Source organism: Pseudomonas faucium (genome assembly GCF_021602585.1).
Classification (GTDB): Bacteria; Pseudomonadota; Gammaproteobacteria; order Pseudomonadales; family Pseudomonadaceae; genus Aquipseudomonas; species Aquipseudomonas faucium.
Window position 1 is genome coordinate 55,741 of sequence record NZ_BQIP01000016.1, and the last position, 56,877, is coordinate 112,617.

Annotated in this window: 50 protein-coding genes (2 of these 50 cut by a window edge); 32 read left to right on the top strand and 18 right to left on the bottom strand. The window is 64.3% G+C overall.

All coding sequences use genetic code 11. The annotated features are described in order from the left end of the window. Positions 1-203: the 5' end (the start) of an energy transducer TonB gene (locus L6D75_RS18465; RefSeq protein ID WP_176513573.1), read on the bottom strand. 418 nt of this gene lie to the left of the window's left edge; 203 of the gene's 621 nt are visible here — the first part of the coding sequence; it begins with the start codon at positions 201-203; its stop codon lies off the left edge, out of view. A gap of 104 nt (positions 204-307) precedes the next feature. Between L6D75_RS18465 and L6D75_RS18470 the strand changes: the two genes are divergently transcribed. Further along, a complete protein-coding gene (locus L6D75_RS18470; protein WP_176513571.1) occupies positions 308-1,081 on the top strand; it encodes a class I SAM-dependent methyltransferase in 774 nt (257 codons plus the stop codon). Positions 1,082-1,097: 16 nt separating this feature from the next. Here L6D75_RS18470 and L6D75_RS18475 read toward each other — a convergent pair whose 3' ends face one another. Then, entirely contained in the window at positions 1,098-2,021 is a 924-nt protein-coding gene (locus tag L6D75_RS18475) for an RHS repeat-associated core domain-containing protein (RefSeq protein ID WP_176513569.1), read from the bottom strand. A gap of 87 nt (positions 2,022-2,108) precedes the next feature. Then, a complete protein-coding gene (locus L6D75_RS18480) occupies positions 2,109-2,750 on the bottom strand; it encodes a TetR/AcrR family transcriptional regulator (protein ID WP_176513700.1) in 642 nt (213 codons plus the stop codon). A 170-nt stretch (positions 2,751-2,920) separates the two neighbouring features. Between L6D75_RS18480 and L6D75_RS18485 the strand changes: the two genes are divergently transcribed. Together L6D75_RS18485 and L6D75_RS18490 are read left to right on the top strand one after the other, a co-directional pair. After that, entirely contained in the window at positions 2,921-4,021 is a 1,101-nt protein-coding gene (locus L6D75_RS18485) for an efflux RND transporter periplasmic adaptor subunit (RefSeq protein WP_176513567.1), read from the top strand. Positions 4,022-4,027: 6 nt separating this feature from the next. Then, complete coding sequence (locus L6D75_RS18490) at positions 4,028-7,087, top strand: efflux RND transporter permease subunit (RefSeq protein WP_176513565.1); 3,060 nt, start codon at positions 4,028-4,030, stop codon at positions 7,085-7,087. 122 nt (positions 7,088-7,209) lie between these two features. Here L6D75_RS18490 and L6D75_RS18495 read toward each other — a convergent pair whose 3' ends face one another. The 3 genes from L6D75_RS18495 to plsB all read right to left on the bottom strand — a co-directional run bounded on the left by L6D75_RS18495 (position 7,210) and on the right by plsB (position 10,893). Next, positions 7,210-7,896, bottom strand: a complete 687-nt coding sequence (locus tag L6D75_RS18495) for a DUF4197 domain-containing protein (RefSeq protein ID WP_176513563.1) — start codon at positions 7,894-7,896, stop codon at positions 7,210-7,212. A gap of 33 nt (positions 7,897-7,929) precedes the next feature. Further along, complete coding sequence (locus tag L6D75_RS18500) at positions 7,930-8,328, bottom strand: YbaY family lipoprotein (RefSeq protein WP_176513561.1); 399 nt, start codon at positions 8,326-8,328, stop codon at positions 7,930-7,932. Positions 8,329-8,406: 78 nt separating this feature from the next. Next, positions 8,407-10,893, bottom strand: coding sequence for a glycerol-3-phosphate 1-O-acyltransferase PlsB (gene plsB / locus L6D75_RS18505; protein WP_176513559.1), 2,487 nt, complete (start codon positions 10,891-10,893; stop codon positions 8,407-8,409). Positions 10,894-11,136: 243 nt separating this feature from the next. Between plsB and L6D75_RS18510 the strand changes: the two genes are divergently transcribed. Then, positions 11,137-11,346, top strand: a complete 210-nt coding sequence (locus tag L6D75_RS18510; protein ID WP_003252255.1) for a cold-shock protein — start codon at positions 11,137-11,139, stop codon at positions 11,344-11,346. Positions 11,347-11,438: 92 nt separating this feature from the next. On the opposite strand, the gene L6D75_RS18515 is transcribed toward L6D75_RS18510, so the two are convergent. From L6D75_RS18515 to L6D75_RS18530, 4 genes are all read right to left on the bottom strand, one after another. Further along, positions 11,439-11,816 carry a hypothetical protein gene (locus L6D75_RS18515; RefSeq protein ID WP_176513557.1) on the bottom strand — a complete coding sequence of 126 codons (378 nt, stop codon included), beginning with the start codon at positions 11,814-11,816 and terminating at the stop codon, positions 11,439-11,441. A 17-nt stretch (positions 11,817-11,833) separates the two neighbouring features. Next, positions 11,834-12,646 (bottom strand): putative RNA methyltransferase, encoded by an 813-nt coding sequence (locus tag L6D75_RS18520; protein WP_176513555.1) that lies wholly within the window; start codon positions 12,644-12,646, stop codon positions 11,834-11,836. After that, positions 12,646-13,797 (bottom strand): succinyl-diaminopimelate desuccinylase, encoded by a 1,152-nt coding sequence (dapE, locus tag L6D75_RS18525; RefSeq protein WP_176513553.1) that lies wholly within the window; start codon positions 13,795-13,797, stop codon positions 12,646-12,648. Before dapE ends, L6D75_RS18520 begins: the two co-directional genes overlap by 1 nt. A gap of 188 nt (positions 13,798-13,985) precedes the next feature. Then, positions 13,986-16,577: a glycosyltransferase gene (locus L6D75_RS18530; RefSeq protein ID WP_176513551.1), complete on the bottom strand. Its 2,592-nt coding sequence runs from the start codon at positions 16,575-16,577 to the stop codon at positions 13,986-13,988. 134 nt (positions 16,578-16,711) lie between these two features. Between L6D75_RS18530 and tcdA the strand changes: the two genes are divergently transcribed. Further along, entirely contained in the window at positions 16,712-17,521 is an 810-nt protein-coding gene (gene tcdA / locus L6D75_RS18535) for a tRNA cyclic N6-threonylcarbamoyladenosine(37) synthase TcdA (RefSeq protein WP_176513549.1), read from the top strand. 67 nt (positions 17,522-17,588) lie between these two features. Here tcdA and L6D75_RS18540 read toward each other — a convergent pair whose 3' ends face one another. The 4 genes from L6D75_RS18540 to L6D75_RS18555 form a co-directional block, all read right to left on the bottom strand. Further along, on the bottom strand, positions 17,589-18,002 hold the full coding sequence (locus tag L6D75_RS18540; RefSeq protein ID WP_176513547.1) for a SufE family protein: 414 nt from the start codon (positions 18,000-18,002) through the stop codon (positions 17,589-17,591). Further along, on the bottom strand, positions 17,999-19,204 hold the full coding sequence (locus L6D75_RS18545) for a cysteine desulfurase (protein ID WP_176513545.1): 1,206 nt from the start codon (positions 19,202-19,204) through the stop codon (positions 17,999-18,001). The genes L6D75_RS18540 and L6D75_RS18545 overlap by 4 nt, the downstream gene beginning before the upstream one ends. 82 nt (positions 19,205-19,286) lie before the next feature. Next, entirely contained in the window at positions 19,287-20,321 is a 1,035-nt protein-coding gene (dapD, locus tag L6D75_RS18550; RefSeq protein WP_176513543.1) for a 2,3,4,5-tetrahydropyridine-2,6-dicarboxylate N-succinyltransferase, read from the bottom strand. Positions 20,322-20,363: 42 nt separating this feature from the next. Next, a complete protein-coding gene (locus L6D75_RS18555; RefSeq protein ID WP_075043977.1) occupies positions 20,364-20,711 on the bottom strand; it encodes an ArsC family reductase in 348 nt (115 codons plus the stop codon). A 249-nt stretch (positions 20,712-20,960) separates the two neighbouring features. Between L6D75_RS18555 and L6D75_RS18560 the strand changes: the two genes are divergently transcribed. Beyond that, a complete protein-coding gene (locus tag L6D75_RS18560) occupies positions 20,961-22,607 on the top strand; it encodes a Na+/H+ antiporter (RefSeq protein ID WP_176513541.1) in 1,647 nt (548 codons plus the stop codon). Positions 22,608-22,728: 121 nt separating this feature from the next. Here L6D75_RS18560 and dapC read toward each other — a convergent pair whose 3' ends face one another. From dapC to map, 3 genes are read right to left on the bottom strand one after another with little or no spacing between them, the layout of a single operon-like run. Then, positions 22,729-23,925, bottom strand: a complete 1,197-nt coding sequence (dapC, locus tag L6D75_RS18565; RefSeq protein WP_176513539.1) for a succinyldiaminopimelate transaminase — start codon at positions 23,923-23,925, stop codon at positions 22,729-22,731. A 38-nt stretch (positions 23,926-23,963) separates the two neighbouring features. Then, entirely contained in the window at positions 23,964-26,666 is a 2,703-nt protein-coding gene (locus L6D75_RS18570; RefSeq protein WP_176513537.1) for a [protein-PII] uridylyltransferase, read from the bottom strand. 39 nt (positions 26,667-26,705) lie between these two features. Further along, positions 26,706-27,488: a type I methionyl aminopeptidase gene (gene map / locus L6D75_RS18575; protein WP_176513535.1), complete on the bottom strand. Its 783-nt coding sequence runs from the start codon at positions 27,486-27,488 to the stop codon at positions 26,706-26,708. Between the two features lie 358 nt (positions 27,489-27,846). Here map and rpsB point away from each other — a divergent pair, with 358 nt between their 5' ends. The 22 genes from rpsB (at position 27,847) to ispD (ending at position 53,080) form a co-directional block, all read left to right on the top strand. Further along, positions 27,847-28,584 (top strand): 30S ribosomal protein S2, encoded by a 738-nt coding sequence (gene rpsB, locus L6D75_RS18580; protein WP_176513532.1) that lies wholly within the window; start codon positions 27,847-27,849, stop codon positions 28,582-28,584. A gap of 185 nt (positions 28,585-28,769) precedes the next feature. Further along, positions 28,770-29,633 carry a translation elongation factor Ts gene (tsf, locus tag L6D75_RS18585; protein ID WP_134825640.1) on the top strand — a complete coding sequence of 288 codons (864 nt, stop codon included), beginning with the start codon at positions 28,770-28,772 and terminating at the stop codon, positions 29,631-29,633. A 179-nt stretch (positions 29,634-29,812) separates the two neighbouring features. Continuing rightward, the gene (pyrH, locus tag L6D75_RS18590) at positions 29,813-30,556 is read left to right on the top strand and encodes a UMP kinase (protein WP_027920035.1); all 744 of its coding nucleotides are present in this window, start codon (positions 29,813-29,815) and stop codon (positions 30,554-30,556) included. Then, positions 30,553-31,110, top strand: a complete 558-nt coding sequence (frr, locus tag L6D75_RS18595) for a ribosome recycling factor (protein WP_176513530.1) — start codon at positions 30,553-30,555, stop codon at positions 31,108-31,110. Before pyrH ends, frr begins: the two co-directional genes overlap by 4 nt. A 15-nt stretch (positions 31,111-31,125) precedes the next feature. Next, complete coding sequence (uppS, locus tag L6D75_RS18600) at positions 31,126-31,881, top strand: polyprenyl diphosphate synthase (protein ID WP_176513529.1); 756 nt, start codon at positions 31,126-31,128, stop codon at positions 31,879-31,881. Beyond that, positions 31,881-32,696 (top strand): phosphatidate cytidylyltransferase, encoded by an 816-nt coding sequence (locus L6D75_RS18605; RefSeq protein ID WP_176513527.1) that lies wholly within the window; start codon positions 31,881-31,883, stop codon positions 32,694-32,696. Before uppS ends, L6D75_RS18605 begins: the two co-directional genes overlap by 1 nt. Then, positions 32,693-33,883 carry a 1-deoxy-D-xylulose-5-phosphate reductoisomerase gene (ispC, locus tag L6D75_RS18610; RefSeq protein ID WP_176513525.1) on the top strand — a complete coding sequence of 397 codons (1,191 nt, stop codon included), beginning with the start codon at positions 32,693-32,695 and terminating at the stop codon, positions 33,881-33,883. The genes L6D75_RS18605 and ispC overlap by 4 nt, the downstream gene beginning before the upstream one ends. Before the next feature lie 42 nt (positions 33,884-33,925). Further along, positions 33,926-35,278: an RIP metalloprotease RseP gene (rseP, locus tag L6D75_RS18615; protein WP_176513523.1), complete on the top strand. Its 1,353-nt coding sequence runs from the start codon at positions 33,926-33,928 to the stop codon at positions 35,276-35,278. 71 nt (positions 35,279-35,349) lie between these two features. Further along, positions 35,350-37,698, top strand: coding sequence for an outer membrane protein assembly factor BamA (bamA, locus tag L6D75_RS18620; RefSeq protein ID WP_176513520.1), 2,349 nt, complete (start codon positions 35,350-35,352; stop codon positions 37,696-37,698). 44 nt (positions 37,699-37,742) lie between these two features. Beyond that, positions 37,743-38,246, top strand: coding sequence for an OmpH/Skp family outer membrane protein (locus tag L6D75_RS18625; RefSeq protein WP_008094900.1), 504 nt, complete (start codon positions 37,743-37,745; stop codon positions 38,244-38,246). 1 nt (position 38,247) lies between these two features. Next, on the top strand, positions 38,248-39,303 hold the full coding sequence (lpxD, locus tag L6D75_RS18630) for a UDP-3-O-(3-hydroxymyristoyl)glucosamine N-acyltransferase (RefSeq protein ID WP_176513518.1): 1,056 nt from the start codon (positions 38,248-38,250) through the stop codon (positions 39,301-39,303). Positions 39,304-39,417: 114 nt separating this feature from the next. Next, positions 39,418-39,858, top strand: a complete 441-nt coding sequence (gene fabZ / locus L6D75_RS18635; RefSeq protein ID WP_016392301.1) for a 3-hydroxyacyl-ACP dehydratase FabZ — start codon at positions 39,418-39,420, stop codon at positions 39,856-39,858. Continuing rightward, positions 39,855-40,631, top strand: coding sequence for an acyl-ACP--UDP-N-acetylglucosamine O-acyltransferase (gene lpxA, locus L6D75_RS18640; protein WP_176513516.1), 777 nt, complete (start codon positions 39,855-39,857; stop codon positions 40,629-40,631). The genes fabZ and lpxA overlap by 4 nt, the downstream gene beginning before the upstream one ends. Position 40,632: 1 nt before the next feature. Further along, positions 40,633-41,760: a lipid-A-disaccharide synthase gene (gene lpxB / locus L6D75_RS18645; protein ID WP_176513514.1), complete on the top strand. Its 1,128-nt coding sequence runs from the start codon at positions 40,633-40,635 to the stop codon at positions 41,758-41,760. A 1-nt stretch (position 41,761) separates the two neighbouring features. Next, the gene (rnhB, locus tag L6D75_RS18650; RefSeq protein ID WP_176513512.1) at positions 41,762-42,385 is read left to right on the top strand and encodes a ribonuclease HII; all 624 of its coding nucleotides are present in this window, start codon (positions 41,762-41,764) and stop codon (positions 42,383-42,385) included. 178 nt (positions 42,386-42,563) lie between these two features. Beyond that, positions 42,564-46,088, top strand: a complete 3,525-nt coding sequence (gene dnaE, locus L6D75_RS18655; protein WP_176513510.1) for a DNA polymerase III subunit alpha — start codon at positions 42,564-42,566, stop codon at positions 46,086-46,088. Between the two features lie 105 nt (positions 46,089-46,193). Next, positions 46,194-47,141 carry an acetyl-CoA carboxylase carboxyltransferase subunit alpha gene (locus L6D75_RS18660; protein ID WP_176513508.1) on the top strand — a complete coding sequence of 316 codons (948 nt, stop codon included), beginning with the start codon at positions 46,194-46,196 and terminating at the stop codon, positions 47,139-47,141. 128 nt (positions 47,142-47,269) lie between these two features. Then, positions 47,270-48,550: a tRNA lysidine(34) synthetase TilS gene (gene tilS, locus L6D75_RS18665; RefSeq protein ID WP_176513506.1), complete on the top strand. Its 1,281-nt coding sequence runs from the start codon at positions 47,270-47,272 to the stop codon at positions 48,548-48,550. Positions 48,551-48,818: 268 nt separating this feature from the next. Continuing rightward, positions 48,819-50,447 (top strand): CTP synthase, encoded by a 1,629-nt coding sequence (locus L6D75_RS18670; protein WP_176513504.1) that lies wholly within the window; start codon positions 48,819-48,821, stop codon positions 50,445-50,447. Between the two features lie 195 nt (positions 50,448-50,642). Beyond that, positions 50,643-51,932 (top strand): phosphopyruvate hydratase, encoded by a 1,290-nt coding sequence (eno, locus tag L6D75_RS18675; protein ID WP_176513502.1) that lies wholly within the window; start codon positions 50,643-50,645, stop codon positions 51,930-51,932. A gap of 162 nt (positions 51,933-52,094) precedes the next feature. Continuing rightward, on the top strand, positions 52,095-52,376 hold the full coding sequence (gene ftsB, locus L6D75_RS18680; protein ID WP_023534037.1) for a cell division protein FtsB: 282 nt from the start codon (positions 52,095-52,097) through the stop codon (positions 52,374-52,376). Next, positions 52,373-53,080, top strand: a complete 708-nt coding sequence (gene ispD, locus L6D75_RS18685) for a 2-C-methyl-D-erythritol 4-phosphate cytidylyltransferase (protein ID WP_176513500.1) — start codon at positions 52,373-52,375, stop codon at positions 53,078-53,080. Before ftsB ends, ispD begins: the two co-directional genes overlap by 4 nt. 114 nt (positions 53,081-53,194) lie before the next feature. Here ispD and L6D75_RS18690 read toward each other — a convergent pair whose 3' ends face one another. Continuing rightward, the gene (locus tag L6D75_RS18690) at positions 53,195-54,091 is read right to left on the bottom strand and encodes a LysR substrate-binding domain-containing protein (RefSeq protein WP_176513498.1); all 897 of its coding nucleotides are present in this window, start codon (positions 54,089-54,091) and stop codon (positions 53,195-53,197) included. Between the two features lie 106 nt (positions 54,092-54,197). Between L6D75_RS18690 and L6D75_RS18695 the strand changes: the two genes are divergently transcribed. From L6D75_RS18695 to truD, 4 genes are all read left to right on the top strand, one after another. Continuing rightward, positions 54,198-55,310 (top strand): S-(hydroxymethyl)glutathione dehydrogenase/class III alcohol dehydrogenase, encoded by a 1,113-nt coding sequence (locus L6D75_RS18695; protein WP_016392290.1) that lies wholly within the window; start codon positions 54,198-54,200, stop codon positions 55,308-55,310. 8 nt (positions 55,311-55,318) lie between these two features. Then, positions 55,319-56,173, top strand: coding sequence for an S-formylglutathione hydrolase (gene fghA, locus L6D75_RS18700; RefSeq protein WP_176513496.1), 855 nt, complete (start codon positions 55,319-55,321; stop codon positions 56,171-56,173). 107 nt (positions 56,174-56,280) lie between these two features. Then, positions 56,281-56,754 (top strand): 2-C-methyl-D-erythritol 2,4-cyclodiphosphate synthase, encoded by a 474-nt coding sequence (gene ispF, locus L6D75_RS18705; protein WP_176513494.1) that lies wholly within the window; start codon positions 56,281-56,283, stop codon positions 56,752-56,754. After that, positions 56,751-56,877, top strand: the 5' end (the start) of a protein-coding gene (truD, locus tag L6D75_RS18710; protein ID WP_176513492.1) for a tRNA pseudouridine(13) synthase TruD. It continues 932 nt past the right edge of the window; the window shows 127 of its 1,059 coding nt (coding positions 1-127); the start codon lies at positions 56,751-56,753; its stop codon lies off the right edge, out of view. Before ispF ends, truD begins: the two co-directional genes overlap by 4 nt.

The following is a 56,877-nucleotide window of genomic DNA, read 5'->3' on the forward strand; positions in this document are numbered from 1 at the left end:
CCGATCGGCTCGCCGCTGTGCTGGTCGTACTGCACCAGTGCCTGGCTGAAGGTGTCGGGTTGTTCCGCTTGCTGCTCGGCCATGGCGCGGGCGAAGAAATCCTGCCACAGGTGGCTGACGCCCCCGAGTGCCTGGGTATTCTGCCGACCGTAGTTGCCGACAGGCGACAAGTAGGTCAAGCCGATGGGAAGAGTATCTGTCATGGCAGTCGCGCGCGTTGTGCTCTGGCAGAATAGCGGGATATTGCCTGTATCGGCCGAGGTGGCCGATTCATTAAGGGCTTGGTTGGTTTTTTTGGGTGTGAACGATGGAAGAGCAAGGCACGGGTATCAGGGTCGAGGCGATGTCGGCCGACTATGCGCAACAGGCTGCGGCGTGGGCCGAGCGCCTGGGCTTGCCGCTGCAGGACGAGGCTGCCGGCTTCGCCGTGCAGGTGGGCGCCGAAGGCTTGCAGATCCAGCAACTCGGCCCGCAGGCGCCGGGGCCGGTGCGGGTGGACTTCGTCGAAGGCCAGGCCGCGCATCGGCGCCAGTTCGGCGGTGGCAACGGGCAGATGATCGCCAAGGCCGTGGGCATTTCCCAGGGCGTGCGACCGCAAGTGCTCGATGCCACGGCAGGGCTGGGCAAGGATGCCTTCGTGCTGGCCAGCCTGGGTTGCCAGATGACGTTGATCGAACGCCAGCCGCTGATTGCCGCCTTGCTCGAAGATGGCCTGGCGCGCGCCCGCTCGGATGATGACGTTGGCCCGATCGTGGGCCGCATGCGCCTGCTGACCGGCAATGCCATCGAGCGCATGCGCAGCTGGGAAGGGGAGGCGCCGCAGGTGATCTATCTCGACCCGATGTTCCCGCACCGCGACAAGAGCGCGCTGGTGAAGAAGGAAATGCGCGTGTTCCGGCCCTTGGTCGGTGATGACCTGGATGCGCCGGCGCTGCTTGAGGCGGCGCTGGCGCTGGCCAGCCACCGCGTAGTGGTTAAGCGCCCGCGCAAGGCGCCGATCATTGATGGACCCAAGCCCAGCCATAGCCTGGAAGGCAAGTCGAGCCGGTATGACATTTACCCGAAGAAGGCGTTGAAATGATGACAGGCCTGACCGCTCAGCTATCGCGCAGAGCTAGGAGTCTGGCAAGTAGCCCATCCAAGCCCTCTTCGATCTGCCTCGATTCTGCTGCGCTTGCGACTGTTGGGCCGTAAGTGTTCACCGAGTCTACGGATGCTCGCCGGCGCGCAGACGGTGAGGCGGGCGTATTGGCGATCGCAGGGTCGCTCTTGCCCAGAAAGTCCCGATGTTGCTCCCGAGCATCCGGGAAGCCGTAGCGACCGTCGGAGCCCTGTGTCAGTCGTAGATACTGTAGGGATTGTTTTGTGTGTGTACGGTCATTTTGAATGACACGTTTGCCAATCGCCGAATGTGGATCTAGAGCGCTAGACACCTGACGCAGGTTTTGTTGATGGCGCTTTTCGAGCGATTTGCCCAACGCCTTGTATTCATTGGCTGAAAATGACTGCGCCTCGTTGTTCAAACGGGGAGCCAGCACAGCATATGAGTACTGGCGGGTTATCCGTTTTATGAAGCTTTTGCCGCTGGGGTCCGATCGGTTGATGGGGTCATTGGCGCAATAAGCATAGGCATTGAGCCCCCCCTGGCCAAAAGGCGACAAGCCGTCTGCGCTGTAAAACCGCATCAATCCTGGGTTGAACAGGCGGTGGCCATTACCCAGCATGTAGCCAATTGCCGAGGGTAACCAGCTCTGCCCGGTGAATCGGGACAGTACCAGGCTTGTGGGTGGGCAACTGTCATGGCCGTAGGGGCTGTAGGCAATGCTGGCCTGGCTTTCCAACTCACTGATGACAGTCGAATCCTGCGCATCGGTGGCCAGCAGTCGCGTTTGCGCAGTCGCCATTGTCGTTTCGCCCAGGTTCAGGTTGTTGGCGCTGACGATGGTGTGCTGGGCTGCGCCGGTGCGCAACGTCGCCAGTTTGTTGCCCCTGTAGAAATACTGCTGTGCTGTTACTGCCATGGTAGCCGCCCTCATCTCAATGAATGGGATATGAGCTTGCTGGCAGAGCGCAAGGCCGGCTACTGGCAAAATTACCAGGCCAGTGCCTCAGGGCCGGAACGCCCGCACGAACACCCCCACCACTTCCCGCACATGTGCCTCGGCCTCATCCCCTTGCAACGGCTTTGCGCACCCCAGCAGCAAACGATAATCCGGCGCGCCCTTGATCAGGCAGAAGAAGTGCTCCGCTGCGCGCAGCGGATTGTCGATGCACAGCAACTTGCGCTCGTCCACCCCGCGCAGCAACGCTTCCATCCCTGCCAGCACGCGCTTGGGCCCGGCTTCGTAGAAGAACTCGCCAAAGCTTGGGTCCTGGCTGCCCTGGGCCATGATCAAGCGGCTCAGCTTGACCGCCTCGTCGCTGCTGATCAGGGCCTGGAAGCCCCTGGCGATGTTCAGTAGCACATCCTCTACGGCCGCACCCTCGGGGTACTCGAAGATCAGGTCGGGCAGCTGGTTCTGGCAAGTGGCCATGACCGCCGAACCGAACAGGGTCTGCTTGTCGGTGAAGTGGCTGTAGACGGTGAGCTTCGAAACACCTGCCGCCGCCGCGACCGCATCCATGCTGGTGTTGGCATAGCCAAGGCTGAGGAACAGGGTCTTGGCGGCTTCGAGGATCGCCTCGCGTTTGGCGAGGTCCTTGGGCCGGCCTGGGCCGATGGGTGCGTCGTTGGGCATTGGAGTCCGCATCTGGTTGAAGGGGCGCACATCTTACCGGCTAAGCGTGCTGGCGGCTGTAGGTGGGCGACCAATCGTTAATGTTGATTTTCTTTCCGACGCTGGCTTCCCGGCCTCGGTTCCCTGACTTAATATACTCGCTAGTATAAATATTCGATGCGCCCGTCGCGAAAGGATTCATCATGTTGCGTCATGCCTTGTCCCTTGCGTTGCCCGCTGCCGCCGCCCTGCTGCTCGCGGCCTGTGGCCAGGAGGCTGCCGCGCCCGCCGCGCCGCGCCCGGCCCTGGTGGTCCAGCCACAGCCTGCCGAAGCCGCCGCCGACAGCTACCCCGGGGAAGTGCGCGCGCGCTTCGAGCCGGAGCTGGCCTTTCGCATTGGCGGCAAGGTGAGCAAACGGCTGGTGGAGGAAGGGCAGCGGGTCAAGGCCGAGCAGCCGCTGGCCGAGCTCGACCCCCAGGACGTGCGCCTGCAGCTGGAAGCCAACCGCGCCCAGATGGCCGCCGCCGAAGCCAACCTGGCGCTGGTGCGCGCCGAGCGTGACCGCTACCAGAAGCTGCTGGAGCGGCAGATGGTCAGCCACTCCCAGTACGACAATGCCGAAAACCTCTACCGCGCCGGCCTGGCCCGCCTGAAGCAGGCCAAGGCCGAGTTCGACGTGGCCGGCAACCAGGCCGAGTACGCCGTGTTGCGTGCCCCGCAGGCCGGGGTCATCGCCAAGCGCCAGGTCGAGGTCGGCCAGGTGGTGGCGGCCGGGCAAACGGTGTTCACCCTGGCCGCCGACGGCGAGCGCGAGGTCGCCATCGGCCTGCCGGAGCAGCAGTTCGCCCGCTTCGCCGTGGGCCAGCCGGTCAGCGTGGAATTGTGGTCGCACCCCAACCAGCGTTTCGACGGGCGTATCCGCGAGTTGTCGCCTGCTGCCGACCCGCGTTCGCGCACCTTCGCCGCGCGCATCGCCTTCACCTCGGCCAAGGCGCCGGCCGAGCTTGGCCAGAGCGCGCGGGTGTTCATCGCCCATGACGGGGTGATCCCGCTGGCGGTGCCGTTGTCGGCAGTGACGGCAGAAAGCGGCCAGGCCTATGTCTGGCGGGTCAACCAGGACAGCCGCCTGGAGCGCGCCATGGTGCGCCTCGGGCCTTACGGCACAGACAGCGTGCCGGTGCTCGAAGGCCTCAAACCCGGCGACTGGGTGGTCGCCGCCGGCGGCCACGTGCTGCGCGAAGGGCAGGAGGTGCGACCTGTGGATCGCACCAACCGTGTGGTGAACCTGACGGCCAAGGAGTAAGTCCCGATGGGTTTCAACCTTTCCGCCTGGGCGCTGCGCAATCGCCAGATCGTACTGTTCCTGATGATCCTGCTGGCTGCCATTGGCGCCATGTCCTACACCAAGCTGGGCCAGAGCGAAGACCCGCCGTTCACCTTCAAGGCCATGGTCATCCGCACCCTGTGGCCCGGTGCCACGGCCGAGGAAGTGTCGCGCCAGGTCACCGAGCGCATCGAGAAGAAGCTGATGGAAACCGGCGAGTACGAGAAGATCGTCTCGTTCTCCCGGCCGGGCGAGTCCCAGGTCACCTTCATGGCCCGCGATTCGTTGCACTCCAAGGACATTCCCGAGTTGTGGTACCAGATCCGCAAGAAAGTCGCGGACATTCGCCACACCCTGCCGCCAGAGATCCAGGGGCCGTTCTTCAACGACGAGTTCGGCACCACCTTCGGCAATATCTACGCCCTGACCGGCGCCGGCTTCGACTATGCGGTGCTCAAGGACTATGCCGACCGCATCCAGATCCAGCTGCAGCGGGTCAAGGATGTGGGCAAGGTCGAGCTGCTCGGGCTGCAGGACGAGAAGATCTGGATCGAGCTCTCCAACCTCAAGCTGGCGACCCTCGGCGTGCCGCTGGAGGCCGTGCAGCAAGCGCTGCGCGAGCAGAACGCGGTAAGCACCGCGGGCTTCTTCGAGACCCCGAGCGAGCGCCTGCAGTTGCGGGTCAGCGGGCGCTTCGACAGTGTCGAGCAGATTCGCCAGTTCCCCATTCGCGTGGGTGACCGCACGTTCCGCATCGGTGATGTGGCCGACGTGCACCGCGGCTTCAACGACCCACCCGCGCCGCGCATGCGCTTCATGGGCGAGGACGCCATCGGCCTGGCGGTGTCGATGAAAGATGGCGGCGACATCCTGGTGCTGGGCAAGGCTCTGGAGGGCGAGTTCGAACGCCTGGCGCGCAACCTGCCGGCCGGCATGGAGCTGCGCAAGGTCTCCGACCAGCCCGCCGCGGTCAAGGCCGGGGTGGGCGAGTTCGTCCAGGTGCTGGTCGAGGCGCTGGTAATCGTGCTGCTGGTGAGCTTCTTCTCGCTGGGCCTGCGCACCGGCCTGGTGGTGGCCTTGGCCATCCCCCTGGTGCTGGCCATGACCTTTGCCGCCATGCATTACTTCGGCATCGGCCTGCACAAGATCTCGCTCGGGGCGCTGGTGCTGGCCCTGGGCTTGCTGGTGGACGACGCGATCATCGCCGTGGAAATGATGGCGATCAAGATGGAGCAGGGCTTCGACCGCTTCAAGGCGGCCAGTTACGCCTGGACCAGCACGGCATTCCCAATGCTGACCGGCACGCTGATCACGGCCGCCGGCTTCCTGCCCATCGCCACCGCCGCATCCAGTACCGGTGAATACACCCGCTCGATCTTCCAGGTGGTGACCATCGCGCTGCTGACCTCGTGGGTTGCGGCCGTGGTGTTCGTGCCGTACCTGGGCGAACGGCTGCTGCCAGACCTGGCCAAGCTGCATGCGGCGCGCCACGGCAGCGGCGCGCCAGACCCTTATGGCACGCCGTTCTACCAGCGCGTGCGGCGCGTGGTGGAGTGGTGCGTGCGGCGGCGCAAGACGGTCATCCTGCTGACCATCGCCGCCTTCATCGGCAGCATCCTGCTGTTCCGCTTCGTGCCCCAGCAGTTCTTCCCGGCCTCCGGGCGCCCTGAGCTGATGGTCGACCTGAAGCTGGCCGAAGGCGCGTCGCTGGCCAACACCACCGAGCGGGTCAAGCAACTGGAGGCGCTGCTCAGGCAGCAGGATGGCATCGACAACTATGTGGCCTACGTGGGCACCGGCTCGCCGCGCTTCTACCTGCCGCTGGACCAGCAACTGCCGGCCGCAAGCTTTGCCCAGTTCGTGGTGCTGGCCAAGTCGATGGACGACCGCGAACGCCTGCGCAGCTGGCTGATCGACACCGTCGACCAGCAGTTCCCCGACCTGCGTGCCCGCGTCACGCGCCTGGAAAACGGCCCGCCGGTGGGTTACCCGGTGCAGTTCCGGGTCACCGGCGAGCATATCGAGAAGGCCCGCGCGCTGGCCCGCGAGGTGGCCGACAAGGTGCGCGAGAACCCGCATGTGGTGAACGTGCACCTGGACTGGGAAGAACCGAGCAAGGCGGTGTTCCTGGAAATCGACCAGGACCGCGCGCGTGCCCTGGGCGTGAGTACCTCCAGGCTGGCGAGCTTCCTGCAGAGCTCGCTGACCGGCACCACCGTCAGCCAGTACCGCGAGGACAACGAGCTGATCGAGATCCTTTTGCGCGGCACCCCGCGCGAGCGCAACGAGCTGGGCAACCTCGGCAGCCTGGCGTTGCCCACCGACAACGGCCAGAGCGTGGCGCTGTCGCAGGTGGCGACCCTGGAATACGGCTTCGAGGAAGGCATCATCTGGCACCGCAACCGCCTGCCGACGGTGACCGTGCGCGCCGATATCTACGACAAGGAACAGCCTGCGAGCGTGGTCAAGCAGATTGCCCCGACCTTGCAGGCGATCAAGGACAAGCTGCCCGATGGCTACCTGCTGGAGGTGGGCGGCACGGTCGAGGACTCCGAGCGCGGGCAGCGCTCGGTGAATGCCGGCATGCCGCTGTTCATCGTGGTGGTGCTCAGCTTGCTGATGATCCAGCTGCGCAGCTTCTCGCGCACGGTGATGGTGTTCCTCACCGCGCCCCTGGGGCTGATTGGCGTGACCTTGTTCCTGCTGGTGTTCCGCCAGCCGTTCGGGTTCGTCGCCATGCTCGGGACCATCGCCTTGGCGGGGATGATCATGCGCAACTCGGTGATCCTGGTGGACCAGATCGAGCAGGATATTGCGTCAGGGATGGACCGCTGGCAGGCGATCATCGAGGCCACGGTGCGGCGCTTCCGGCCGATCGTGCTGACCGCGCTGGCGGCGGTGCTGGCGATGATTCCGTTGTCCAGGAGTGTGTTCTATGGGCCGATGGCGGTGGCGATCATGGGCGGGTTGATCGTGGCCACGGCGTTGACCTTGCTGTTCTTGCCGGCGCTGTATGCGGCTTGGTTCAGGGTCAGGAAGGGTTGAAGATCGCAGGGGAGGGCTTTGCCCTCCTTTCGCGACACAAGGCCGCTCCTACAGGAGATCGCATACCCCTGTAGGAGCGGCCTTGTGTCGCGAAAGGGGCGCAGAGCGCCCCCAGCAGTTCTTCAAAGCGCGCCAAACACCTTCTTGGCAAGGCTGGTAGCCGCCTGAGCCGGGTTCTGGCGAATGCTCTGCTCCTGTTTGCCAATCATCTCGAACAGCCCGTCCAGGGCCTTTTCGGTCACGTAGTTCTCGATGTTGGCGTCATTCTTGATCAGCCCAAGGCCCTTGGCCTGGCCGGCAAAGCTGTTGTACTGCTGGGCCAGGCCGACCTTGTCGGTGGCCTGCTTGACGATGGGCAGGAACTTGGCGCGAATCTGCTCGCGGCTGCTCTTGTTCAGGTACTGGGTGGCCGACTCGTCGCCGCCGCTGAGAATGCCCTTGGCGTCGCTGACGCTCATGTTCTTCACCGCATCCACCAGGATTGCCTGGGCTTGCGGCACGGCGGCTTCGGCGGCCTTGTTCATGCTGGTTTCCAGGGCGTCGACCTGGTCACCCTTGCCGAACATCTTCATGGCCTTGGCAGCCTTGCCGAGGTTGCCCGGCAGCTCGATGCGCACCTGCGGGTTGTCGTTGAAACCACCGGGGGTGCTCAGTTGCTTGACGGCCAGCTGGGCGCCTTGGGTGAGGGCGTCCTTCAGGCCGCCGGTGGCGTCTTTCTGGCTCAGGTCGCCAAGCGACAGGGCCAGGGCGCTGGCCGACAGCAGCAGGCCGGCGCACAGCGCGGAGAAGCGCAGGGAAGTGCGAATCATGAAGCGTTCCTTCTAAACGATAACAAAAGCGCGTCAGCGCACCGGATCGACCTTGATCCGCACAGGCTGCGAGTCGCTGCCGTCGAGCTTGACGCCGTGGTGTTCGGTATTGATGAACAGCAACTTGCCGTCCAGTTCGATGCGGGCGCTGACCGCATAGCGGTGGCCGGGCTTGATCTGGGCCGGGTCATAGCTGAGGTGGAAGGGCAGCGGCACGTTGCCTTTGACCGGGCCGGCCTGGCTGGCCAGGGTCACGGCGGGGGCGTCCATCAGCGACACGTCCTGCAGGCTCACGCTCAAGGTCGCGGCTGGCGGCAGGGCGATGCGCTGCAGGTAGAAGACTTCACCGTCCAGGCTGGCCTGGGTCGATGGGGTATGGCTGGAACAGGCTGCGAGCAAGGATGCGCAACACAGCATAAAGAGCTTTTTCATGGAATCTCCGTGGTCCTTTGGGGTTGGCTTTTGGCCAACCCCAGGGACTTTAGCGGATTTTTCCCACGGATGAAGCCATCAGAGGATGGAAGTTTCCAACGCATCCTCGCGGTGCAGGGCCACTTGCCGGATCGACAGGCGCAGTTCGGCCGACAGCACGCGCTTGGCCACGCCCTCGGCCAGTTCGCCGAGCTTTTCGTGGTAGCCGAGCTTGCCGTCCGTGCCTGGGCGCAGCACGCCTTGCTCGATCAAGGTCTGGATGAAGTGGCGGAACAGCGCCTTGTCGAAGAACTCCGGGGCGTTCAGGCCATGCAGGATCGACAGGCGCTGGGCCATCATCACGCAGAGGTCTTCCAGCGCTTCGGCACTGAGGCTGTGCTGGCCGCTGTTGAGCAGCAGCGAAGTGGCCATGTAGAAGCGCTGCAAGGTCTGGGTGATGGTGCGGGCGAGCAGGGTCAGCAGGACGAACTGGCGCGAACTCGGTGCCGGGCGAACGAACATGTCGCCCTCCTGGCGCAGCAGGCCCTGTTCGACCAGCGCGGCCAGCCACTGGTCGATCACCTCGTCCAGTTGCTCGGGCTGCCAGCGCAGGAACAGCTCGGCCTGCAGGTACGGGTACAGCGCGTGCACGTACTGGCCGAGCAGTTCGCGGCTCATCCGCGAGCTGCTGTGGAAGAAGCTCGCCAGCAGAGCTGGCAGGGCGAAGATGTGCAGCACGTTGTTGCGGTAATAGGTCATCAGCACCGCGTTGGCTTCATCCAGGTAGAGGATGCGGCCCAGGGCGTCGTTCTGCTCGGCCAGCAGGTCCATGCCCCTGACATGCTCGATCAGGGCCTTGCCGTCACCTTCGGGCAAGGTGGTGTGCGCGGAGTAAGGCACCTTGCGCAGCAGCGCCAGGTACAGGTCGAGCACCCGGGTCAGGGCCTGTTCGTCCAGGGCCAGGCGGCTGGTGGACAGCAGCGCCAGGGCCACCAGGTTGACCGGGTTGACCGCCGCGGCCTCGTTCAGGTGGCGGGCCACCGCGTCGCCCAGGCGGCTGGTGGTTTCGTTGAGCCAGGCCGGGCGGAACTGCGGGCCGTGGTCCTGTTCGCGCCAGCCGGGTTGCTGCTGGTCGAGGAAACCGGCCAGGCGGATCGGTTCGCCGAAGTTGACGTAGACCTGGCCGAAGCGCTGCTTCAATGCGCCGATCACCTTGAAGATGTCGAAGATCGATTCCTTCTTTTTGCTCGCCCCGCGCAGCTCACCCAGGTAGGTGCGGCCTTCGAGTACCCGCTCGTAGCCGATGTACACGGGCACGAAGACGATCGGCGTGCGCGAGGAGCGCAGGAAGCTGCGCAGGGTGATCGCCAGCATCCCGGTGCGCGGCTGCAGCATGCGCCCGGTGCGCGAACGCCCGCCCTCGACGAAGTACTCCACCGGGAAGCCTTTGGTGAAGAGGGTGTGCAGGTACTCGTTGAACACCGCCGTGTACAGCGGGTTGCCCTTGAACGTGCGGCGCATGAAGAAGGCGCCGCCGCGGCGCAGCAGGCCGCCGATCAGCGGCATGTTGAGGTTGATGCCGGCGGCGATGTGCGGGGGCGTCAGGCCATTGCGGAACAACAGGTAGGACAGCAGCAGGTAGTCGATGTGGCTGCGATGGCAGGGCACGTAGATCACTTCGTGGCCCGGGGCGATGCCCTGCACCTGCTCGATGTGGTTGACCTTGATGCCGTCGTAGATCTTGTTCCAGAACCAGCTCAGCACCACTTCGAGGAAACGGATGGCGGTGTAGGTGTAGTCCGAGGCGATTTCGTTGCCGTAGCGCAGCGCCAGGGCTTCGGCCTTGGCCTGGGGCATGTTGTCGCGCTGGGCCTGCTCGGCGATGGCCTGGCGTACCTGGGGCGCGTGCACCAGGCCCTTGACCAGGTTGCGCCGGTGCGAGATGTCCGGGCCGATGACTGCGGTCTTGAGGTTGCGAAAATGCACGCGCATTAGGCGCTGGGCCATGCGCACGGTGCGTTCGTGACCCTTGTTGTGCTGCACCAGCTCGCGCACATGGATGGGGGCGGAGAACTGCACCCGGGTCTTGCGCCCGAGGATGAGGATGGTCAGCAGGCGGCGCAGGCGCCCGGTGACCGCCCAGCTGTCGGCGAACAGCAGCTTCCAGGGGCTGGACTCGCTGGCTGGTGTCTGCCCCCAGAACACGCTGACCGGGATGATTTGCGCATCTTCCTCGGCGTGCTGGCTCACTGCGGCGACCACGCGCTCCAGGGTGGGCGGCGCGCCGCGTTTGTCCTGGCGGCCCAGCCAGTCCGGCTCGGGGGTCAGGTAGAAGAAGCCCGCGGGCTCCTGCAGCGAGCCGACGGCCACCGGCAGCACCGGGCGCGGTAGCCCCGCCTTGGTGCATTCGTGATCGAGCACTGCCAGGTCGCTGAGCGACGGCGAGGGCAGGGCGTAGAACACCGGCCGGCTGCGATCGAGGTTGAGGCTCATCGACGACTGGTTGATGGTCTCGGAGCGCACCCACAGGTACAACAGGCGACGCAAGGCGCCGAAGATCAGGCGGCGCAGGGGGGAACGGGTCATGGGGTGTGTGCCCTGGGAGTGTATTCAGGTGGTGATTTTGCAGCGGTTGCAGCTAATTAGTCTGCCGTATCTGCGCAAGTTCAGCAAAAACCTGCAAGCGCCGCCGCAGTCATGAAATTTATTTGTTCTGTGTCATATACTCGGCCTGCCACTTGCAGGATATTTCAGCAAGCGGTGTCGGCACAGGGTGGAGACCCGGTGCCTGCAAGGCGATCTTCACAATAAAAATCCGGAGTAGTTCAGATGTCGTCTCGTGAGACTGGGAATGTTAAGTGGTTCAACGATGCCAAGGGCTATGGCTTCATTCAGCGCGAAGGTGGTGCGGATGTATTCGTCCACTATCGGGCGATCCGCGGTGAGGGGCATCGTACCCTGGTCGAAGGGCAGCGGGTGGAATACGCCTGCGTGCAGGGCCAGAAAGGCCTGCAAGCCGAAGACGTAGTCGGGCTCTGAGCCTCTAGCTACAAGCCTCGAGCTGCAAGTTAACCGTGTAACTTGCAGCTTGATGCGAAGCCTCTTGACGCTCGACGCCTAGCGCGTGTGACTCAGGAGGTGCGCCAGGTGATTTCCTCTTCACCGTCGGCGCTGATGCGGACCCAGCGGTCGGCATCTTCTTCCCCATCTTCCTCGACCCAGCCCCCCGGTGCGCAGCGCACTTCCACGCCCAGTGCGGCGAATGCGGCGCGGGCGCAGGCGATGTCATCGGCCCATGGGGTCTGGTCGCTTTCCAGGTACAGGCTGTTCCATTTCCCTACAGCCTTGGGTAACCAGGTGACCGGAATGTTACCGGCTCGGCATTTGAAGGTCTGGCCCTTCTGTTGCCATTCGCTGCACGGGCCGACCGCCTCGGCCAGCCACGCGGCAATTTGCTTATGGTCGACGTCGGCGTCCTTCAGGTAGATCTCGATATCAGGTTGGCGCATAAGGGCTCCGGGTGTGCTCAGTCTTGGCGCACGAAATAGTCATAACGCATGGAAACCGTGACCTCGAAAGGCTCGGGCTGGTCGATCACCAAGGCCCGCTTTTCGGCGCTGGCGCGCCAGCCGTGCGGGGTCATCGCCAGCAGGTCGGCGCGGGCCTTGGGCGCCGCCAGGCTCAGGCGGAACTCGAGGGTTTCGCTGTGGGCGTGGGCCATGCCTGGTGGCACCAGGGCCAGGTGCTTGTCGTCGGCGTAGGGGCGCACTTCATCGTAGAGCACTTCGCGCAGTTCCATCAGGTGGCCGCTGGTCGGGCCGACCCGCATCAGGCCGCCGCCCGGGCTGAGCAGGCGCTTGGCCTCGTCCCAGTCCAGCGGGCTGAACACGCTGGCGATGAACTGGCAGCTGGCATCGGCCAGCGGCACGCGGGCCATGCTGGCGACCATCCAGGTTACCGCCGGGTCGCGCCGGCAGGCGCGCTTGACGGCTTCGCGGGAGATGTCCAGGGCATAGCCGTCGGCCTCTGGCAGGGCCTGGGCGAGCTGCGCGGTGTAGTAGCCTTCGCCGCAGCCGATGTCGAGCCAGGCGCCGGGCTGGCGCTCGGCGGCCAGCTGCGCCAGGCGGCGGGCCACCGGGGCGTAGTGGCCAGCGTCGAGGAAGTCGCGGCGCGCCTGGACCATGGCCTGGTTGTCGCCAGGGTCGCGGCTGTTCTTGTGCTGCACCGGCAGCAGGTTCAGGTAACCCTGGCGGGCGCGGTCGAAGCGGTGGCCGGCCGGGCACACCACGCCGTTGTCGAGGCGGCTGAGGGCGGCCTGGCAGATCGGGCAGGCGAGCATCAGGCGAGCAACCGGACCAGGGTCTGGTAGTAGATTTCGGTCAGCAAGTCGAGGTCGCTGGCCAGGATCCGCTCGTCGACCTGGTGGATGGTGGCGTTGACCGGGCCGAGCTCGACCACCTGGGTACCCATGGTGGCGATGAAACGGCCATCGGAGGTGCCGCCGCTGGTGGACGGCTGGGTGTCGCGGCCGGTGACGCCCTTGATGCTGGCCGAAACCGCGTCGAGCAGCTCGCCGGGTTCGGTGAGGAACGGCAGGCCCGACAGGGCCCAGTCGATCGACCAGTCCAGCTGGTGCTTGTCGAGGATCGCCGAGACCCGCGCCTGCAGGCCTTCGACGGTCGACTCGGTGGAGAAGCGGAAGTTGAACAGCGCGGTCAGGTCACCCGGGACCACGTTGGTGGCGCCGGTGCCGGAGTTGAGGTTGGAGATCTGGAAGCTGGTGGGGGGGAAGAACGCATTGCCTTCGTCCCAGTGCTCGGCAGCCAGTTCCGCCAGGGCGGGCGCGGCCAGGTGGATCGGGTTGCGCGCCAGGTGCGGGTAGGCCACATGGCCCTGCTTGCCGCGCACGGTCAGCTTGGCGCCGAGCGAGCCACGGCGGCCGTTCTTGACCACGTCGCCGAGCAGGTGGGTGCTCGACGGCTCGCCGACGATACACCAGTCCAGGCGCTCGTTGCGCGCGACCAGGCGCTCGACCACGGCCTTGGTGCCGTGATGGGCCGGGCCTTCTTCGTCGCTGGTGATCAGGAAGGCGACCTTGCCGCGGTGGTTTGGGTAGTCCTGCACGAAGCGCTCGCTGGCCACCACCATGCTTGCCAGGCTGCCCTTCATGTCGGCGGCGCCACGGCCGCAGAGCATGCCCTCGGCATCGATCAGTGCCTCGAACGGCTCGTGCTGCCACTGCTGCACGGGGCCGGTGGGCACTACGTCGGTGTGGCCGGCGAAGCACAGCACCGGGCCGTCCTGGTTGCCGTGGATGGCCCAGAAGTTGTCGACATCTTCGATGCGCATCGGCTCGAGCGCGAAGCCCACTGCGCCCAGGCGATGCATCATCTGCGCCTGGCAGTCGGCATCGACGGGGGTGACCGAGGGGCGACGGATCAGGTCGCAGGCCAGTTGAAGGGTGGGCGAGAGCTCGGCTGGGGCCGTCATGGGGGACTCCGGGGCAAGGCAAGGCGGAAAAACGAGGGGCGTTATCTTATATCAAACGTGGGGCGTCGGCACGGGCCAATGGGGCCGCTGCGCGCCCCAATCGCCGGCAAGCCGGCTCCCACAAACTGCGCAGCACCTGTGGGAGCCGGCTTGCCGGCGATTGGGCTGCAAGGCAGCCCCTGACAATCTCAAGCCTGCTGCGTTTCTGCCAGCTTGTCCGCAGGCTTTGGCAACGACGACAACAACGCCATCACCAACGCCGCCAGATACGGCAGCGACTGCACCAGCAACATCGCCACCCAGAAGCGCATGTCCGAACTCGGCAGCCCCTGCACCAGGTAAATGCCGGCCGCAGCCCCCCACAGCAGCAACATGATGAACAGCTCTTCGCGCGCTTCGGAAATCGCCACCAGCACACCATGGCTGTCGGCATTCTTCGGCGTGCGGAAGAACGGCATGCTGCTGGTGAAGAACCCGTACAGCACCGCCTTGGCGATGGTGTGCGACAGCGCAAGGCCGGCCAGCGCCGCGGCGAAGGCATCCTTGAGGTTCACCCCCACCGCGCGGCGGTACAGGAAGATGATCTTGCCCACCTTGAAGAAGAACAGCGCCAGCGGCGGGATGGCGAAGATCATCAGCGGCGGGTCGACCCGGTGCGGCACGATGATCATCGCCGCCGACCACAGCAGGGCGCCGACGGTGAAGAAGATGTTCATGCCATCGGCGATCCACGGCAGCCAGCCGGCCAGGAAGTGGTAGCGCTGGCCACGGGTCAGCTCGCTGCCCTTGCCGCGCAGCAAGGCCGAGGCGTGGTGCTTGATGATCTGGATCGCGCCGTAGGCCCAGCGGAAGCGCTGCTTCTTGAAGTCGATGAAGGTGTCGGGCATCAGGCCCTTGCCATAGCTGTTGTGGGCGTAGGCGGCCGACAGGCCTTTCTCGAATACCCGCAAGCCCAGCTCGGCGTCCTCGCAGATGCACCATTCGGCCCAGCCCAGCTCTTCGAGCACGGTGCGCCGGGTCATGGTCATGGTGCCGTGCTGGATGATCGCGTCACGGTCGTTGCGGGTGACCATGCCGATGTGGAAGAAGCCTTTGTATTCGCTGTAGCACAGCTTCTTGAAGGCACTTTCGTGCTGGTCGCGGTAATCCTGCGGCGATTGCACCACGGCAATCTTCGGTTCGGCGAAGTGCGGCACCATGTGCTTGAGCCAGTTGCGGTCGACGCAGTAGTCCGAGTCGATCACCGCGATCACCTCGGCATCCTTGGCGGTGTGCGGGATCAGGTAGTTCAGGGCGCCGCCCTTGAAGCCGGCCAGCGGCGCCACATGGAAGAACTTGAAGCGCTCGCCGAGCTTCTCGCAGTGGGCCTTGAGCGGCTCCCACACGGCCGGGTCCTTGGTGTTGTTGTCGATCACCAGCACTTCGTAGTCCGGGTAGTCCAGGGCGGCAAGGGCATCCAGGGTCTGTTTGACCATCTCCGGCGGCTCGTTGTAGCACGGCACGTGCACCGAGACTTTCGGCCGGTAGGCGCTGTCGCCCTGCACCGGCAGAAATTCCCGGCGGCGCTTGTGGATCCACACCGCCTCGGCCAGCTCGTGGGCCTCGGTCAGCAGCACGATGAACACGCCCAGCGCGCCCAATGCCAGCAGCACGCCGACGGTGAGGCTGAACCAGGTGCTGTACTGCTGGCTATAGTCGTAGCCGATCCACACCAGCACCGACCCACAGAGGAAGGTGATGAAGGTGAGGAAGGTGCGCCCGCGCTGACGCAGGGCCGAGCCGTCGATCAGCAGCACGGTCAGGGCGATCATCGCCAGCACCACCGAGGCTACCGCCAGGGCGCGCCATTGCGGGATCGCCACCACCGGCCCTTCGAAGTTGAATTTCTGCTGGCGCTCGGCGTTGAACACGCCCCAATACGCACCTACCGAGCCTTCGTCACTGGCCTTCCACGGCTGGTCATAGGCTTCGATGACGAAGTAGTTGTAGCCGCGGCGGTTGAGGGTGTTGACCAGGGTGCGCAGGTAGATGGCCTGGTCGGCCTGGGTGGCATCGGCGCCGCCGCGCATGCGGCCGTTGCTCGGCCAGCCGACTTCCGACAGCAGCAGGGGCTTGCGCGGGAACTGGTGCTTGAGCTCGCGGGCCCGGTCGAGCACGAACTGCACCGAGTCCTTCATCGGCACGAACTCCCAGTAGGGCAGGATGTGCGCCGCGATCAGGTCGACGTGCTTGGCAAGCTCAGGGTGTTCTTTCCAGATGTGCCATTGTTCACTGGTGGTGACCGGCACCTTGACCGCGGCACGCACCCGGTCCAGGTACTGGATCAGCGCCTCGGGGGTGACCTCTTCGCGGAACAGCGCTTCGTTGCCCACCACCACGCGCACGACGCTGCGCGAAGTATTGGCCAGCTCGATGCCCTTGGCGATTTCGCGCTCGTTGCGCTCAAGGTCGGTGCTGATCCAGATGCCCAGGGTCACGCGCAAGCCGAATTCCTCGGCCAGGCGCGGGATTTCCGCCTGGGTGCCTTCGACCGTATAGATACGAATGCTGTCGGTCAGCTTGTTCATCTGCTCCAGGTCCTGGCGCATCTCGTCGTCGCTGGGGTACTGGCCCTTTTGTGGGCTTTCGCCGAGGCGGAACGGAGAATACGAGAAACCGGAGATCTGCTCCGGCCAGGCCGGTGCCGAAACCGGGCGGTTGACCAGGGCCCAGAACCCGGTGAACAGTGCGGCGATGGCCAGCACCACGACCAGGTTGAGGCCGAATTTGCGTGAAGACATTGTGATCCAAATCTGTCCAGGTGATAGGACATTAAAGCAGCATTGGCAGGCTCTTTCCTAACGATGGAGCTGAAGGCGGCCACTGGCCTATAATGCGCGCCGATTTTTGCGGCATTGAGCTTCGGGGTAGCAACATGAGCACAGAAGATCCACGCTTCGCCGGCGTCGCCCGGCTTTACGGCGACGAAGGCCTGCAGCGCCTGCGCCAGGCCCACGTGGCGGTCGTCGGTATCGGCGGGGTCGGCTCGTGGGCGGCCGAAGCGCTGGCGCGCAGTGGCGTGGGCGAAATCACCCTGTTCGACCTCGATGACGTCTGTGTCAGCAACACCAACCGCCAGGCCCATGCCCTGGAGGGCCAGGTCGGGCGGCCCAAGGTCGAGGTGATGGCCGAACGCCTGCGGGCGATCAACCCGGCGTGCACGGTGCATGCGGTGGCCGATTTCGTCACCCGCGAGACCATGGCCGAATACATCAGCGAAAACCTCGATGCGGTCATCGACTGCATCGACAGCGTGATGGCCAAGGCCGCGCTGATCGCCTGGTGCCGGCGGCGCAAGATCGCCATCGTCACCACCGGCGGTGCGGGCGGGCAGATCGACCCGACGCAGATCCAGATCGGCGACCTCAACAAGACCTTCAACGACCCGCTGGCCTCGCGGGTGCGCTCGACCTTGCGCCGCGACTACAACTTCTCGCGCAATGTCAGCCGCAACTACGGCGTGCCTTGTGTGTTTTCCAGCGAGCAGCTGCGTTATCCCAAGGGCGATGGCAGCGTTTGCCTGCAGAAGAGCTTCGTCGGTGAAGGTGTGCGCCTGGACTGCGCGGGCGGCTTTGGCGCGGTGATGATGGTGACCGCGACCTTTGGCATGGTGGCGGCGAGCAAGGCGGTGGAGAAGTTGGTGGCAGGTGCGCGGCGGCCTTCGGAGCGGGTCAAGGCGCAATAACTGTTTTGCCCCCGCCCACAAAAAACTGTGGGGGTACTTGTGGGAGCGGGCTCGCCCCGCGAATGCATCAGCGCGGATTTCGGGCCAGTTCGGCCATCCGCTGCAGCACCGCATGCAGCCCATTGCTGCGCGACGGCGACAGCTGACGCTCAAGGCCCAGCTGGGTGAACCAGCCCTGCAGGTCCAGCCCCGCCAGTTCAGCGCTGGGCAACCCCTGCACGCGCACCAGCAACAACGCCAGCAACCCGCGCAACAGCCGCGCATCGCTGCTGGCCTTGAACCGCCATTGCCCCTCGCGCTGCTCGGCCACCAGCCACACCACGCTTTCACAGCCATGCACCCGGTTGCCTTCGGATTTCTCGGCCTCCTCAAGCGGCGCCAGGGTGTCGCCCATCTGCATCAGCAACCGCGCACGCTGCTCCCAGCCGCGCGCCTGCTCGAAACGCTGCAAGGCCTCGTGGGCTTCTACCGGCAAGCTCATCGCAACAGCTCCAGGCCTTGGTCGAGCGCATCGAAGAAGCGCTGCAGGTCATCGCTGTCGTTGTACAGCGCCAACGACACGCGAATCGCGCCCTCCAGCCCCAGGCCCTTGAGCAACGGCATGGCGCAGTGATGCCCGGCGCGCACGGCAATGCCCTGTTCAGTCAAAAGATGAGCGATATCAGCGTTGTGCACGCCTTCGACGACAAAACTGGCCAAGGCCGCCTGCGGCGTGCCGAGCACGCGCACGCCTTCGCGATCGGCAAGGCCGCGCAGCAGCCCTTGATGCAGGTGCGCCTCATGGGCCTCGACCGCCTGGGCGTCGAGGCTGGCCAGGTAATCCAGGGTTGCGCCCAGGCCGACAACGCCGGCGATCGGCGGGGTGCCTGCCTCGAAGCCCAGTGGCGCCGGGCGGAAGCTGGCGCTCTGGTAGTCGGCCAGCTGCACCATCTCGCCGCCGAACTGCCAGTGGCGCAGCAGCGCCAGCGCATCGCTGCGCCCGTACAGCACACCAACGCCATCAGGCCCGTACAGCTTGTGGCTGGAAAACACGTAGAAGTCGCAACCCAGCTGTTGCACGTCATGGCGGCCGTGGACCACGCCCTGGGCGCCATCGACCACGGTCAGTGCACCTTGGGCGCGGGCATGGGCCAGCAGCGCCGGCAAGGGCTGCCAGGTGCCGAGCACGTTGGACAGCTGGCCAAGGGCAAGCAGCCGCGTGCGCGGGCCGATCAGTTGCAGCGCCTGCTCCAGGTCGATGCGGCCGTGGGCGTCCAGCGGCAGTACCACAAGGTGCAGGTTGCGGCGCCGAGCCAGTTGTTGCCAGGGCAGCAGGTTGGCGTGGTGTTCCAGGGCGCTGATGACGATCTCGTCGCCCGCCTCGAAGCGGTGTTCCAGGCCGTAGGCCAGCAGGTTAAGGGCCGAGGTGGCGCCGTGGGTGAAGACGATCTGCTGCGACTGCTCGGCATTGAGCCAGGCGGCAACTTTGTCCCGGCTGGCTTCGAAGGCCTGGGTGGCGAGGGCGCCGGGCAGGTGCTGGGCACGGTGCACGTTGGCCGCGCCATGCCCGTAGTAATGGCTCAGGGCATCGAGCAGGGCCTGGGGCTTCTGGGTGGTGGCGGCGCTGTCCAGGTAGGTCTGGTGCTGCCGTTGCAGGGCGGCGATGGCGGGGAAATCGGCACGCCAGGGGGAGGGCTGGAACATGATCACGGGGCCTGGAATGAAAATCGGGTCTGGCGTGAGTGCGCCAGACCCGATCTTAACACTTCGAACCCGTGGGGAGTTCTCAGTTGTGGGCGTGCAGCGCCTCGTTCAGCTCGATCGCCGACTTGTGCGTCTTGCACTCCACCGCGCCGTTGAGCGAGTTGCGGCGGAACAGCAGGTCGGTCTGGCCGGCCAGGTCGCGGGCCTTGACCACTTTGACCAGCTGGTTGTTCTCGTCGAGCAGGTTCACCTTGGTGCCGGCAGTGATGTACAGGCCAGCTTCGACGGTGTTGCGATCGCCCAGCGGGATGCCGATGCCGGCGTTGGCGCCGATCAGGCAGCCTTCGCCGACCTTGATGACGATGTTGCCGCCGCCGGACAGGGTGCCCATGGTCGAGCAGCCGCCGCCCAGGTCCGAACCCTTGCCGACGAACACGCCCGCCGAGACGCGGCCTTCGATCATGCCCGGGCCTTCGGTGCCGGCGTTAAAGTTGACGAAGCCTTCGTGCATGATGGTGGTGCCTTCGCCGATGTAGGCGCCCAGGCGCACACGGGCGGTGTCGGCGATACGCACGCCGGCCGGGACCACGTAGTCGGTCATCTTCGGGAACTTGTCGACCGAGAACACTTCCAGCAGCTCGCCCTTCAGGCGTGCTTCGAGTTGCAGTTCGGCCAGCTCGCCCAGGTCGACGGCGCCCTGGTTGGTCCAGGCCACGTTCGGCAGCAGTGGGAAGATGCCGGCCAGGCTCAGGCCGTGCGGCTTGACCAGGCGGTGCGACAGCAGGTGCAGCTTGAGGTAGGCCTCTGGGGTGGAGGCCAGGGCCGCGTCTTCGGCCAGCAGGGTGGCGACCAGCGGCTTGTGGCTCTCGGCCAGGCGGGTCAGCAGGGCGGCCTGGGCGGCGTCGACGCCTTTGACGGCTTCGGCCAGCTGGGCGGCCTGGGCGTTGCTGAAGGCAATGGCCTGGTTGCCACCTTCATAGCCGAGAATCGGTGCCACGGCGGCAACCAGTTCGGCGCTCGGGTTGAGCAGTGGTTGTGCGTAGAAGACTTCCAGCCAGGTGCCCTGGCGGTTCTGGGAGCCGACGCCGAAGGCCAGGCTGAACAGGGAATTGGACATGTGATTACCTCGTGCGAAATAGGGTATGAAGCGGTGACCGGGTCAGGCCAGGGCGGCGGCGTACAGGTCGGGCTTGAAGCCCACCAGGGTGCGCGCGCCAAGGTCGAGCACCGGGCGCTTGATCATCGACGGCTGGGCCAGCATCAGTTCGACGGCCTTGGCCTGGTCGAGATCGGCCTTGCTGGCGTCGTCGAGCTTGCGGAAGGTGGTGCCGGCACGGTTGAGGATGACTTCCCAGCCGTGTTCGTCGCACCAGCGGTTCAGGCTGTCGCGGTCGATGCCTTGGGTCTTGTAATCGTGGAATTCGTAGGCGATGGCCTGGTCTTCGAGCCAGGTGCGTGCCTTTTTCATGGTGTCACAGGCTTTGATGCCGTAGAGCGTGTAGGTCATTGTGTACATTGGGGTCAAAGGTTTCCCCAATTTCTCCCTTTCTGATAGTCAGTCGCGGGATTATGCGGGAACGATCCTCGCGGCGCCACGGGTGTGCAACCCAAGACACGTATCATCGTGTTACATATTCATTTGCCACCTGCGACTATCGTGCAGCGGCCCAAGATTGCCCGGCCCCGCTAACATATTGTTTCAATGGCGATGTTTCGCCCTGTTGTAGTTTTTGGTTCACAAAGGAAGCTTTCACGGATGCAGTCCGCCTATACCGTCCTCATCCTGCTGACGCTGGTAAGCGTGTCGAAACTGGTCGGGCGGGTGATTCCGCTGCCGCTGCCCCTGGTGCAGATTGGCGCCGGTGCCTTGCTGGCGTGGCCAACCCTCGGCCTGCATGTTGCCCTGGACCCCGAGCTGTTCCTCTTCCTGTTCCTGCCGCCGCTGCTATTCGCCGACGGCTGGCGCATGCCCAAGCGCGAGCTGTGGCGCATCCGTGGCCCGGTGGTGGCGTTGGCCGTGGGGCTGGTGCTGTTCACCGTGGTTGGGGCCGGCTACTTCATCCACTGGTTGCTGCCGACCATCCCGTTGCCGGTGGCCTTCGCCCTGGCCGCAGTACTGTCGCCGACCGACGCCGTGGCGGTTTCGGCCATTGCCCAGGACCGCTTGCCGACCCCGCTGATGCACATGCTGCAGGGCGAGGCGCTGATGAACGACGCCTCGGGCCTGGTGACCTTCAAGTTCGCCCTGGCCGCAGCGATCACCGGGGCCTTTTCGCTGGCCGATGCCAGCTTCAGTTTCGTCCTGGTGGCCCTGGGTGGCCTGGCGGTCGGTGTGGCCCTGAGCTGGTTGATCGGCCGCTTGCGGGCCTGGATGATCGCCCGTGGCTGGGATGACCCGGCCACCCACGTGGTGTTCATGTTGCTGCTGCCCTTTGCCGCCTATGTGCTGGCCGAGCGCCTGGGCGTTTCCGGCATCCTTTCGGCGGTGGCGGCCGGCATGATGCAGAGCTGGCTCGACCTGCTGCCCCGGCAGACCAGCACCCGCCTGCTCAACCGCAGTGTGTGGTCGCTGTTGGAGTTCGCGTTCAACGGCTTGATCTTCCTGCTGCTGGGCCTGCAACTGCCGGACATCATCAAGGCCGTGGTCAGCCACGAAACCACTGTATGGCCGACCCTGGCCTGGCGTTGCCTGGATGTGCTGGCGATCTTCGCGGCGCTGGTGCTGCTGCGCTTCATCTGGGTGCAGAGCATCTGGCGCGCGATTGGCGTGGTGCGCCGGTGGCGGGGCAAGCCGGCCCTGGTGCTGATGCCGACGGCGCGCTCATGCTGGTTGCTGACCTTGGGCGGCGTGCGCGGGGCAGTGACCCTGGCCGGCGTGATGTCGGTGCCGCTGCTGATCAGTGCAGGCGTGGCGTTTCCCGAACGGGACTTGCTGATCTTCATCGCCGCCGGGGTCATCCTGCTGTCGCTGATCAGTGCCTGCATTGCCCTGCCGTTCCTGCTGCGCGGGGTGACCCGAACGCCCGACGAGCGGTTGCACCAGGAAGTGCTGGACGCCTGGCGGCGCACGGTCGAGGCGGCGATCCATGCCCTGGAGGCGGAAGAGGTGATTGACGCCAGCGCACCGCAGGATGCGGCGCAGGCGACCATGGCCACCGAGCTCAAGGCCAGGTTGATGGCCGAGTATCGCGATGAGCTGAACAGCTACAACGACACGGCCGAGGCGCGGGCGCTGGCCGAGCAGATGGACTTGCTGGAGCGGCGTTTGCGTTTGCGTGCGCTGCGCGCGCAGCGGCTGGAGCTGTACAACCTGCATCGCCAGCACCTGGTGGGTGATGAGGTGGTGCGGCAGGTGTTGGGGGAGCTGGATATGAGCGAGGCGAACCTGGGGGCGGTCAAGTAGCACCCTGGGGCTGCCTTGCAGCCCAATCGCCGGCAAGCCGGCTCCCACAAGTTTGAGCCCGGCGCAGCCCCTGTAGGAGCCGGCTTGCCGGCGATTGGGCCGCAGAGCGGCCCCCACTCAATCAGCGATTTTGCAGAAACGCGCGAATCCGCTCTGCCGCCTCGATGCACTCGGCCAGTGGCGCAACCAGTGCCATGCGCACGCGCCCGGCCCCTGGGTTCACACCATCCACCTCACGCGACAGGTACGAGCCCGGCACCACGGTCACATGCTGCGCCTCGAACAGGTCGCGAGTGAAGTCGGCGTCGCAGCCCGGCACCTTGGCCCACAGGTAGAAGCTGCCATCGGGCCGCTGCACGTCCATGACCGGCTGCAGGATATCCAGCACAGCATCGTACTTGGCCCGGTACTGGTCGCGGTTGGCGCGCACATGGGCTTCGTCCTGCCAGGCGGCGACGCTGGCCAGCTGGGTCTGCACCGGCATCGCGCAGCCATGGTAGGTGCGGTACAGCAGGAACGGCTTGATGATCTCGGCGTCACCGGCGACGAAGCCCGAACGCAGGCCTGGCAGGTTGGAGCGCTTGGACAGGCTGTGGAACACCACGCAACGCTTGAAGTCGCTGCGGCCAAGCTGCGCGCAGGCGCTGAGCAGGCCCGGCGGTGGCGCGTCTTCGTCGAAGTACAGCTCGCTGTAGCACTCGTCGGCGGCAATCACGAAGTCATGCTCGTCGGCCAGGGCAATCAGTTTTTTCAGGGTGTCCATCGGCACCAGTGCGCCGGTGGGGTTGCCTGGCGAGCACAGGAAGAGGACCTGGCAACGCTGCCAGACTTCGGCCGGCACGGCATCGAAGTCGGGGTTGAAGCCGTTGCTTTCCAGGCATGGCAGGTAATGCGGGGTGGCGCCGGCGAGCAGCGCTGCGCCTTCGTAGATCTGGTAGAACGGGTTGGGGCTGACCACCAGGCCATCATCGGCGCGGTTGACCACGGCCTGGGTGAAGGCGAACAGCGCTTCACGGGTACCGTTGACCGGCAGGATATGGCGGTCGGCATCCAGCCAGCCGGCCGGCACGCCGAAACGCCGCTCGCACCACTGGCCGATGGCCTGGCGCAAGGCCGGCAGGCCCAGGGTGCTGGGGTAGACCGCCAGCTTGTCGAGGTTGTCGGCCATGGCCTTGGCGACGAAGGCCGGCGATTCGTGCTTGGGCTCACCGATCGAAAGCGCAATGGCGCGCTTGTCCGCCGCGGGTTTCACGCTGCCCAGCAGGGCGCGAAGTTTCTCGAACGGGTAGGGCTGAAGCTGGGTCAAGGCGTGGTTCATCGGCGCAAGGTCTCGTCAATCGTCTTATCGTTGAATCGTTAAATGTTCATGCGGGTCGGGCTGGGCTCGCTGGCCTGGCCGGCCTGCAGCTGCTGCACGATGGCTTCCTGCAGGCGGCTGCACAGCTGCGGGTCGGACAGCGGCTGGTTGTCGGCGTCGGTGATGAAGAACACGTCCTCGACGCGCTCGCCGAGGGTGGCGATCTTGGCGTTCTGCAGCGACAGGTCGAACTCCAGGAAGATGCGCCCGAGCCGCGCCAGCAGGCCGGGGCGGTCCGGCGCGGTGATTTCGAGGATGGTCACCGGCCGCTGGGCATCGTTGAGGATGGTCACCTGCGGCGGGAAGTTGAAGTGCTTGAGCTGGCGCGGCACCCGGCGCTGGATGATGGTCGGGTAGTCCTCGGGGTTGCGCAGCGCTTCGGTGAGCCCGTCGCGGATCTGCTTGACCCGCTGCGGGTTGTCGCCGATCGAGCCGCCGTCGTTGTCCAGCACGATGTAGGTATCGAGGGTGAACTGGCTGCTCGAGGTGATGATCCGCGCGTCATGGATGTTCAGGTTGAGCTGCGACATGGCCGCCACGGTCACGGCGAAGAAGTCGTGCTGGTCGGGGGCGTAGATGAAGATCTGCGTGCCGCCCTCGAACTCGCGGGAGGTGGTTTCCTTGATCAGCACCAGCGGGCCGCCATCGGCAGGCTGCTGGAGGATCGCGTCACTGTGCCAGGCCACGTCGGCGGCGGTGTGCTTGAGGAAGTAGTCGTCGCCCAGTTGCGACCAGAGCTGCTCGACGTCGTCCGGGTCGGTGCCTTCGCGGATCAGGATGTCCAGCGCCGCGCTCTGGGTCTGGCGAATCTGCTCTTCACGGTCGAGCGGGTTTTCCAGGCCGCGGCGCAGGGCACGCTTGGTCTCGGTGTAGAGCTGGCGCAGCAGGCTGGCCCGCCAGGAGTTCCACAGGCTGGGGTTGGTGGCGTTGATGTCGGCCACGGTCAGCACATACAGGTAGTCCAGGCGCGTCTCGTCGCCCACGTGCAGGGCGAAATCGTTGATCACCTGCGGGTCGGACAGGTCCTTGCGCTGGGCGGTGGTCGACATCACCAGGTGGTTCTGCACCAGCCAGACGATCAGCCGGCTGTCCCAGGCTGGCAACTGGTGGCGTTCGCAGAACTTCTGCGCATCCACTGCGCCGAGCTCGGAGTGGTCGCCCTGGCGGCCCTTGCCGATGTCGTGGTACAGCCCGGCCAGGTAGATCAGCTCGGGCTTGGGCAAGCGGCCCATGAGCTTGCTGGCCAGCGGGAATTTCTCGGACACCGGCGTGTACTGCAGCTTGCGCAGGTGCTTGATGAGGTTGAGGGTGTGCGCATCGACCGTATAGATGTGGAACAGGTCATGCTGCATCTGCCCGACGATCAGGCCGAACTCCGGCAGGTAGCGCCCGAGGATGCCGTAGCGGTTCATCCGCCGCAGGTTGCGGTGGATGCCGATTTCGCACTTGAACAGCTCGATGAACAGGCTGGTGTTGCGAATGTCGTTGCGGAAGGTGTCGTCGATCAGGTGCCGGTGCTCGCGCAGCAGGCGCACGGTGTCGGCGCGCACGCCCTTGATCTCCGGGTGCTGGGCCATCAGCACGAAGATCTCCAGCATGGCGAACGGGGTGCGCTTGAACACGTTGGGCCTGACCGCTTCGATGTAGCCGTCGTGCAGGCGGAAGCGGGCATTGAGCGGCTGGGTGGTGCCGCTGTCGTCATCGGCGAGGATGACTTCCTCGAAGTGCTGGATGATCAGGTCGCACAGCTGGCTGATGCTCATCACCACCCGGTAGTACTGCTGCATGAACTGCTCGATGGCGCGCTTGGGGTTCTCGTCGCTGTAGCCGAGCAGCGCGGCGATGCTGCGCTGGTGGTCGAACAAAAGGCGGTCTTCGGCGCGCCCGGCCAGCATGTGCAGGGCGTAGCGCACCTTCCACAAGAAGTCCTGGGAGGAGGCCAGCAGCTCGTTTTCGCTTTCCAGCAGAAACCCTTCGCCGGCCAGTGCATGCAGGTTCAGCGTGCCGTACTGGCGGCGGGCCACCCAAAGCACCGTCTGGATGTCGCGCAGGCCGCCGGGCGAGCCCTTGACGTTGGGTTCGAGGTTGTATTCGGTGTCGTTGTACTTGTGATGGCGGGCCTTGAGCTCGGCACGCTTGGCCAGGAAGAATTCCTTGCTCGGCCACATGTGCGCGGTGCTGGTGACGTCCAGCATGCGCTGGCGCAACGCCTCGGGGCCGGCGATGGTGCGGCTTTCCATCAGGTTGGTGATGACCGTCAGGTCGGCGCGCGCCTGTTCGGCGCATTCATCGACGGTGCGCACGCTCTGGCCGACTTCCAGGCCGATGTCCCACAGCAGGGTGAGAAAGCGCTCGATGGCATCGCGGTACTGTTCATGCTCGGCGGCGCCCAGCAGGATCAGCAGGTCGATGTCCGAGTGCGGGTGCAGTTCGCCGCGCCCGTAGCCGCCCACGGCGATCAGGGCGATACCGCTAGGGTCGCCCCAGTCGAACTGCTTCCAGGCCTGTTGCAGGATGTTGTCGACGAGCCACGCGCGGTCCTCGATCAGGCGGCGGATTTCGCGGCCTTCGCGAAAACGCTTGTCGAGCACCTCGCCGGCCTGGCGGATGGCTTTCTTGAAGGCGGCGATGGGGCTCGCCTTGAGGGCCAGTTCCGCCTGGAACTGGCCGCGGTCGAACAGCTCGGGATCCACCTGGGGCATCGCGTCGCGTTCCTGTCGTAGGGGTAGCCCTTGGCGTAATCAGGCCGAGGTGCGCGGGATGGTGTCGTCCTTGCGCAGGGTGAAGATCTCGTAGCCGGTCGCGGTCACCACCAGGGTGTGTTCCCACTGGGCGGAGAGCTTGCGGTCCTTGGTGATGGCGGTCCAGCCGTCGCCCAGCACCTTGGTGTCGGCCTTGCCCTGGTTGATCATCGGCTCGATGGTGAAGGTCATGCCTTCCTTGAGCTCCATGCCGGTGCCGGCCTTGCCGTAGTGGAGGATCTGCGGCTCTTCATGGAACACCTTGCCGATGCCATGGCCGCAGAACTCGCGCACCACCGAGAAGCCGTTCTTTTCGGCATGCTTCTGGATCACTTCGCCGATGTCGCCCAGGCGGCAGCCCGGCTTGACCAGTTCGATGGCCTTGTACATGCACTCCTGGGTGACCTTGGACAGGCGCTCGGCCCATACCGGCACGCTGCCAACGTGGAACATGCGGCTGGTGTCGCCGTGGTAGCCGTCCTTGATCACGGTGATGTCGATGTTGAGCGTGTCGCCATCCTTGAGCGGCTTGTCATTGGGGATGCCGTGGCAGACCACATGGTTGATCGAGGTGCAGATCGACTTGGGGTAGCCCTTGTAGTTGAGCGGGGCCGGGATCGCCTGCTGGACGTTGACGATGTAGTCGTGGCAGATGCGGTCGAGTTCTTCGGTGGTGACACCGGGCTTGACGTGTTCTTCGATCATCTCCAGCACTTCGGCGGCCAGGCGGCCGGCGATGCGCATCTTCTCGATGTCTTCTGCGGTCTTGATGGTGACGGTCATTACAGGCTCTCTACGGCGCCGTGCACGGCGCGAACAAACGGGAAAGGCCGGATTCTAGCAGAGCAGGGCGGCATTCTGTCGGGATAAAGGCGGCCATGCTGCTGTCTATAGAGGGCATTCTGGCCTGTTTGCCGGGGTGCTGCAAAAACCGCTGACGGACGTGCCTTTATCCGGGTTCCGTTCGCCCGCGGTCTGTGGTATAAAATGCGCCGCTTTCGGGGACGACCCCGTCAGCCTTAAACCCACACACGTGTCGACACGATGACCTGGGTGCCCGGCAACTTCGAACTGCGGTTCGGCTGCATGGGTTGGTCATTGGGATACGTGGAGGCCCAACCCGACTTATCAAGGAACTATCATGTCCCAAGTCAATATGCGCGATATGCTGAAGGCCGGTGTGCACTTCGGCCACCAGACCCGTTACTGGAACCCGAAAATGGGCAAGTTCATTTTCGGCGCGCGTAACAAGATCCACATCATCAACCTGGAAAAAACCCTGCCGATGTTCAACGACGCTCTGTCGTTCGTTGAGCGCCTGGCCCAGGGCAAGAACAAGATCCTGTTCGTCGGCACCAAGCGTTCCGCCGGCAAGATCGTCGCCGAGCAAGCTGCTCGTTGCGGTTCGCCATACGTTGACCACCGTTGGTTGGGCGGCATGCTGACCAACTACAAGACCATCCGTGCTTCGATCAAGCGTCTGCGCGACCTGGAAACCCAGGCCGACGATGGCACCTTCGCCAAGTTGACCAAGAAAGAAGCCCTGATGCGTTCCCGCGATCTGGAAAAACTGGACCGCAGCCTGGGTGGTATCAAGGACATGGGCGGCCTGCCTGATGCCCTGTTCGTGATCGACGTTGACCACGAGCGCATTGCCATCACCGAAGCCAACAAGCTGGGCATCCCGGTCATCGGCGTTGTCGATACCAACAGCAGCCCAGAAGGCGTTGACTTCGTTATCCCAGGTAACGATGACGCCATTCGCGCTATCGAGCTGTACATGACTTCGATGGCTGACGCCGTCATCCGCGGCCGCAACAATGTTGCCGGCGGCACCGAAGTCTACGCTGAAGAAGCGGCTGCACCAGCTGCTGAGTAATAGGCGCTAGCGTCTACTTGGCACGCGAAAAGGGGGCTTTGCCCCCTTTTTGCCACCTTGAAATCCTGCTGTCAGCATGCGCCCCGCATCATGGGCCGGCTGAATCAGAAACAGCGGATTTGCAGAATTGAACGCCCGTGACGAGCGGGTGGAATGGTTGAAAAACTTTCCAAGAGGATTTTGAAATGGCAGCAATTACTGCAGCGCTGGTGAAAGAACTGCGCGAGCGTACCGGCGAAGGCATGATGGATTGCAAGAAGGCCCTGGAAAAGGCCGGCGGCGACATCGAGAAAGCCATTGACGACATGCGTGCCTCGGGCGCCATCAAGGCCGCCAAAAAGGCTGGCAACGTCGCTGCTGAAGGCGCTATCGCGGTCAAGGCCGACGGTAAATCCGCCGTCCTGCTGGAAGTGAACTCGCAGACCGACTTCCTGGCCCTGCAAGACGACTTCAAGAACTTCGTCGCCGAAAGCCTCGAAGAAGCCTTCGCCCAGAAGCTGACCGACGCAGCTCCGCTGATCGCTTCGCGTGAAGCGGCTCGTGAAGCCCTGGTTGCCAAGTGCGGCGAAAACGTCAACATCCGTCGCCTGGCGCGCGTTGAAGGCGACGTTGTCGGCGCCTACCTGCACGGCAACAAGATCGGTGCTGTCGTGGTTCTGAAAGGCGGCGACGTCGACCTGGCCAAGAACATCGCCATGCACGTTGCAGCTTCGAACCCAGAGTTCCTGGACGCGTCGGAAATCTCCGCCGAGGCCATCGAGCGCGAGAAGAACGTCTTCCTGCAGCTGAACGCCGACAAGATCGCCGGCAAGCCGGAAAACATCGTTGAGAACATGATCAACGGTCGTATCACCAAGTTCAAAGCCGAAGCGTCGCTGAAAGAGCAAGCTTTCGTGATGAACCCGGAAGTCAAAGTTGGCGAACTGGCCAAGAAAGCCGGTGCTGAAATCGTTTCCTTCACCTACTTCAAGGTTGGCGAAGGCATCGAGAAGCCAGTCGACGACTTCGCTGCTGAAGTTGCCGCTCAGGTAGCTGCTGCCAAGCAGTAAGACAGCCCCGTCTGTCGCCCCAAAGAGGCTGCCCGCTCACGCGCGCAGCCTCTTTGTCAAAGCGGGAGCGGTTTACCAGACCGTCGCTCGCTGACGCAGTTGCTGCGTCACGTTAGAGTTACATGCAGGCTCAAGCAGCCCGCCAGAATTTTTTACAAACGCCGCAGGAGAGATTCGCAATGGCTCAGCAGGGCAGTGGTCATCAGGCTCGCTATAAACGCATTCTACTCAAACTTAGCGGCGAGGCCCTGATGGGCTCGGAAGAGTTCGGGATCGACCCCAAGGTCCTGGATCGCATGGCGCTGGAAGTCGGCCAGCTGGTCGGCATCGGCGTCCAGGTAGGCCTGGTCATTGGTGGTGGCAACCTGTTCCGTGGTGCGGCGCTCAGTGCAGCCGGCATGGACCGCGTCACCGGCGACCACATGGGCATGCTGGCAACCGTAATGAATGGCCTGGCCATGCGCGACGCGCTGGAGCGGGCAAACATTACCGCCATCGTCATGTCGGCCATTTCCATGGTGGGCGTGACCGATCACTACGATCGCCGCAAAGCCATGCGTCACCTGAACGCCAAGGAAGTCGTTATCTTCGCTGCCGGTACCGGCAACCCGTTCTTCACCACTGACTCCGCCGCTTGCCTGCGCGCCATCGAAATCGATGCCGACGTGGTATTGAAGGCAACCAAGGTCGATGGTGTATACACTGCAGATCCATTCAAGGACCCGCATGCCGAGAAGTTCGATCATCTTACCTACGATGAAGTGCTGGATCGCAAGCTGGGCGTGATGGACCTGACGGCAATCTGTCTGTGCCGCGACCACAAGATGCCGCTGCGCGTCTTCAACATGAACAAACCCGGCGCCCTGCTGAACATCGTGCATGGCGGCGCGGAAGGAACCCTGATCGAGGAAGTTCAAAAATGATCAACGACATCAAGAAAGACGCCCAGGACCGCATGGGCAAGTCCATCGAGGCCCTGGGCCGCAACCTGGCGTCCATCCGTACCGGTCGCGCCCACCCAAGCATCCTGGACAGCGTCAAGGTCACCGCCTGGGGTAGCGAGATGCCGCTGAACCAGGTGGCCGCTATTTCCGTCGAAGATGCCCGGACCCTGAAGATTGTCGCCCACGACAAGAACCTCAGCGCCGCCATCGAGAAGGCCATCCTGACCTCCGACCTCGGCCTGAACCCGTCCAGCGCCGGTACCACCATCCGCGTACCGATGCCGGCCCTGACCGAGGAAACCCGCAAGGGCTACACCAAGCAGGCCAGTGGCGTTTGCGAAGATGCCAAGGTTGCCGTGCGCAACGTGCGCCGTGATGCCCTGGCAGAGCTGAAGAAGCTGACCAAGGACAAGGCCATCAGCGAAGACGAAGAGCGTCGCGCTGCCGACGAGATCCAGAAGCTGACCGACAAGTTCGTCGCCGAAGTCGACGCTGCGTACAAAGCCAAGGAAAAGGACCTGTTGGCCGTCTAAGGCCGAGGTTTTTTAATGGAAAAGACCAAGCTGGCGGCACCCTCTTCGGTGCCGCGTCACGTCGCGATCATCATGGATGGCAACAATCGCTGGGCGAAGAAGCGCCTGTTGCCCGGCGTTGCCGGGCACAAGGCCGGCGTCGATGCCGTGCGTGCGGTCATCGAAGTCTGCGCCAAGTCCGGCGTCGAGGTGCTGACCCTGTTCGCGTTTTCCAGCGAGAACTGGCAGCGCCCGGCCGAAGAGGTCGGGGCGTTGATGGAGCTGTTCTTCTCGGCGCTGCGCCGTGAGGCCAAGCGCCTCAACGAGAACAACATCAGCCTGCGCATCATCGGTGACCGTTCGCGTTTTCACCCGGAGCTGCAGGCCGCCATGCGCGAAGCCGAAGCGCTGACCGCGGGCAATAATCGCTTCATCCTGCAGATCGCCGCCAATTATGGTGGCCAGTGGGACATTGCCCAGGCTGCCCAGCGTCTGGCGCGTGAGGTCCAGGCCGGCCATCTGCGCCCGGACGACATCACCCCGGGCCTGCTGCAGACCTGCCTGGCCACGGGCGAGCTGCCGTTGCCAGACCTGTGCATCCGTACCGGTGGCGAGCACCGCATCAGCAACTTCCTGCTGTGGCAGCTGGCCTACGCCGAACTGTACTTCTCCGACCTGTATTGGCCGGACTTCAAACACGAGGCCATGCGCACTGCCCTGGCCGATTTCGCTTCGCGCCAGCGCCGCTTTGGTAAGACCAGCGAGCAGGTCGAGGCTGGAGCTCGTGCTTAATGCTTAAACAACGCATCATTACCGCGCTGATCCTGCTGCCGATCGCGCTGGGTGGATTTTTCCTGCTCGAAGGTGGGGATTTCGCCCTGTTCATCGGCTTCGTGGTGACCCTCGGTGCCTGGGAGTGGGCGCGTCTGGCCGGCTTGATGGCCCAGCCGCTGCGCATCGCCTACGCTGCCGTGGTCGCCGGGGCGCTGATGCTGCTCTATCTGATGCCCGACCTGGCGCCCTGGGTGCTCGGTGCGTCGGTGATCTGGTGGGGGCTGGCAACTTGGCTGGTACTCACCTACCCGCGCAGTAGCGAACTCTGGGCCAGCGCCGCCTGCCGGCTGCTGATCGGGCTGCTGATCCTGCTGCCGGCCTGGCAAGGGCTGATCCTGCTCAAGCACTGGCAGCTGGGCAACTGGTTGATCCTGTCGGTCATGGTGCTGGTATGGGCCGCCGATATCGGTGCCTATTTCTCCGGCCGGGCCTTCGGCAAGCGCAAGCTGGCGCCGCTGGTCAGCCCGGGCAAGAGCTGGGAAGGCGTGTATGGCGGCCTTGCGGTCAGCCTGGTGATTACCCTGGTGGTCGGCATCAGCCGTGACTGGGGTGTCGGGCAGATCCTGCTGGGGCTGCTGGGCGCTGCGCTGGTGGTCATGGCGTCGGTGGTCGGTGACCTGACCGAGAGCATGTTCAAGCGCCGCTCCGGGATCAAGGACAGCAGCAACCTGCTGCCGGGCCACGGCGGCGTGCTCGACCGCATCGACAGCCTGACGGCGGCCATCCCGCTGTTCGCGGTGCTGTTGTGGGCGGCCGAATGGGGTGTGATGTGAGTGCACTGCAGCGCATTACCGTACTCGGGGCGACCGGTTCGATCGGCCTGAGCACCCTGGATGTCATTGCGCGTCACCCCGAGCGCTACCAGGTGTTCGCCCTGAGCGGTTATTCGCGCGTCGATGAGCTGTTGGCCCTGTGCTTGCGCCATCGTCCTGCCTTTGCCGTGGTGCCCAGCGCCGAGGCGGCTTTGCGCCTGCGTGAAGGCCTTGCGGCGGCCGCTTGCGCCACCCAAGTGTTGGAAGGGGAGGCGGGCCTCTGTGAAGTCGCCGCGGCGCCCGAGGTGGATGCCGTGATGGCCGCCATCGTCGGCGCCGCGGGCTTGCGCCCGACCCTGGCGGCCGTGCAGGCCGGCAAGAAGGTGCTGCTGGCCAACAAGGAAGCGCTGGTGATGTCCGGCGCGCTGTTCATGGACGCCGTGCGCCAGAGCGGCGCGGTGCTGCTGCCGATCGACAGCGAGCACAACGCGATCTTCCAGTGCCTGCCGGGCGATTACGGCCGTGGCCTGAGCCAGGTGGGGGTGCGCCGCATCCTGCTGACCGCCTCGGGCGGGCCGTTCCGTGAAACGCCGCAGGCGGCACTGGCCGATGTCACGCCCGAGCAGGCCTGTGCGCACCCGAACTGGTCCATGGGCCGCAAGATCTCGGTGGATTCGGCGAGCATGATGAACAAGGGCCTGGAGCTGATCGAGGCCTGCTGGCTGTTCGATGCGGCGCCGGCCAAGGTCGAAGTGGTGGTGCACCCGCAGAGCGTGATCCATTCGCTGGTCGATTACGTCGACGGTTCGGTGCTGGCCCAGTTGGGCAACCCGGACATGCGCACCCCCATCGCCAACGCCCTGGCCTGGCCCGAGCGGATCGATTCGGGGGTCGCCCCGCTCGATCTGTTCGCCATCGCCCGCCTGGACTTCCAGGCGCCCGACGAGCAGCGCTTCCCGTGCCTGCGCCTGGCACGCCAGGCCGCCGAGGCGGGCAACAGTGCCCCGGCGGTGCTCAACGCTGCCAACGAGGTGGCGGTCGAGGCATTTCTCGAGCGGCGTATCCGCTTCCCGGAGATCGCGGGTATGATCGAACAGGTGCTCGACCAGGAGCCTGTGGTGCCGCTGCCCTCGCTGGATGCGGTGTTTGCCGCCGACCAGCGCGCCCGCGAACTGGCCCGCGAGTGGCTTCGCCGCCACGGCCGCTGACACCCTGCCCAGGGTTTGGCTGAACGTCATTCGGAGATAGACATGACTGCGCTCTACATGATTATCGGCACCCTGGTGGCCCTGGGTGTACTGGTCACGTTCCACGAATTCGGCCACTTCTGGGTCGCTCGCCGCTGTGGCGTGAAGGTACTGCGTTTTTCCGTGGGTTTTGGTACGCCACTGCTGCGCTGGCATGACCGCCAGGGCACCGAGTTCGTGGTGGCGGCGATCCCTTTGGGCGGCTACGTGAAAATGCTCGACGAGCGCGAAGGCGAAGTGCCGCCGGCGCTGGTGGAGCAGTCGTTCAATCGCAAATCGGTGCGCCAGCGAATCGCCATCGTGGCGGCCGGCCCCATTGCCAACTTCCTCCTGGCCATCGTGTTCTTCTGGATCCTGGCGATGCTGGGTACCCAGCAGATTCGCCCGGTGATCGGGGCTGTCGAGCCGGACAGCTTGGCGGCTTCCGTCGGGCTGATGGCGGGCCAGGAAATTGTCTCGGTCGATGGCAAACCGACCAGCGGTTGGTCTGCGGTCAACCTGCAACTGGTCCGGCGCCTGGGCGAGAGCGGCACGCTGCAGGTTGGCGTGCGTGACGAAGGCGCCAGCGCCGAGCGCCAGCTGCAGATAAAGCTCGACAGCTGGCTCAAGGGTGCCGACGAGCCCGACCCGATCCAGTCTCTTGGGCTGCGCCCTTGGCGCCCGGCGCTTGAGCCGGTGCTGGCCGAGATCGATGCCAAGGGCCCAGCCGCGGCGGCTGGCCTGAAAACCGGCGACCGCCTGCTGGCCCTCGATGGTGTGGCGCTCAAGGACTGGCAGCAGCTGGTCGACAGCGTGCGCGCTCGCCCCGAGGCCAAGGTCATGCTGCGCGTCGAGCGTGACGGCGCGGCCCTGGAAGTGCCGGTAACCCTGGCCCGCAAGGGTGAGGGCAAGGCCTCGGGCGGCTACCTGGGTGCGGGCGTGAAAGGCGGCGAATGGCCAGCCAGCATGCTCCGCGAAGTCAGCTACGGCCCGCTGGAGGCCGTGGGCGAGGGACTGTCGCGCACCTGGAACATGAGTGTGCTGACCCTCGAATCGCTGAAGAAAATGCTGTTCGGGGAGCTCTCGGTAAAAAACTTGAGCGGACCGATAACCATTGCTAAAGTGGCGGGCGCTTCAGCCCAGTCCGGCGTGGGGGATTTCCTGAATTTCCTGGCCTACCTGAGCATAAGCCTGGGGGTTCTTAACCTGCTGCCCATTCCCGTACTGGATGGGGGGCATTTGCTGTTTTACCTGGTCGAGTGGGCGCGCGGTCGTCCGCTGTCCGATCGGGTGCAAGGTTGGGGGGTCCAGATCGGTATCAGTTTGGTCGTAGGGGTGATGTTGCTCGCCCTGATCAACGATCTGGGTCGACTATAAAAGCTTCGCATTGCGAACCTGCCGCCACTTCGCGGCAGGTTGTTTATTGCCAGTTGGAATAAAAGGACTTCATGAAACGTCTGCTGCTAACTGCGGTCCTCTCCGCACTGATGATCGCTGAAGTTCACGCCGAGTCCTTCACCATCTCCGATATTCGTGTCAACGGCCTGCAGCGGGTATCCGCCGGCAGCGTCTTCGGTGCCTTGCCGCTCAACGTCGGCGACCAGGCCGATGACCGCCGCCTGGTGGAATCGACCCGCTCGCTGTTCAAGACCGGCTTCTTCCAGGACATCCAGCTGAACCGCGACGGCAATGTCCTGATCATCAACGTGGTCGAGCGCCCGTCGGTGTCGAGCATCGAGATCGAAGGCAACAAGGCGATCAGCACCGAAGACCTGATGAAGGGCCTGAAGCAATCGGGCCTGGCCGAAGGCGAAATCTTCCAGCGTGCCACCCTTGAAGGCGTGCGTAACGAGCTGCAGCGCCAGTACGTGGCCCAGGGCCGCTACTCGGCCGAAGTCGACGCCGAAGTGGTGCCGCAGCCGCGCAACCGCGTCGCGCTGAAGATCAAGATCAACGAAGGCACGGTCGCGGCCATCCAGCACATCAACATCGTCGGCAACACCGTGTTCGACGATGAAGAGCTGTCGCAGCTGTTCGAACTGAAGACCACCAACTGGCTGTCGTTCTTCAAGAACGACGACAAGTATGCCCGCGAGAAACTCTCCGGTGACCTGGAGCGCCTGCGTTCCTACTACCTGGACCGCGGCTACATCAACATGGACATCGCCTCTACCCAGGTGTCGATCACCCCGGACAAGAAGCATGTCTACATCACCGTCAACGTCAACGAAGGCGAGAAATACACCGTCCGCGACGTGAAGCTCTCCGGTGACCTCAAGGTGCCGGAAGACCAGGTCAAGTCGCTGCTGCTGGTGCAGCCGGGCCAGGTATTCTCGCGCAAGGTGATGACCACCACGTCCGAGCTGATCACCCGTCGCCTGGGTAACGAGGGCTACACCTTCGCCAACGTCAACGGCGTGCCACAGCCGAACGACCAGGACCACACCGTCGACATCATGTTCGTGGTCGACCCGGGCAAGCGTGCCTACGTCAACCGCATCAACTACCGTGGCAACACCAAGACCGAAGACGAAGTGCTGCGTCGCGAGATGCGTCAGATGGAAGGCGGCTGGGCTTCGACCTACCTGATCGACCAGTCCAAGACTCGCCTCGAGCGCCTGGGCTTCTTCAAGGAAGTCAACGTCGAGACCCCGCCGGTGCCAGGCACCGACGACCAGGTCGACGTCAACTACAGCGTCGAAGAGCAGGCTTCCGGCTCGATCACCGCCAGCGTCGGTTTCGCCCAGAGCGCCGGCCTGATCCTCGGTGGTTCGATCAGCCAGAGCAACTTCCTGGGTACCGGTAACAAGGTGTCCATCGGCCTGACCCGTTCCGAGTACCAGACCCGCTACAACTTCGGTTACGTCGATCCCTACTTCACTGCCGACGGCGTGAGCCTGGGTTACAACGCCTTCTACCGCAGCACCGACTACGACGACCTCGATGTCGACGTGGCAAGCTACGCGGTCGACAGCTACGGCGCGGGCGTCAGCCTGGGCTACCCGATCAGCGAAACTTCGCGCCTGACCTACGGCCTGAGCGTGCAGCAGGACAAGATCAAGACCGGCAAGTACACCGTTGACGAGATCTTCGACTTCCTCAAGGAAGAAGGCGACAACTTCCTGAACTTCAAGGCTTCGATCGGCTGGTCCGAATCGACCCTGAACAAAGGCGTGCTGGCGACCCGTGGCCACTCCCAGAGCCTGACCCTGGAATCGACCATCCCGGGCAGCGACCTGTCGTTCTACAAGCTCGACTACCGTGGCCAGCTGTTCAAGCCGATCACCAACAACTACACCCTGCGCCTGCACACGGAACTGGGCTATGGTGATGGTTTCGGTGGTACTTCCGGCCTGCCGTTCTACGAGAACTACTACGCGGGTGGCTTCAACTCCGTCCGTGGCTTCAAGGACAGCAGCCTGGGCCCACGCAGTACGCCAAGTACCGGCAAGAACCCAGGCACCATTGCTGACCCGGACCAGGATCCGCTGCCGTTCGGTGGCAATGTGCTGGTGCAAGGTGGCGTCGAGCTGCTGTTCCCGCTGCCGTTCGTCAAGGACCAGCGTTCGCTGCGCACCTCCGTGTTCTGGGATGTGGGTAACGTGTTCGACACCAACTGCGGCAGCAAGCCGGATTGCGAAAAGGTCGGCTTCTCGGGCATGGCCAGCTCCGTTGGCCTGGGCGTTACCTGGATCACGGCCCTGGGCCCGTTGAGCTTCAGCCTGGCGATGCCGGTGAAGAAGCCGGACGATGCCGATACCCAGGTGTTCCAATTCTCTCTGGGCCAGACCTTCTAAGGTCGGCCCTTGCTTAACGACAACGGTTTATCCAGGAGTGCATCGTGCGTAAGTTGACTCAACTGGCCGTACTGGCCGCGGCGCTGGTCGCCACCCCGGCTTTCGCCGAAATGAAGGTTGCCGTGCTGAACTATCAGATGGCCCTGCTCGAATCCGATGCCGCCAAGAAGTACGCGGTCGATGCCGAGAAGAAGTTCGGCCCGCAGCTGACCAAGCTCAAGAGCCTGGAAAGCAGCGCCAAAGGCATCCAGGACCGTTTGATCAAAGGCGGCGACAAAATGGCGCAGCCTGAGCGTGAGCGCCTGGAGCTCGAATTCAAGCAGAAAGCCCGTGACTTCCAGTTCCAGTCCAAGGAGCTGAACGAAGCCAAGGCTGTTGCCGACCGCGACATGCTCAAGCAGCTCAAGCCCAAGCTCGATGGCGCTGTCGAGGAAGTGATCAAGAAGGGCGGTTACGACCTGGTTCTCGAGCGCGGTGCGGTCATCGATGTCAAACCTCAGTACGACATCACCCGCCAAGTCATCGAGCGCATGAACCAAGCCCGTTGATATGACCGTGACCATGACGCTCGGCCAGCTGGCCGAGGCCCTCGGGGCCACACTCCAAGGCCCTGAGGCGCTGCAGATCACCGGGCTGGCCACCTTGCAGGAGGCTGGCCCCGGCCAACTGAGCTTCCTGGCCAACCCGCAGTACCGCAAATTCCTGGACAACAGCCAGGCTGCCGCGGTGCTGCTCAAGGCTGCGGACGCCGAAGGTTTTGCCGGCAATGCCCTGATCGTGCCCGACCCGTACCTGGCGTACGCGCGCATTTCCCACCTGTTCGATCCCAAGCCCAAGGCTGAGGCGGGTATTCATCCCAGCGCCGTGGTTGCCGAGGATGCCCAGGTGGATGCCAGCGCCAGCATCGGGCCGTTCGCGGTCATCGAGAGCGGTGCGTGCATTGGCGCCAACGTCAGCATCGGTGCGCATTGCGTGATCGGTGCCCGCTGCGTGGTCGGCGAGGGCGGCTGGCTGGCGCCACGGGTCACGCTGTACCACGACGTGACCATCGGCAAGCGTGTGGTCATCCAGTCGGGCGCTGTAATCGGTGGCGAGGGCTTCGGCTTTGCCAACGAGAAGGGCGTTTGGCGCAAGATCGCCCAGATTGGCGGCGTCACCATCGGTGATGACGTTGAAATCGGCGTGAACACCGCCGTTGACCGCGGCGCGCTGTCCGACACGCGGATCGCCGATGGGGTCAAGCTCGACAACCAGATCCAGATCGCCCACAACGTTCAGATCGGTGAGCACACGGCGATGGCTGCCTGCGTCGGGATCTCCGGCAGCACGCGCATCGGCAAGCACTGTACCATCGCCGGCGGCGTCGGTATGGTCGGCCACATCGAGGTGTGCGACAACGTATTCGTGTCCGGGATGACCATGGTGACCCGTTCGATCACCGAACCGGGTGCCTACTCTTCCGGTACTGCCATGCAGCCCCTGGCTGACTGGCGCAAGAGCGCCGCGCGTATCCGCCAGCTGGACGACATGTCCAAGCGTCTCCAGCAGCTGGAAAAACGTGTCGATACCGTGACCTCAGGTGGCCAGCCGACATCAGAAGGCTGATACCATTTTCCTGAGCAAGAGTGAACAGTCGCTAGCTGGCTCCTCTTTGGATTGCAAAAGGAGCGTGCGGTCAGCACCTGCGCTCCCTATTCTTATTACAGGCTTCCCCCCGAAATGATGGACATCAACGAGATTCGCGAATACCTGCCTCACCGTTACCCGTTCCTGCTGGTGGATCGCGTGACGGACCTGGATTTCGAGGCCCAGAGCATTCGTGCCTACAAGAATGTCAGCATCAACGAGCCGTTCTTCAATGGCCACTTCCCAGCGCACCCGATCATGCCGGGCGTGCTGATCATCGAAGCGATGGCCCAGGCGGCCGGCATCCTTGGTTTCAAGATGCTTGATACCAAGCCCGCCGATGGCACCCTGTACTACTTCGTCGGCTCCGACAAGCTGCGCTTCCGCCAGCCGGTGCTGCCGGGCGACCAGCTGGTGCTGGAAGCCAAGTTCCTCAGCCGCAAGAGCATGATCTGGAAGTTCGAGTGCCGCGCCCTGGTCGACGGCAAGCCGGTCTGCTCGGCAGAAATCACCTGTGCGGAACGCTCCCTATGAGTTCGATTGACCCACGGGCGATCATCGACCCCTCGGCCAAGCTGGCCGCGGGTGTCGAGGTTGGCCCGTGGTCGATTGTCGGGCCTGATGTGGAAATCGGCGAAGGCACGGTCATCGGCCCGCACGTGGTGCTCAAGGGCCCGACGCGCATTGGCAAGCACAACCGCATCTACCAGTTTTCCTCGATTGGCGAAGACACCCCGGACCTCAAGTACAAGGGGGAGCCGACTCGCCTGGTGATCGGCGATCACAATGTGATTCGCGAAGGTGTGACCATTCACCGTGGCACGGTCCAGGACCGTTACGAAACCACCCTGGGTGACCACAACCTGATCATGGCCTACGCCCACATCGGCCATGACAGCGTGATCGGCAATCATTGCATCCTGGTCAACAACACCGCGCTTGCCGGCCATGTGCATGTCGGTGACTGGGCGATCCTGTCCGGCTTCACCCTGGTGCACCAGTACTGCCATATCGGCGCGCATGCGTTTTCCGGCATGGGTACGGCGATCGGCAAGGACGTGCCGGCCTTCGTCACCGTCTTCGGCAGCCCCGCCGAAGCCCGCAGCATGAACTTCGAAGGCATGCGCCGCCGCGGTTTCAGCGACGAAGTGATTCACGCCCTGCGCCGCTCCTACAAGATCGTCTACCGCCAGGGCCTGACCGTCGAAGAGGCGATCAAGGAGCTGGACGAACTGAGCGTCAAGCACCCCGAGGTCGATCTGTTCCGCCAGTCGATCGTGAACTCCGCCCGCGGCATCACCCGCTGACATGGCGCAGCTTTGCGTAGCCCTGGTTGCGGGTGAGGCCAGCGGCGATATTCTGGGTTCTGGCTTGATGCGCGCCCTCAAGGCGCGCCATCCCGATGTACGGTTTATCGGCGTCGGCGGCCCGTTGATGGAAGCCGAAGGCCTGCAGTCTTACTTCCCCATGGAACGCCTCGCGGTCATGGGCCTGGTCGAGGTGCTGGGGCGCCTGCGCGAGCTGCTCAAGCGGCGCAAGCAGTTGATTCAGACGCTGATCGCCGAAAAGCCCGATGTGTTCATCGGCATCGACGCCCCCGATTTCACCCTCAACATCGAATTGAAACTGCGCCAGGTCGGGATCAAGACCGTGCACTACGTCAGCCCGTCGGTCTGGGCCTGGCGGCAGAAGCGCGTGCTGAAGATCCGTGAAGGTTGCGACCTGATGCTGACCTTGCTGCCGTTCGAGGCGCGCTTCTACGAGGAGCAGGGCGTACCCGTGCGCTTCGTCGGCCATCCGCTGGCCGATACCATCCCGCTGGATGCCGACCGTCAGGCGGCGCGCCAGGCCCTGGGCCTGGCTGAAGGCCCGTTGGTGGCATTGATGCCCGGAAGCCGCGGGGGCGAGGTGGGGCGCCTGGGGGCTTTGTTCCTCGATGCCGCCCAGCGCCTGTGCGAGCAGGTGCCGGGTGTGCGCTTCGTGCTGCCTTGCGCCAATGCCGCGCGGCGCGAGCAGATCGAGCAGATGCTGGCAGGCCGCCAATTGCCGTTGACCCTGCTCGATGGCCAGTCGCACCAGGCGCTGGCAGCCTGCGATGCGGTGCTGATTGCCTCGGGTACCGCGACCCTGGAAGCGCTGCTGTACAAGCGGCCGATGGTCGTCGCCTATCGCCTGGCGCCGCTGACCTACTGGATTCTCAAGCGCCTGGTAAAAAGCCCCTACGTGTCGTTGCCGAACTTGCTCGCCCAGCGCGAACTGGTACCCGAGCTGCTGCAGGATGCCGCCACCAGCGAAGCCCTGGCCACGGCCCTGGCGCCGTTGGTGGCCGATGGCAGCCAGCAGACCGAGCGCTTCGACGAGATTCACCGCACCTTGCGCCGCGACGCCTCCAACCAGGCGGCGGATGCGGTGCTGGCTTTGCTCAAGGCTCGCTGATATGCAGATAGGACTGGATTTCAACCTGGTCGAAGACCTGGTCGCCGGCGTCGATGAAGTGGGCCGCGGCCCGCTGTGCGGCGCGGTGGTCACTGCCGCGGTGATTCTCGACCCGGCTCGGCCGATCCTTGGCCTCAATGATTCGAAAAAACTGACCGAAGCCAAACGTGAAGCGCTGTTCGACGAGATTTGCGCAAAAGCCCTGAGCTTTTGCATCGCACGCGCCGAGGTGGAGGAAATCGACCGCCTGAACATCCTGCAGGCCACCATGCTGGCCATGCAGCGTGCGGTGGAAGGCTTGAGCGTCACGCCCAAGCTTGCGCTGATCGACGGTAACCGCTGCCCCAAGCTGGCAGTGCCTGCGGCGCCGGTGATCAAGGGCGATAGCCAGGTGCCGGCGATCGCTGCCGCATCGATCCTGGCCAAGGTGACCCGTGACCGGGAGATGAGCGCGTTCGAGCTGATCTATCCGGGTTATGGCATGGGCGGGCACAAGGGCTACCCGACGCCTGTGCACCTGGAGGCCCTGGCGCGCTTGGGGCCTACGCCTATTCACCGGCGTTCCTTTGCACCGGTACGGGCGGCCTGGGAAGCCCGTGAAGGCGTCACTGATTCTCTGATCTAGCCGATCGGGGCCGCCTTGCGGCCCATTCGCCGGCAAGCCGGCTCCCACGAAATCTGCGCTGTCACCGATTCCCGTGGGAGCCGGCTTGCCGGCGAATGGGCTGCAAAGCAGCCCCAAATCCCCCGCGCATTTACGTTACAATCCCGCCCTTGTGTTCAGCACTGCTACAGGATCTTCCATGTCGGTTCCCTTCGTTCACCTGCGCGTCCACTCCGAATTCTCGCTGGTCGACGGCCTGGTGCGGATCAAGCCGCTGGCCAAGGCGCTGGCGGGGATGAACATGCCGGCGGTGGCGATCACCGACCAGAGCAACATGTGCTCGCTGGTGAAGTTCTACAAGACCGCGATGGGCGCCGGGATCAAGCCGATCTGCGGTGCCGACCTGTGGCTGGCCGGCGCCGACCCCGAGGCGCCACTGTCGCGCATCTGCTTCCTGGCCATGGACCCCAAGGGTTACCGCAACCTCACCGAGTTGATCTCGCGCGGCTGGACCGACGGCCAGCGCAACGGCCTGGTGATTCTCCAGCGTGAATGGATCGCGCCGGCCAGCGAGGGGCTGATTGCCCTGTCGGCGGGCAAGGAAGGCGATATCGGCCAGGCCCTGATGGCCGGCCGCGACGATGAAGCTGCATCGCTGCTGCGCGACTGGATGGGCATGTTCCCCGAGCGCTTCTACGTCGAGCTGCAGCGCACCAACCGTGCCGGCGACGAAGAATACGTGCACGCCGCCGTGGCCCTGGCCGACAAGCTGGGCGCGCCGCTGGTGGCCACCAACGACGTGCGCTTCATCAAGCAATCGGACTTCGACGCCCACGAAAGCCGCGTATGCATCGGTGAGGGCTGGACCCTCGACGATCCGCGCCGCCCGCGCATGTACAGTGACCAGCAGTACCTCAAAAGTGCGCAGGAAATGGCCGAGCTGTTCAGCGACCTGCCCGACGCGATCGCCAACACCGTCGAAATCGCCAAGCGCTGCAATATCCAGGTACAGCTGGGCAAGTACTTCCTCCCCGATTTTCCCACGCCCAATGGCATGGGCATCGACGATTACCTGCGCCATGTTTCCCACGAAGGCCTGGAAGAGCGCCTGGCCGTGCTCTGGCCGAAGGAAACCACGCCCAATTACGAAGAGAAGCGCCAGCTCTACCTCGACCGCCTGAAGTTCGAACTGGACATCATCATCCAGATGGGCTTCCCCGGTTACTTCCTGATCGTGATGGACTTCATCAAGTGGGCCAAGAACAACGGCGTGCCGGTCGGCCCCGGCCGGGGTTCGGGTGCAGGTTCGCTGGTGGCCTACGTGCTGAAGATCACCGACCTCGACCCGCTGGCCTACGACCTGCTGTTCGAGCGCTTCCTCAACCCTGAACGTATTTCCATGCCCGACTTCGACGTCGACTTCTGCATGGATGGCCGTGACCGGGTGATCGACTACGTGGCCGAGGCCTACGGGCGCAACGCGGTGAGCCAGATCATCACCTTCGGCACCATGGCCGCCAAGGCGGTAGTGCGCGACGTGGCGCGGGTGCAGGGCAAGTCCTACGGCCTGGCCGACCGCCTGTCGAAGATGATCCCGTTCGAAGTGGGCATGACCCTGGAGAAAGCCTACGAGCAGGAAGAGATCCTGCGCGACTTCCTCAAGGGCGACGAGGATGCCCGGGAAATCTGGGACATGGCGCTCAAGCTCGAGGGCGTCACCCGCGGTACCGGCAAGCACGCCGGGGGCGTGGTGATCGCGCCGACCAAGCTCACCGATTTTTCGCCGATCGCCTGTGACGAAGAGGGCGGCGGCCTGGTGACCCAGTTCGACAAGGACGACGTCGAGGCCGCCGGCCTGGTCAAGTTCGACTTCCTCGGCCTGCGTACCCTGACCATCATCAAATGGGCGATGGAGACGATCAACCGCGAGCAGGCCAAGAACAACCTGCCCGAGGTCAACATCGACTTCATCCCGCTGGATGATCGCAAGACCTACGAGCTGCTGCAGAAGGCCGAGACCACGGCCGTGTTCCAGCTTGAATCGCGCGGCATGAAAGAGCTGATCAAAAAGCTCAAGCCCGACTGCCTGGAAGACCTCATCGCCCTGGTGGCGCTGTTCCGCCCTGGCCCGCTGCAGTCGGGCATGGTGGACGACTTCATCAACCGCAAGCACGGCCGCGCCGAGCTGGCCTACCCGCACTCCGACTACCAGTACGAAGGCCTCAAGCCGGTGCTGGCACCCACCTACGGCATCATCCTGTACCAGGAACAGGTGATGCAGATTGCCCAGGTGATGGCGGGCTATACCCTCGGCGGCGCCGACATGCTGCGCCGGGCCATGGGCAAGAAAAAGCCCGAGGAGATGGCCAAGCAGCGCGGTGGCTTCATCGAAGGTTGCGTGGCCAACAATATCGAAGCGGACCTGGCCGGTAACATCTTCGACCTGGTGGAGAAGTTCGCCGGCTACGGCTTCAACAAATCCCACTCCGCCGCCTACGGCCTGGTGTCGTACCAGACCGCATGGCTGAAGACCCACTACCCGGCGCCGTTCATGGCCGCGGTACTCTCGGCGGACATGCACAACACCGACAAGGTGGTGGTGCTGATCGAGGAAGTGCGCAGCATGAAGCTGCGCCTCGATGCGCCGGATGTGAATGCCTCCGAGTTCAAGTTCACAGTCAACGACGACGGCCGCATCATCTATGGCCTGGGCGCGATCAAGGGGGTCGGCGAAGGCCCGGTGGAGGCGATCGTCGAGGCGCGCGCCCAGGGCGGGCCGTTCAAGGACCTGTTCGACTTCTGCGAGCGCGTCGACCTCAAGCGGGTCAACAAGCGCACCCTCGATGCGCTGATCCGCAGTGGTGCGCTGGACCGCCTCGGCCCGCACTTCCATGACGAGATCAAGGCGTACCACGCCAGCATCGACATCAACCGGGCAACCTTGCTGTCGGCCCTGGAAGAAGCCATCAAGGCGGCCGAGCAAACCGCGCGCACTGCCGACAGCGGCCACGTCGACCTGTTCGGCGGCTTGTTCGTCGAGGAAGACTCCGACGTCTACGCCAACCACCGCAAGGTGCGCGAGCTGACCCTCAAGGAGCGCCTGAAGGGCGAGAAGGACACCCTGGGCGTGTACCTCACCGGCCACCCGATCGATGAATACGAAGGCGAGATCCGCCGCTTCGCCCGCCAGCGCATCATCGACCTGAAGCCCTCGCGCGAGACGCAGACCATCGCCGGCATGATCATTGCCCTGCGGGTGATGAAGAACAAGAAGGGCGACAAGATGGGCTTCGTCACCCTCGACGACCGCTCCGGGCGCATCGAGGCGTCGCTGTTTGCCGATGCCTTCATGGGTGCCCAGGCATTGTTGCAAAATGATGCGATGGTCGTCGTCGAAGGCGAAGTCAGCAACGACGATTTCTCCGGTGGCCTGCGCCTGCGCGTGAAGCAGGTGATGACCATGGAAGACGCCCGCACCAAGCTCGCCGAGAGCCTGCGGCTGAAGGTGGCCCACGATGCCCTCAAGGGCGATCGCCTGAATTGGCTGGGCGAGTTGATCACCCGCCATCGCGGCGGTTGCCCGATCACCCTCGAGTACACCGGCAGCGACGCCAAGGCCATGTTGCAGTTCGGCGACCAGTGGTCAATCGACCCCGCCGACGGCCTGATTCAGGCGCTGCGTGACCAGTTCGGGCGTGAGAACGTCTTCCTGCAATATCGTTGAACCGACCAAATTTAATCTCGACCTGAATGCGCCTGATCCCTTAAGGTAGGGCGCCAAACGGATCAACCGGCCGGCCGCCTGGCCGTAGACCCAAGACGGATGACTATGAACCCGAATTTTCTCGATTTCGAACAGCCGATTGCCGACCTGCAAGCCAAGATCGAAGGCCTGCGCCTGGTAGGCAACGACAACTCGCTGAACATCAGCGATGAAATTGCCCGTCTGCAAGACAAGAGCAACACCCTGACCGAAAGCATCTTCGGCAACCTGACCAGCTGGCAGATCGCACGCCTGGCCCGTCACCCGCGTCGTCCATACACCCTGGACTACCTGGAGCACATCTTCACCGAATTCGAAGAACTGCACGGCGACCGCCACTTCTCCGACGACGCCGCCATCGTGGGCGGTACTGCGCGCCTGGACGGCAAGGCGGTCATGGTCATCGGCCACCAGAAGGGCCGCGAAGTGCGCGAGAAGGTGCGCCGCAACTTCGGCATGCCGCGCCCTGAAGGCTACCGCAAGGCCTGCCGCCTGATGGAAATGGCCGAGCGCTTCAAGATGCCGATCCTGACCTTCATCGACACCCCGGGCGCCTACCCTGGCATCGACGCCGAAGAGCGCAACCAGAGCGAAGCGATCGCCTGGAACCTGCGCGTCATGGCACGCTTGAAGACCCCGATCATCGCCACCGTGATCGGTGAAGGTGGTTCCGGCGGTGCGCTGGCCATCGGTGTGTGCGACCAGCTGAACATGCTGCAGTACTCCACCTATTCGGTGATCTCGCCGGAAGGTTGCGCCTCGATCCTGTGGAAGACCGCCGACAAGGCCGCCGATGCCGCCGAGGCCATGGGCATCACCGCCGAGCGCCTGAAGAGCCTGAACATCGTCGACAAGGTCATCCAGGAGCCGCTGGGCGGCGCCCATCGTGACCCGGCGAAGATGTCCGAAAGCATCCGTGCCGACCTGGTCCAGCAGCTGGACATGCTCGGCAAGTTCGACAATGACGCGCTGCTGGCCCGTCGTTACGAGCGCCTGATGAGCTACGGCCTCTGATAGACACCGGGGCCGCTTCGCGCCCCCATCGCCGGCAAGCCGGCTCCCACATTAATCGGTGTGGGAGCCGGCTTGCCGGCGATGGGGCGCGAAGCGGCTACGGCTATCTCAAGCCAAGTGAGGCCTTCATGATCAACCTCACCCCCTGGCTGAACGCCCCCGCCTGGCACATCGCCTTCTCCGGCGGCCTCGACTCCACCGTCCTCCTGCACCTGCTGGCCGAACACGCCCGCAACCACGGCACGCCCCCGCTGCACGCCATCCACATCCACCACGGCCTGCAATCTGCCGCCGACACCTGGCCAGCCCATTGCCAGGCAGTCTGCGACCGCCTGGGCATCGAACTCACCGTCGTCCACGTCCAGGTCGCCCCAGGCGCCAGCCTCGAGCAGGCCGCTCGCGATGCTCGCTATGCGGCATTTGCGCGCATCCTGGGTCCCGACGAGGTGCTGTTCACCGGCCAGCACCGCGAAGACCAGGCAGAAACCTTGCTCTTTCGCCTGCTGCGCGGCGCCGGCCTGCGTGGCCTGGCAGCCATGCCCGCGCAGCGCAGGCTAGGGCAGGGCAAGCTGGCCAGGCCGCTACTGGCGTGCTCACGCCAGCAGCTGCATGACCATGCGCGCAGCCATGGGCTGAACTGGATCGAAGACCCCACCAATGGCGATACCGCCTTCGCGCGCAACTTCCTGCGCAACGACGTGTTTCCACTGCTCCAGCAACGCTGGCCGCAGGCCAGCCAGAACCTGGCCCGCTGCGCCGAGCACCTGGGCGAAGCGCAGGGGCTGCTCGAAGAGCTGGCAGAGAGCGACCTGGCAGTGGCTGGGGAGGGCGCGCCGGATTGCTGGGCAGGGCTGGCTTCGCTCGACCTTGCGGCGCTGGTCACGTTGTCGCCTGCGCGCCAGCGCAATGCCTTGCAGCATTGGCTGGCCCCACGGACCCGGTTGCCCGACGCCCGCCATTGGGCCGGCTGGGCCGACCTGCGTGACGCTGCAATCGATGCCCAGCCCGTGTGGAAACTGACCGACGGTCACCTGGTGCGCAGCCAGGCCCGCATCTGGTGGTTGAGCGGCGATTGGTTGCAGCCCGCCATCGGTCCGCAACGCTGGGATGAGCCTGAATGGCCGTTGCCTTTACCCGGCAACGGCAGCGTGCGCCTGCAGGGGCAGGCGCCGGGTGGCGTGCATATCGCCTACCGTGAGGGCGGCGAGACGATGGACGTTCCAGGCCGTGGCCGGCGCGACCTGAAGCGCCTGCTCAACGAACTGCAGGTGCCGCATTTCGTGCGCCCGCGCCTGCCGTTGCTGTACCGCGGCGAGCAGTTGCTGGCGGTGGCCAACCTGCCCATGCTCGGGCAGGCCGATTGCCAGCTTCACTGGCAGCTGCCGACGAACGCGCAAGGTTTGAGCTGAAGGGTACATTCCGGTAGACTACCCTCCCTTCTTGATACAACTTCTGTGGGTTCCGCGAAAACACAGCAGTTGCCGATTACCAAGCAGTTTTTTGCTGGGCTGATTCTTAAAATGACGAGCGAGCTCCATGCCGGGGATTCCCCGGTCTGTACAGACGCGGCAGTTTTTCGAGATGCACTGTGATTGACGCAGGTGATCGGGGGCTTCGGCCTTCCTTCGCTTTCTCCGGCGGCGCTGGCCGCCTTAACGCAGACTTCTAGGGTTTTTCATGACGCGCTACATATTCGTCACGGGCGGTGTTGTTTCTTCATTGGGGAAAGGCATTGCCTCGGCTTCCCTGGCGGCCATCCTGGAAGCGCGGGGGCTCAAGGTCACCATGCTCAAGCTGGATCCGTACATCAACGTCGATCCGGGCACCATGAGCCCGTTCCAGCACGGTGAGGTGTTCGTCACCCACGACGGCGCCGAGACCGACCTTGACCTGGGCCACTACGAGCGGTTCATCCGCACCACCATGACCCAGAACAACAACTTCACCACCGGCCGTATCTACGAGCACGTGCTGCGCAAGGAGCGCCGTGGTGACTACCTGGGCGCGACCATCCAGGTCATCCCGCACATCACCGACGAGATCAAGCGTCGCATCATCAAGGGTGCCGGCGATGCCGACGTGGCCCTGGTGGAAATCGGCGGTACCGTGGGTGACATCGAGTCGCAGCCGTTCCTCGAGGCGATCCGCCAGCTGCGTGTCGAAGTGGGCTCCAAGCGCGCCATGCTGATGCACCTGACGCTGGTTCCGTACATTGCCACTGCCGGCGAGACCAAGACCAAGCCGACCCAGCACTCGGTCAAGGAGCTGCGCTCCATCGGCCTGCAGCCTGACGTGCTGATCTGCCGTTCCGACCACCCGGTCGATGCCTCCTCGCGCCGCAAGATCGCGTTGTTCACCAACGTCGAAGAGCGCGCGGTCATCTCCCTGGAAGACGTCGACACCATCTACAAGATCCCGGGTGTACTGCACGCCCAGGGCCTGGACGACTTCGTCGTCGAGCGCTTCGGCCTGCAATGCAACGGCGCCGACCTGTCCGAGTGGGACAAGGTGGTCGATGCCAAGCTCAACCCTGAGCACGAAGTGACCATCGCCATGGTCGGCAAGTACATGGAGCTGCTGGACGCGTACAAGTCGCTGATCGAAGCGATGAGCCACGCCGGCATCACCAACCGCACCAAGGTCAACCTGCGCTACATCGATTCGGAAGACATCGAGAACCAGGGCACCAGCCTGCTCGAAGGCGCCGACGCGATCCTGGTACCGGGCGGTTTCGGCCTGCGCGGCGTGGAAGGCAAGATCACCGCGGTGCAATACGCCCGTGAGAACAAGGTGCCATACCTGGGTATCTGCTTGGGCATGCAAGTTGCCGTGATCGAGTTCGCCCGTAACGTGATGGGCTGGAAAGACGCCAACTCCACCGAGTTCGACCGCAACAGCGGCCACCCGGTCGTGGGCCTGATCACCGAGTGGGCCGATGCCACCGGTGCCGTCGAGACCCGTACCGAAGCCTCCGACCTGGGCGGCACCATGCGCCTGGGCGCACAGGACTGCCAGCTGGCGGCCGGTTCCAAGGTGCACGACTGCTACGGCAAGAACGTGATCACCGAGCGTCACCGTCACCGCTACGAAGTGAACAACAACCTGCTGCCACAACTGGTCGACGCTGGCCTGGTGGTTTCCGGTCGTTCCGAAGACGGCGCGCTGGTCGAAGTGGTCGAGTCCAAGGACCACCCATGGTTCGTCGCCTGCCAGTTCCACCCGGAGTTCACCTCGACTCCACGTGACGGCCACCCGCTGTTCAGTGGCTTCGTCAAGGCCGCCCTGGCCCAGAAGAACAAGGCCTGAACCCAGGCCTGATGAGTTTTCCGACGGTATAAACCGCGCAAAGCTCATTTCTCGGGTAAAGTACCGCCCGTTCTGCCCCTGACCTGCCGGTCAGGGGCTGCTTCTGCCAGGCCTGCTTGCTGCATCCACGCCTGGCACAAGGCAAGAATTTCCTAAAGCTGCGTTGTTTTCGTCAATTCTGGAGTGCTTACAACAATGGCAAAAATCGTCGACATCAAAGGTCGTGAAGTTCTCGATTCGCGTGGCAACCCCACCGTGGAAGCCGATGTACTGCTCGACAACGGCATCATCGGCAGCGCTTGCGCGCCGTCCGGTGCTTCCACCGGCTCGCGCGAAGCGCTGGAGCTGCGTGATGGCGACAAGAGCCGTTACCTGGGCAAGGGCGTGCTGAAGGCAGTTGCCAACATCAACGGCCCGATCCGCGACCTGCTGCTGGGCAAGGACCCTTCCGACCAGAAGGCTCTGGACCGCGCCATGATCGAACTGGACGGTACCGAGAACAAGGCCAAGCTGGGCGCCAACGCCATCCTGGCTGTTTCCCTGGCTGCCGCCAAGGCCGCTGCCCAGGACCAGGACCTGCCGCTGTACGCGCACATCGCCAACCTCAACGGCACCCCGGGTGTGTACTCGATGCCGGTTCCGATGATGAACATCATCAATGGTGGCGAGCACGCCGATAACAACGTCGACATCCAGGAGTTCATGGTCCAGCCGGTTGGCGCCAAGACCTTCTCCGACGGCCTGCGCATGGGCACCGAAATCTTCCACCACCTCAAAGCCGTGCTCAAGGCCCGTGGCCTGAACACTGCCGTGGGTGACGAAGGTGGCTTCGCCCCGAACCTGGCTTCCAACGAAGACGCTCTGGGCGCCATCGCCGAAGCGGTCGAGAAAGCCGGCTACAAGCTGGGCACCGACGTGACCCTGGCGCTGGACTGCGCGGCTTCCGAGTTCTATGAAGACGGCAAGTACAACCTGTCCGGTGAAGGCAAGTCGTTCGACGCCGAAGGCTTCGCCGACTACCTCAAGGGCCTGACCGAGCGCTTCCCGATCATCTCGATCGAAGACGGCCTGGACGAGTCCGACTGGGCTGGCTGGAAGATCCTGACCGACAAGATCGGTGAAAAGGTGCAGCTGGTCGGTGACGACCTGTTCGTGACCAACACCAAGATCCTCAAGGAAGGCATCGAGAAGGGCATCGGTAACTCGATCCTGATCAAGTTCAACCAGATCGGCTCGCTGACCGAAACCCTGGAAGCCATCCAGATGGCCAAGGCTGCTGGCTACACCGCGGTGATTTCGCACCGCTCCGGTGAAACCGAAGACTCGACCATCGCCGACCTGGCCGTGGGTACCGCTGCCGGCCAGATCAAGACTGGCTCGCTGTGCCGCTCCGACCGCGTCTCCAAGTACAACCAGCTGCTGCGCATCGAAGAGCAACTGGGCGCCAAAGCGGTTTACCGTGGTCGTGCCGAGTTTCGCGGCTAAGCAAGAGATGGTAAAAAGACAGCAGCCGAGGCTGTCGGAACTTTCGTGCTGAAATTTCCGACGCTTCATGCGGGTTTCTGTCAACGAAGCCTGGCCTCGGCCAGGCTTCGTGCTATTTGAGACCTGCCCCGGTGTGGCGGTCTTTTTAACCTGGATACCTTGATGCGCAGTCCCTATTGGTTGTTCCTTGTCCTGCTCCTGCTGCTCGGTGGCCTGCAGTACCGCCTTTGGGTGGGTAACGGCAGCCTGGCGCAAGTGGCAGAGCTCAAGCAGCAGATCGACGAGCAGCACGCCGAGAACGAGCGGCTGCTGGAACGTAACCGCGTGCTCGACGCCGAGGTGCTGGAGCTGAAAAAAGGTATGGAGACCGTGGAAGAACGGGCTCGTCATGAATTGGGAATGGTCAAAGAGGGCGAAACCCTCTTCCAGCTGCCGCAAAAATGAATGAAACGCTACCGGCCTTCTGGGCCGTGATTCCTGCCGCGGGCATTGGTGCCCGCATGGCTGCCGACCGCCCGAAGCAATACCTGCAACTGGCGGGGCAGACGCTTCTCGAGCACAGCCTCGACTGTTTTCTTGGCCATCCCACGCTCAAGGGGGTGGTGGTCAGCGTGGCCACGGATGACCCGTACTGGCCGGGCTTGCGCTGTGCCAGCGACCCCCGCATCCAGCGCGCCCCGGGCGGGCGCGAGCGCGCCGATTCGGTGCTCAATGCCTTGTTGCTGCTGCATGCCCAGGGCGCAGCGGACAGCGACTGGGTGCTGGTGCACGATGCGGCGCGGCCGAACCTGGCGTGCACCGACCTGGACCGCTTGTTGTCAGAACTGGCGGATGACCCTGTAGGCGGCCTGCTGGCCGTGCCTGCGCGCGATACCCTCAAGCGGGCGGATGCCCATGGCCGGGTCAGTGCCACCGTCGACCGCAGCACCATCTGGCAGGCCTACACGCCGCAGATGTTCCGCCTGGGTGCCTTGCACCGGGCCTTGGCCGAGTGCCTGGTGTCCGAGGTGGTGGTGACCGACGAGGCGTCCGCCATCGAATGGTCCGGCCAGGCGCCGCGCTTGATCGAAGGGCGCAGCGACAACATCAAGGTGACCCGCCCTGAAGACCTGGAGTGGTTGCGCCAGCGGTGGGCTGGGCGCCATTAGAAGCCCCATCGCCGGCAAGCCGGCTCCCACAATAGAGTGCTGCCTTCGAGCCTGTGCCGACCTTGTGGGAGCCGGCTTGCCGGCGATGGGGCCGCCAAGCGGCCCCGGCAGAGATCAGCCCCCCCGATACTCCGGCAACCCCGCCAACCCTTCCTTCAAGTAGTCCACTAACCGCCTCACTTTCGGCGACAGATGCCGCTGCTGCGGATACAGCGCCCACACCGCCGTATTCGGCGGCTGATGCGCCTCCAGCAGCGACACCAAGGCGCCACTGTGCAGATGCTCCAGCACGTAATAGTCCGGCAACTGGCACAGCCCCATCCCCAGCAACGCCGCATCCAGCACCGCCTGCCCGCTGTTGCAGCGCCAGTTGCCCTGCACCCGCTGACTGATCTCGCGCCCATCCTGCTGCAGTGCCCACAAATCCGAACTGCCCACCAGGCAGTTGTGCCGCGCCAACTCCGACAAGCTGTGCGGCCTGCCATAGCGTTCCAGATAGCCCGGCGAGGCGCACAGGTACATGCGCCGCGGCGCCAGGCGGGTAGCCACCAGCCGTGAGTCGGCGAGCCGGCCCAGGCGAATGGCCAGGTCCATGCCTTCGTGCAGCAGATCAAGGGTGCGGTTGCTCAGCTCCACTTCCACCCGCAACTGCGGGTACAGGGCCATGAAACGAGTCACCAGCGGCACGATGAAGCGCTCGCCATAGGCCACCGCGCAGGTCATGCGCAGCAACCCCTTGGGCTCGCTGGCCAGGTCGCCCATGGCCCGCATGGCCTCCTCGCGGCCGTCCTGCAGACGTTGGCAGTGCTGCAAAAAGGTCTGCCCGGCTTCGCTCAGGGTCACCCGCCGGGTGCTGCGGTACAGCAACCGCGTCTGCAGGCGTTCTTCCAGGCGGGCGATCTGCCGGCTGATGTGCGACGACGAAACGCCCAGGCGCTCGGCCGCCGCGGTGAACTGACCCGACTCGGCCACGGCGACGAATTCGTCGATGCCTTCCCAACGGCTGCTCATTGATTATCCCTGCATGGCAATAATGTTTTGCCTTTGCCTGGATTATTCATCAAAACAGCATGAATTACACTGCAGGACTGAACCGAACCCCTGCCTGGAGATCCCCATGATCAAGTCCCGCGCCGCCGTTGCCTTCGAGGCCAAGAAACCCCTGGAAATCGTCGAAGTGGACGTGGCCATGCCCAAGGCTGGCGAAGTGCTGCTGCGCGTGGTCGCCAGCGGCGTCTGCCATACCGACGCCTACACCCTGTCGGGCGCCGACCCAGAGGGCATCTTCCCGTCGATCCTCGGCCATGAAGGTGGCGCGATCGTCGAGGCGGTGGGCGAGGGCGTCACCTCTGTAGCGGTCGGCGACCACGTCATCCCGCTGTACACCCCTGAGTGCGGCCAGTGCAAATTCTGCCGTTCCGGCAAGACCAACCTGTGCCAGGCCATCCGCGCCACCCAGGGCAAGGGCCTGATGCCGGACGGCACCACGCGCTTCTCCTACAAGGGCCAGCAACTGTTCCACTACATGGGCACCTCGACCTTCTCCGAGTACACCGTGCTGCCGGAAATCTCCGTGGCCAAGATCCAGAAGGAAGCCCCGCTTGAGAAGGTCTGCCTGCTCGGTTGCGGCGTCACCACCGGTATCGGCGCGGTGCTCAATACCGCTAAGGTCAAGCCGGGTGACACCGTGGCCATCTTCGGCCTGGGTGGCATCGGCCTGTCGGCGGTGATCGGTGCGGTCAAGGCCAAGGCCTCGCGCATCATCGCCATCGACATCAACCCGGCCAAATTCGAGATCGCTCGCCAGCTGGGCGCCACCGACTGCATCAACCCGAAAGACTACGACCGCCCGATCCAGGAAGTGATCGTCGACCTCACCGACGGCGGCGTGGACTTCTCCTTCGAGTGCATCGGCAACGTGCAACTGATGCGCGCGGCCCTGGAGTGCTGCCACAAGGGCTGGGGTGAGTCGGTGATCATCGGCGTCGCCGGTGCCGGCCAGGAAATCGCCACCCGTCCGTTCCAGCTGGTCACCGGCCGCGTCTGGCGTGGTTCGGCCTTCGGCGGCGTGCGTGGGCGCAGCGAGCTGCCAAGCTACGTGGAAATGTCCGAGAAGGGCGAGATCCCGCTGGATACCTTCATCACCCACACCATGGGCCTGGAAGACATCAACAAAGCCTTCGACCTGATGCACGAAGGCAAGAGCATCCGCAGCGTGATTCACTTCTGAGGTGCGACATGAGCCTGGATAACATTTCCTGCCAGAAGAGCTTCGGCGGCTGGCACAAGCGTTACCGGCATCACTCCAAGGTGCTGGGTTGCGACATGGTGTTCGCCGTCTACCTGCCGCCCCAGGCGGAGCTGGGCGAAAAGCTGCCGGTGCTGTACTGGCTCAGTGGCCTGACCTGCACCGACGAGAACTTCATGCAGAAGGCCGGCGCCCAGCGCCTGGCCGCCGAGCTTGGGCTGATCATCGTGGCGCCCGACACCAGCCCGCGCGGCGAGCAGGTGCCGGGCGACCCGGACGGTGCCTGGGACTTCGGCCTGGGGGCAGGCTTCTACCTCAACGCCACCCAGCAACCCTGGGCGCAGCACTACCGGATGCACGACTACGTGGTGCAGGAGCTACCGGCGCTGATCGAGGCGCACTTCCCGGCCTCCGAACAGCGCAGCATCAGCGGCCATTCAATGGGTGGCCATGGCGCGCTGGTGTGCGCCTTGCGCAACCCCGGGCGCTATCGCTCGGTGTCGGCGTTCTCGCCGATCAGCAACCCCATGGACTGCCCCTGGGGCGAGAAGGCCTTCAGCCGCTACCTGGGTGAAGACCGAGCGCGCTGGCGCGAGTGGGATGCCAGTGTGCTGCTGGCCGAAACCCCGGCGGGCGCGTGCCCGCCGATGCTGGTGGACCAGGGCGACCGGGATGATTTCCTGGAGAAGCAGCTCAAGCCTGAGGCGCTGGAGCAGGCGGCTCGCAAAGGGGGGCATGAGCTGACCCTGCGCCTGCAGCCTGGCTATGACCACAGCTACTACTTCATCGCCAGCTTCATCGACGAGCACCTGCGCCATCATGCAATGGCACTGGGCCGCCTGTAGGCCCCGGTTGGCGTGGGAGCCGGCTTGCCGGCGATGGGCTGCCAAGCAACCCCTTCAGCGCATAAAGCAGGTAGAATCACGCCCTGACTCAATCAGGGCGTTTTTCTATGCGTATTGGCCACGGCTACGATGTGCACCGTTTCTGCGACGGTGATTTCATTACCCTGGGTGGGGTGCGTATCCCCCACAAATACGGCCTCCTGGCCCATTCCGACGGCGACGTGCTGCTGCACGCCCTGAGCGATGCCTTGCTTGGCGCTGCGGCGCTGGGTGACATCGGCAAGCATTTCCCCGACACCGACCCACAGTTCAAGGGCGCCGACAGCCGCGCGCTGCTGCGTCACGTGGTCGCCATCGTCAAGGCCAAGGGCTGGAAAGTCGGCAATGTCGACGCCACCATCGTCGCCCAGGCACCCAAGATGGCCCCGCATATCGAAACCATGCGCCAGCGGATCGCCGAAGACCTGCACGTGGAGCTCGACCAGGTCAACGTCAAGGCCACCACCACCGAGAAGCTCGGCTTTACCGGCCGCGAGGAGGGCATTGCCGTGCATTCGGTCGCCCTGCTGCTGCCAGCATGACCGAACTGCAACTGCTGGGCCCGCGCGCATCGGGCCAATCCCTCGGCACCGCGGTGCTCAAGGCGGTGGCGGAAGACTTCCAGGTCGACGAGGTGCTGGACATCCCCTTGTCCGGCCAGGGCG

Bases quoted from the DNA above. Each gene is read 5' to 3' on its own strand.
- ispF (WP_176513494.1), top strand. From the start codon at position 56,281: ATGCGTATTGGCCACGGCTACGATGTGCACCGTTTCTGCGACGGTGAT.
- dapD (WP_176513543.1), bottom strand. From the start codon at position 20,321: ATGTCCAATTCCCTGTTCAGCCTGGCCTTCGGCGTCGGCTCCCAGAAC.
- L6D75_RS18545 (WP_176513545.1), bottom strand. From the start codon at position 19,204: ATGTTCCAGCCCTCCCCCTGGCGTGCCGATTTCCCCGCCATCGCCGCC.
- L6D75_RS18480 (WP_176513700.1), bottom strand. From the start codon at position 2,750: ATGCGGACTCCAATGCCCAACGACGCACCCATCGGCCCAGGCCGGCCC.
- L6D75_RS18515 (WP_176513557.1), bottom strand. From the start codon at position 11,816: ATGCGCCAACCTGATATCGAGATCTACCTGAAGGACGCCGACGTCGAC.
- L6D75_RS18695 (WP_016392290.1), top strand. From the start codon at position 54,198: ATGATCAAGTCCCGCGCCGCCGTTGCCTTCGAGGCCAAGAAACCCCTG.
- eno (WP_176513502.1), top strand. From the start codon at position 50,643: ATGGCAAAAATCGTCGACATCAAAGGTCGTGAAGTTCTCGATTCGCGT.
- ftsB (WP_023534037.1), top strand. From the start codon at position 52,095: ATGCGCAGTCCCTATTGGTTGTTCCTTGTCCTGCTCCTGCTGCTCGGT.
- pyrH (WP_027920035.1), top strand. From the start codon at position 29,813: ATGGCTCAGCAGGGCAGTGGTCATCAGGCTCGCTATAAACGCATTCTA.
- dnaE (WP_176513510.1), top strand. From the start codon at position 42,564: ATGTCGGTTCCCTTCGTTCACCTGCGCGTCCACTCCGAATTCTCGCTG.
- tcdA (WP_176513549.1), top strand. From the start codon at position 16,712: ATGAGCACAGAAGATCCACGCTTCGCCGGCGTCGCCCGGCTTTACGGC.
- L6D75_RS18555 (WP_075043977.1), bottom strand. From the start codon at position 20,711: ATGACCTACACGCTCTACGGCATCAAAGCCTGTGACACCATGAAAAAG.
- L6D75_RS18500 (WP_176513561.1), bottom strand. From the start codon at position 8,328: ATGAAAAAGCTCTTTATGCTGTGTTGCGCATCCTTGCTCGCAGCCTGT.
- lpxB (WP_176513514.1), top strand. From the start codon at position 40,633: ATGGCGCAGCTTTGCGTAGCCCTGGTTGCGGGTGAGGCCAGCGGCGAT.
- ispD (WP_176513500.1), top strand. From the start codon at position 52,373: ATGAATGAAACGCTACCGGCCTTCTGGGCCGTGATTCCTGCCGCGGGC.
- bamA (WP_176513520.1), top strand. From the start codon at position 35,350: ATGAAACGTCTGCTGCTAACTGCGGTCCTCTCCGCACTGATGATCGCT.
- L6D75_RS18485 (WP_176513567.1), top strand. From the start codon at position 2,921: ATGTTGCGTCATGCCTTGTCCCTTGCGTTGCCCGCTGCCGCCGCCCTG.
- lpxD (WP_176513518.1), top strand. From the start codon at position 38,248: ATGACCGTGACCATGACGCTCGGCCAGCTGGCCGAGGCCCTCGGGGCC.
- L6D75_RS18510 (WP_003252255.1), top strand. From the start codon at position 11,137: ATGTCGTCTCGTGAGACTGGGAATGTTAAGTGGTTCAACGATGCCAAG.
- L6D75_RS18495 (WP_176513563.1), bottom strand. From the start codon at position 7,896: ATGATTCGCACTTCCCTGCGCTTCTCCGCGCTGTGCGCCGGCCTGCTG.
- lpxA (WP_176513516.1), top strand. From the start codon at position 39,855: ATGAGTTCGATTGACCCACGGGCGATCATCGACCCCTCGGCCAAGCTG.
- dapC (WP_176513539.1), bottom strand. From the start codon at position 23,925: ATGAACCACGCCTTGACCCAGCTTCAGCCCTACCCGTTCGAGAAACTT.
- L6D75_RS18530 (WP_176513551.1), bottom strand. From the start codon at position 16,577: ATGTCTTCACGCAAATTCGGCCTCAACCTGGTCGTGGTGCTGGCCATC.
- fabZ (WP_016392301.1), top strand. From the start codon at position 39,418: ATGATGGACATCAACGAGATTCGCGAATACCTGCCTCACCGTTACCCG.
- uppS (WP_176513529.1), top strand. From the start codon at position 31,126: ATGGAAAAGACCAAGCTGGCGGCACCCTCTTCGGTGCCGCGTCACGTC.
- plsB (WP_176513559.1), bottom strand. From the start codon at position 10,893: ATGACCCGTTCCCCCCTGCGCCGCCTGATCTTCGGCGCCTTGCGTCGC.
- tilS (WP_176513506.1), top strand. From the start codon at position 47,270: ATGATCAACCTCACCCCCTGGCTGAACGCCCCCGCCTGGCACATCGCC.
- L6D75_RS18520 (WP_176513555.1), bottom strand. From the start codon at position 12,646: ATGCTCGCCTGCCCGATCTGCCAGGCCGCCCTCAGCCGCCTCGACAAC.
- L6D75_RS18670 (WP_176513504.1), top strand. From the start codon at position 48,819: ATGACGCGCTACATATTCGTCACGGGCGGTGTTGTTTCTTCATTGGGG.
- tsf (WP_134825640.1), top strand. From the start codon at position 28,770: ATGGCAGCAATTACTGCAGCGCTGGTGAAAGAACTGCGCGAGCGTACC.
- map (WP_176513535.1), bottom strand. From the start codon at position 27,488: ATGACCGTCACCATCAAGACCGCAGAAGACATCGAGAAGATGCGCATC.
- L6D75_RS18690 (WP_176513498.1), bottom strand. From the start codon at position 54,091: ATGAGCAGCCGTTGGGAAGGCATCGACGAATTCGTCGCCGTGGCCGAG.
- dapE (WP_176513553.1), bottom strand. From the start codon at position 13,797: ATGACGGCCCCAGCCGAGCTCTCGCCCACCCTTCAACTGGCCTGCGAC.
- L6D75_RS18475 (WP_176513569.1), bottom strand. From the start codon at position 2,021: ATGGCAGTAACAGCACAGCAGTATTTCTACAGGGGCAACAAACTGGCG.
- rpsB (WP_176513532.1), top strand. From the start codon at position 27,847: ATGTCCCAAGTCAATATGCGCGATATGCTGAAGGCCGGTGTGCACTTC.
- L6D75_RS18470 (WP_176513571.1), top strand. From the start codon at position 308: ATGGAAGAGCAAGGCACGGGTATCAGGGTCGAGGCGATGTCGGCCGAC.
- L6D75_RS18605 (WP_176513527.1), top strand. From the start codon at position 31,881: ATGCTTAAACAACGCATCATTACCGCGCTGATCCTGCTGCCGATCGCG.
- L6D75_RS18560 (WP_176513541.1), top strand. From the start codon at position 20,961: ATGCAGTCCGCCTATACCGTCCTCATCCTGCTGACGCTGGTAAGCGTG.
- rseP (WP_176513523.1), top strand. From the start codon at position 33,926: ATGACTGCGCTCTACATGATTATCGGCACCCTGGTGGCCCTGGGTGTA.
- rnhB (WP_176513512.1), top strand. From the start codon at position 41,762: ATGCAGATAGGACTGGATTTCAACCTGGTCGAAGACCTGGTCGCCGGC.
- L6D75_RS18570 (WP_176513537.1), bottom strand. From the start codon at position 26,666: ATGCCCCAGGTGGATCCCGAGCTGTTCGACCGCGGCCAGTTCCAGGCG.
- L6D75_RS18490 (WP_176513565.1), top strand. From the start codon at position 4,028: ATGGGTTTCAACCTTTCCGCCTGGGCGCTGCGCAATCGCCAGATCGTA.
- fghA (WP_176513496.1), top strand. From the start codon at position 55,319: ATGAGCCTGGATAACATTTCCTGCCAGAAGAGCTTCGGCGGCTGGCAC.
- L6D75_RS18660 (WP_176513508.1), top strand. From the start codon at position 46,194: ATGAACCCGAATTTTCTCGATTTCGAACAGCCGATTGCCGACCTGCAA.
- L6D75_RS18540 (WP_176513547.1), bottom strand. From the start codon at position 18,002: ATGAGCTTGCCGGTAGAAGCCCACGAGGCCTTGCAGCGTTTCGAGCAG.
- frr (WP_176513530.1), top strand. From the start codon at position 30,553: ATGATCAACGACATCAAGAAAGACGCCCAGGACCGCATGGGCAAGTCC.